Origin of the sequence: Streptomyces sp. NPDC005483, assembly GCF_040606035.1 — a bacterium.
GTDB lineage: Bacteria > Actinomycetota > Actinomycetes > Streptomycetales > Streptomycetaceae > Streptomyces.
Map to the genome: position 1 here is coordinate 1 of NZ_JBEXEA010000050.1, position 49,732 is coordinate 49,732.

37 protein-coding genes and 3 pseudogenes are annotated in these 49,732 nt (G+C 70.2%); 30 read left to right on the forward strand and 10 right to left on the reverse strand.

The window, feature by feature from the left end:
* Positions 1-78: 78 nt before the first annotated feature.
* Positions 79-915 (reverse strand): aldo/keto reductase, encoded by an 837-nt coding sequence (locus ABZT06_RS45310; protein WP_355754573.1) that lies wholly within the window; start codon positions 913-915, stop codon positions 79-81.
* Positions 916-1,213: 298 nt separating this feature from the next.
* Here ABZT06_RS45310 and ABZT06_RS45315 point away from each other — a divergent pair, with 298 nt between their 5' ends.
* The 5 genes from ABZT06_RS45315 to ABZT06_RS45335 are packed head-to-tail and all read left to right on the forward strand — an operon-like array spanning position 1,214 to position 10,728.
* Entirely contained in the window at positions 1,214-2,392 is a 1,179-nt protein-coding gene (locus ABZT06_RS45315; RefSeq protein ID WP_355754576.1) for a glycoside hydrolase family 88 protein, read from the forward strand.
* Between the two features lie 4 nt (positions 2,393-2,396).
* A complete protein-coding gene (locus tag ABZT06_RS45320) occupies positions 2,397-3,188 on the forward strand; it encodes a heparin lyase I family protein (RefSeq protein WP_355754578.1) in 792 nt (263 codons plus the stop codon).
* A 12-nt stretch (positions 3,189-3,200) separates the two neighbouring features.
* Entirely contained in the window at positions 3,201-6,440 is a 3,240-nt protein-coding gene (locus tag ABZT06_RS45325; RefSeq protein WP_355754580.1) for a glycosyl hydrolase family 28 protein, read from the forward strand.
* The gene (locus ABZT06_RS45330; protein ID WP_355754583.1) at positions 6,437-8,686 is read left to right on the forward strand and encodes an alpha-galactosidase; all 2,250 of its coding nucleotides are present in this window, start codon (positions 6,437-6,439) and stop codon (positions 8,684-8,686) included. Before ABZT06_RS45325 ends, ABZT06_RS45330 begins: the two co-directional genes overlap by 4 nt.
* A gap of 11 nt (positions 8,687-8,697) precedes the next feature.
* Positions 8,698-10,728: a PQQ-dependent sugar dehydrogenase gene (locus ABZT06_RS45335; RefSeq protein ID WP_355754586.1), complete on the forward strand. Its 2,031-nt coding sequence runs from the start codon at positions 8,698-8,700 to the stop codon at positions 10,726-10,728.
* 28 nt (positions 10,729-10,756) lie between these two features.
* Here the strand turns inward: ABZT06_RS45335 and ABZT06_RS45340 are convergent, their stop codons facing one another.
* Together ABZT06_RS45340 and ABZT06_RS45345 are read right to left on the reverse strand one after the other, a co-directional pair.
* A complete protein-coding gene (locus ABZT06_RS45340) occupies positions 10,757-12,583 on the reverse strand; it encodes an AMP-dependent synthetase/ligase (RefSeq protein ID WP_355754589.1) in 1,827 nt (608 codons plus the stop codon).
* Between the two features lie 953 nt (positions 12,584-13,536).
* Positions 13,537-14,400 carry a LysR substrate-binding domain-containing protein gene (locus ABZT06_RS45345; protein ID WP_355754592.1) on the reverse strand — a complete coding sequence of 288 codons (864 nt, stop codon included), beginning with the start codon at positions 14,398-14,400 and terminating at the stop codon, positions 13,537-13,539.
* 183 nt (positions 14,401-14,583) lie between these two features.
* On the opposite strand from ABZT06_RS45345, the gene ABZT06_RS45350 reads away from it, so the two are divergent.
* Positions 14,584-15,609 carry a bile acid:sodium symporter family protein gene (locus ABZT06_RS45350; RefSeq protein ID WP_355754650.1) on the forward strand — a complete coding sequence of 342 codons (1,026 nt, stop codon included), beginning with the start codon at positions 14,584-14,586 and terminating at the stop codon, positions 15,607-15,609.
* Here ABZT06_RS45350 and ABZT06_RS45355 read toward each other — a convergent pair.
* The 3 genes from ABZT06_RS45355 to ABZT06_RS45365 form a co-directional block, all read right to left on the reverse strand.
* Positions 15,545-16,771: a DUF4185 domain-containing protein gene (locus tag ABZT06_RS45355; RefSeq protein WP_355754595.1), complete on the reverse strand. Its 1,227-nt coding sequence runs from the start codon at positions 16,769-16,771 to the stop codon at positions 15,545-15,547. The genes ABZT06_RS45350 and ABZT06_RS45355 overlap by 65 nt on opposite strands.
* An 11-nt stretch (positions 16,772-16,782) precedes the next feature.
* Complete coding sequence (locus ABZT06_RS45360; protein ID WP_355754598.1) at positions 16,783-18,693, reverse strand: sialidase family protein; 1,911 nt, start codon at positions 18,691-18,693, stop codon at positions 16,783-16,785.
* Positions 18,694-18,793: 100 nt separating this feature from the next.
* Positions 18,794-19,711, reverse strand: a complete 918-nt coding sequence (locus ABZT06_RS45365) for a zinc-binding dehydrogenase (protein WP_355754601.1) — start codon at positions 19,709-19,711, stop codon at positions 18,794-18,796.
* Positions 19,712-19,799: 88 nt separating this feature from the next.
* Between ABZT06_RS45365 and ABZT06_RS45370 the strand changes: the two genes are divergently transcribed.
* The 3 genes and pseudogenes from ABZT06_RS45370 (at position 19,800) to ABZT06_RS45380 (ending at position 21,127) form a co-directional block, all read left to right on the forward strand.
* Positions 19,800-20,237 carry a MarR family transcriptional regulator gene (locus tag ABZT06_RS45370; protein ID WP_355754603.1) on the forward strand — a complete coding sequence of 146 codons (438 nt, stop codon included), beginning with the start codon at positions 19,800-19,802 and terminating at the stop codon, positions 20,235-20,237.
* Positions 20,238-20,256: 19 nt separating this feature from the next.
* Positions 20,257-20,781, forward strand: a pseudogene (locus ABZT06_RS45375) (isochorismatase family protein).
* 46 nt (positions 20,782-20,827) lie between these two features.
* Positions 20,828-21,127 (forward strand): LysR substrate-binding domain-containing protein, encoded by a 300-nt coding sequence (locus ABZT06_RS45380; RefSeq protein WP_355754605.1) that lies wholly within the window; start codon positions 20,828-20,830, stop codon positions 21,125-21,127.
* Here ABZT06_RS45380 and fdhD read toward each other — a convergent pair.
* Together fdhD and ABZT06_RS45390 are read right to left on the reverse strand one after the other, a co-directional pair.
* Positions 21,093-21,944, reverse strand: coding sequence for a formate dehydrogenase accessory sulfurtransferase FdhD (gene fdhD / locus ABZT06_RS45385; protein WP_355754607.1), 852 nt, complete (start codon positions 21,942-21,944; stop codon positions 21,093-21,095). The genes ABZT06_RS45380 and fdhD overlap by 35 nt on opposite strands.
* A 7-nt stretch (positions 21,945-21,951) precedes the next feature.
* Positions 21,952-22,186 (reverse strand): annotated as a pseudogene (locus ABZT06_RS45390) (hypothetical protein); the annotation flags it as partial.
* Positions 22,187-22,333: 147 nt separating this feature from the next.
* On the opposite strand from ABZT06_RS45390, the gene ABZT06_RS45395 reads away from it, so the two are divergent.
* From ABZT06_RS45395 to ABZT06_RS45490, 20 genes are all read left to right on the forward strand, one after another.
* Complete coding sequence (locus ABZT06_RS45395; RefSeq protein ID WP_355754609.1) at positions 22,334-23,668, forward strand: OFA family MFS transporter; 1,335 nt, start codon at positions 22,334-22,336, stop codon at positions 23,666-23,668.
* Positions 23,634-23,771 carry a hypothetical protein gene (locus ABZT06_RS45400; protein WP_167364525.1) on the forward strand — a complete coding sequence of 46 codons (138 nt, stop codon included), beginning with the start codon at positions 23,634-23,636 and terminating at the stop codon, positions 23,769-23,771. Before ABZT06_RS45395 ends, ABZT06_RS45400 begins: the two co-directional genes overlap by 35 nt.
* Before the next feature lie 146 nt (positions 23,772-23,917).
* Positions 23,918-24,856: a beta-ketoacyl-ACP synthase III gene (locus ABZT06_RS45405; protein ID WP_355754612.1), complete on the forward strand. Its 939-nt coding sequence runs from the start codon at positions 23,918-23,920 to the stop codon at positions 24,854-24,856.
* 108 nt (positions 24,857-24,964) lie between these two features.
* Complete coding sequence (locus tag ABZT06_RS45410) at positions 24,965-25,642, forward strand: GntR family transcriptional regulator (protein WP_355754652.1); 678 nt, start codon at positions 24,965-24,967, stop codon at positions 25,640-25,642.
* A gap of 409 nt (positions 25,643-26,051) precedes the next feature.
* Entirely contained in the window at positions 26,052-27,233 is a 1,182-nt protein-coding gene (locus ABZT06_RS45415) for an ROK family transcriptional regulator (RefSeq protein ID WP_355754614.1), read from the forward strand.
* 122 nt (positions 27,234-27,355) lie between these two features.
* Complete coding sequence (locus tag ABZT06_RS45420; RefSeq protein WP_355754616.1) at positions 27,356-28,900, forward strand: sugar ABC transporter ATP-binding protein; 1,545 nt, start codon at positions 27,356-27,358, stop codon at positions 28,898-28,900.
* A gap of 153 nt (positions 28,901-29,053) precedes the next feature.
* Positions 29,054-29,995, forward strand: coding sequence for an ABC transporter permease (locus ABZT06_RS45425; RefSeq protein WP_355754655.1), 942 nt, complete (start codon positions 29,054-29,056; stop codon positions 29,993-29,995).
* Positions 29,996-30,012: 17 nt separating this feature from the next.
* Positions 30,013-31,068, forward strand: a complete 1,056-nt coding sequence (locus ABZT06_RS45430) for a substrate-binding domain-containing protein (protein WP_355754618.1) — start codon at positions 30,013-30,015, stop codon at positions 31,066-31,068.
* A gap of 158 nt (positions 31,069-31,226) precedes the next feature.
* Entirely contained in the window at positions 31,227-32,429 is a 1,203-nt protein-coding gene (locus tag ABZT06_RS45435) for a Gfo/Idh/MocA family oxidoreductase (RefSeq protein WP_355754620.1), read from the forward strand.
* A 14-nt stretch (positions 32,430-32,443) separates the two neighbouring features.
* Complete coding sequence (locus ABZT06_RS45440; RefSeq protein ID WP_355754623.1) at positions 32,444-33,448, forward strand: sugar phosphate isomerase/epimerase family protein; 1,005 nt, start codon at positions 32,444-32,446, stop codon at positions 33,446-33,448.
* 84 nt (positions 33,449-33,532) lie between these two features.
* Positions 33,533-36,043: a PQQ-dependent sugar dehydrogenase gene (locus ABZT06_RS45445; protein ID WP_355754657.1), complete on the forward strand. Its 2,511-nt coding sequence runs from the start codon at positions 33,533-33,535 to the stop codon at positions 36,041-36,043.
* Between the two features lie 14 nt (positions 36,044-36,057).
* Complete coding sequence (locus ABZT06_RS45450) at positions 36,058-37,431, forward strand: ThuA domain-containing protein (RefSeq protein ID WP_355754626.1); 1,374 nt, start codon at positions 36,058-36,060, stop codon at positions 37,429-37,431.
* 95 nt (positions 37,432-37,526) lie between these two features.
* Positions 37,527-38,702 carry an inositol-3-phosphate synthase gene (locus ABZT06_RS45455; RefSeq protein ID WP_355754629.1) on the forward strand — a complete coding sequence of 392 codons (1,176 nt, stop codon included), beginning with the start codon at positions 37,527-37,529 and terminating at the stop codon, positions 38,700-38,702.
* On the forward strand, positions 38,699-39,862 hold the full coding sequence (locus ABZT06_RS45460) for an SCO3242 family prenyltransferase (protein ID WP_355754632.1): 1,164 nt from the start codon (positions 38,699-38,701) through the stop codon (positions 39,860-39,862). The genes ABZT06_RS45455 and ABZT06_RS45460 overlap by 4 nt, the downstream gene beginning before the upstream one ends.
* A gap of 647 nt (positions 39,863-40,509) precedes the next feature.
* Positions 40,510-41,418, forward strand: a complete 909-nt coding sequence (locus tag ABZT06_RS45465) for a sugar phosphate isomerase/epimerase family protein (RefSeq protein ID WP_355754634.1) — start codon at positions 40,510-40,512, stop codon at positions 41,416-41,418.
* A complete protein-coding gene (locus tag ABZT06_RS45470; RefSeq protein WP_355754637.1) occupies positions 41,415-42,149 on the forward strand; it encodes an EboA domain-containing protein in 735 nt (244 codons plus the stop codon). The genes ABZT06_RS45465 and ABZT06_RS45470 overlap by 4 nt, the downstream gene beginning before the upstream one ends.
* On the forward strand, positions 42,149-43,009 hold the full coding sequence (locus tag ABZT06_RS45475) for a TatD family hydrolase (protein WP_355754640.1): 861 nt from the start codon (positions 42,149-42,151) through the stop codon (positions 43,007-43,009). The genes ABZT06_RS45470 and ABZT06_RS45475 overlap by 1 nt, the downstream gene beginning before the upstream one ends.
* 3 nt (positions 43,010-43,012) lie before the next feature.
* Complete coding sequence (eboE, locus tag ABZT06_RS45480; RefSeq protein WP_355754642.1) at positions 43,013-44,182, forward strand: metabolite traffic protein EboE; 1,170 nt, start codon at positions 43,013-43,015, stop codon at positions 44,180-44,182.
* Entirely contained in the window at positions 44,179-45,576 is a 1,398-nt protein-coding gene (locus tag ABZT06_RS45485; protein ID WP_355754644.1) for a nucleotide pyrophosphatase/phosphodiesterase family protein, read from the forward strand. Before eboE ends, ABZT06_RS45485 begins: the two co-directional genes overlap by 4 nt.
* A gap of 61 nt (positions 45,577-45,637) precedes the next feature.
* Complete coding sequence (locus tag ABZT06_RS45490) at positions 45,638-46,678, forward strand: sugar phosphate isomerase/epimerase (protein WP_355754646.1); 1,041 nt, start codon at positions 45,638-45,640, stop codon at positions 46,676-46,678.
* 208 nt (positions 46,679-46,886) lie between these two features.
* Here the strand turns inward: ABZT06_RS45490 and ABZT06_RS45495 are convergent.
* Positions 46,887-47,633, reverse strand: a pseudogene (locus ABZT06_RS45495) (molybdopterin dinucleotide binding domain-containing protein); the annotation flags it as partial.
* 71 nt (positions 47,634-47,704) lie between these two features.
* Complete coding sequence (locus ABZT06_RS45500) at positions 47,705-48,676, reverse strand: 2-dehydropantoate 2-reductase (RefSeq protein ID WP_355754648.1); 972 nt, start codon at positions 48,674-48,676, stop codon at positions 47,705-47,707.
* Positions 48,677-48,917: 241 nt separating this feature from the next.
* Here ABZT06_RS45500 and ABZT06_RS45505 point away from each other — a divergent pair, with 241 nt between their 5' ends.
* A complete protein-coding gene (locus tag ABZT06_RS45505) occupies positions 48,918-49,592 on the forward strand; it encodes a GntR family transcriptional regulator (RefSeq protein WP_355754659.1) in 675 nt (224 codons plus the stop codon).
* Positions 49,593-49,732 lie beyond the last annotated feature (140 nt).

Sequence of the window (49,732 nt, forward strand, 5' to 3'; positions counted from 1 at the left end):
GGGGCCGTTCCCCTAACCCCCCGGGCGGGGGGTGGGCCCCTTCGAAAGGGGCCCACCGCCGGCCGAACCGCTGTGCCGTCAGGCGGCGTTGAACGTCGACGGGTCCGGGCCGAGGCGCCGGTCCTCGTCGAGCGCGCTGATCGCCGCCAGGTCCTCGGTGTCCAGGCTGAAGTCGAAGACCTCGATGTTCTCCTTGATCCGGGACGGGGTCACGGACTTGGGGATCACGACGTTGCCGAGCTGGAGGTGCCAGCGCAGCACGACCTGGGCCGGGGTGCGGTCGTGCTTGCGGGCGATGGCCACGACGGCCGGGACCTCCAGGAGGCCCTTGCCGGAGCCGAGCGGCGACCAGGCCTCCGTGGCGATGCCCTGCTCCGCGTGGTACTCGCGGGCCGCGTGCTGCTGGAGGTGCGGGTGGAGCTCGATCTGGTCGACGGCCGGGACGACGGACGTCTCGGCGATCAGCCGCTCCAGGTGCTCGGGCTCGAAGTTGGAGACACCGATGGCCTTGATCCGGCCGTCGGCGTGGAGCTTCTCGAACGCCTTGTAGGTGTCGACGTACAGGTCGCGGGAGGGCGTGGGCCAGTGGATCAGGTACAGGTCCACGTAGTCCAGGCCGAGCTTCTCCAGCGAGGTGTCGAAGGCGCGCAGGGTCGAGTCGTAACCCTGGTCGCTGTTCCAGAGCTTGGTGGTGACGAAGATGTCCTCACGGGCCACTCCGGAGGCGGCGATGGCCTTTCCGGTGCCCTTTTCGTTGCCGTAGATCGCCGCTGTGTCGATGCTGCGGTACCCGGCCTCGAGTGCCGTGGCGACGGCGTGCTCGGCCTCGTCGTCCGGCACCTGCCAGACGCCGAAACCCAGCTGGGGCATCTCCACGCCGTTGTTGAGGATGATCGAGGGGACCTTGCTACTCACGAGCTCTTGATCCTTACGGTTGTCGTCAGGTGGTACTCCCATCGTCAACGATCACGAGCCGTGATGCATTCCTGACGGGGGAATACGTCCGAACTGACCCGCCGGTCAGCAGGCGATGGTCGAAGTTGGCCGGAAATGCATCCGACGTCTTCGGTACAGACCATTGACCGCTGACCCGACTGCCGCGACTCTGGATCGCGCCAACGAGCGGAATCCTGAACTCAGTTCATGTACATGAATTAGCGTTGGCTTTCATCCGATGTTTCCCGTGTCTCCTGACCCACGGAGAGGGAGGAACATGAGACGCCGTCGTCTGCGAACGGCACTGACGACCCTCGCACTCACCGCCGCGACCCTGGTCGCCCTGCCGGCGGCCGCACCCCCGGCCAACGGCCCCTCCACCGGCCCGGCCCCGGACCGGGACTGGTCCGTCGCCATGGTCGACTCCACCATGGCCCGCTACACGCCGAGCACCATCGGAGGCTGGTCCTACCCGGTCGGCCTGTATCTCTATGGCCAGTACCTCACCTACCGGCGCACGCACGACGCCCGCTACCTCACGTACATCAAGAGCTACGTCGACCGGTTCGTCGGTGCCGATGGCTCCATCGGCCAGTCGTTCAACAGCCTGGACAGCATGCAGGCCGGCCGGCTGCTGGTGATCCTCCACCACGAGACGGGCGAGGCCCGCTACCGCACGGCCGCGCGCAAGATCCTCGACCGCCTCGCCACCTACCCCCGCACGGACGACGGCGGTTTCTGGCACGCCGACACCGCGAGCCGGGCCCACCAACTCTGGGCGGACGGCGTCTACATGGTGAACCCGTTCCTCGTCGAGTACGGCGCAGAGTTCGGGGAGAGCGGCGACACGGGCGCCGAGGCGGTGCGGCAGCTCGCCGTCTACGGTGGCCACCTCCAGGTCGCGAACGGGCTGTTGAGGCACGCCTACGACGAGTCGAAGAGCGTGAGCTGGGCCGATCCGGAGACCGGGCTCGCCCCCGAGCACTGGTGCCGGGCCGTCGGCTGGTACTCCATGGCGATCGTCAACGTCCTCGACGCCGTCCCGGCGGACCAGCCCCGTCGTCCCCAACTCCTCGCGATCCTGCGGAAGCTGGCGGCAGGCCTCGAGAAGTACCAGGACCCGGCAACCGGCCGCTGGTTCCAGGTGATCGACAAGGGCGGGCGGAGCGACAACTGGACCGAGACGTCCTGCTCCAGCATGTTCACCTACGCCCTCTCGCGCGGCGCCGAGCGCGGTTATCTGGCCCCGCGCTACGCCGCCGTGGCCCGGCGCGGCTATCAGGGGGTCCTGGCGAAGCTGTCGGTCGGCTCCGACGGCCGTACCGAACTCGCCGACGTCTCGGTCGGCACGAACGTCGGCGACTACGCGTACTACGTCGCCCGCACCCGGGCCGTCAACGACTTCCACGGCCTGGGCGCCTTCCTGATCATGAACGAACAACTGCGAGGTGATTAGTGTCATGAGCACATCACGAAGGGGGCTGCTCGGCGCCGCGCTGGGCGGTGCCACGGCGGCGGCGGTCGGTCTGCCGCAGGCGACCACCGCCCACGCCGCCTCCTGGCAGCAGAAGTGGGCCCCGTCCGCGAGCGGCGACGGCCTGGGCGCCTTCGAGACGATCGAGGACGACCGCGCCGACTCGCACCCCGCCGGATCGCCGCACATCTACGCCACCGGCAACAACTGGCGCTTCGACATGCACACGGTCGACCGCGACACCTCCACCGACCGCCAGCGCCAGGAGGTCACCGGGCTGCGCAACGGCAGCGGCGGCGACTACCTGAAGTGGACGAAGGGCCAGACCTGGCGGCTCACCTACTCGATGTACATCCCGAGCTCCCTGAAGGCGACCACCACCTTCACCCACATCATGCAGATGAAGCAGCCCGGCAGCGGCACCTCGCCGATCGTCGTGCAGTCCCTGCGCCGGGTGAACGGCAAACAGACCATCGAGCTGAAGCTCGCCATCGACGACATCCTCGTCGGCCGCACCGACCTGGACCCGCTGCACGACAAATGGACCGACGTCGACTTCCAGATCAAGGTCGGCGACGGCTCGGCGGGTTCGGTCCGCTGGATCCTGAAGTCCGGCGGCTCGACCGTCATCGACGCTTCCAAGACCGGCGTCGACACCTTCCTGGCCGACCGCGTCCGCCCGAAGTGGGGCATCTACCGCTCCCTCGGCGACACCTCCGGCTCCCTCCAGAACACCTATCTGCTGCTGACCAATCTGCGCGGCTACCAACTCGTCTGAGGAGCCGTCACCTTGAAACCCCCCACTGATCCACGCGCTCGAGCGGCGGCGATCGTCCTCTTCGTCGTCGCCCTTGTCCTCGGACTCGGCCACCCGGCGTCCCCGGCCGCCCGGCAGGACCCGTCCCGAGCCGCCGCCGTCTTCGACGTACGCGACTACGGCGCCAAAGGCGACGGCTCCGCCAACGACACCCCCGCCGTCAACAAGGCGATCACCGCGGCGAGTTCGGCGGCGGGCGGCGGAGTCGTCCGCTTCCCGCCCGGTGACTACAAGTCGAAGAACACCATCCACATGAAGAGCCATGTGACGCTCCGGCTCGACAAGGGCGCCACCCTCCAGGGCTCCAGCGCCGACACCTACGACAAGGCCGAGTCCAATCCGTACGACGACTACCAGGACTACGGACACAGCCACTTCCGCGACGCGATGATCCACGGCGACCAGCTGACCGACATCGGCTTCGTCGGCGAGGGCGTCATCGACGGCATGGGCAACCTGATCACCGGCAACCCGAAGTCCGGCGAGGCCGACAAGATCATCTCCCTGACCCGGTGCGACGGCCTCACGATCGGTGACGGCCTCACACTCCGCCGCGGCGGCCACTTCGCGGCGCTCATCAACGGCTGCAAGAACGTGACGTCGGACCACCTGACCATCGACACCGCGAGCGACCGCGACGGCTGGAACATCATCTCCACGACGAACGTCACGGTGACCAACGCGAACATCAGGGCCAACGACGACGCCCTGGTCTTCAAGAGCGACTACGCGCTCGGCGCCAAACTCCCCAACGGCCACGTCCGCGTCAACGACAGCTTCCTGTCCGCCCGTTGCTGCAACGCCCTCATGTTCGGCTCGGAGACCTGCGGCGACTTCTCGGACTACCGGTTCGAGAACATCCGTATCGACGGAGCCGACAAGTCCGGCCTCGGCATGGTGTCGATGGACGGCGCGAAGATCTCCGACGTCCACTACCGCGACATCACGATGACGAACGTCCACTCGCCGATCATGCAGAAGATCGGCACGCGAAAGCGGTGCGGCAACAGTCCCGGGGTCGGCTCGATCAGCGACATCACGTACGACGACATCACGGCCACCGGCAGCAGCCCGTCCTTCAGTCCCACCCTGTGGGGTGAGACCGGCCACCGTATCAAGGGCGTGACCTTCAACAACGTCGACATCACGGTCCCGGGCGGCAACGGCACCATGTCCACCGGGGTGCCGGGCAACGACCCGAACGACTACAACCCCAAGGCCATCGGCACCCGCCCGGCCTACGGCTGGTACGTCCACAACGCCGACAACGTCCGGTTCACCGACAGCTCGGTCAAGTTCGCCGCGGACGACGGCCGGCCCGCGTTCATCGCCAACGCGGCCGACGGCATCCGGCTCACCCGGTTCACCGCGCAGAAGGGCTCCGGCTCCCCGTACGACGTCGGCCTCCAGGACACCTCCGGCGTCTGCCTGACGGGCAGTCACAACACCTCCGGCGGCGCCCTGCGGGTCTCGGGCAGCCAGGACTGCGGCAGTGCGGCGGTGAAGCCGCTCGACCTCGAGAACCCCCGCCAGGACTTCCTGCGCAACTCCGTCGGCGGCCTCTTCCTGCACTGGGGCCTGCGCACCGCACCGGCCCACACCAGCTGCACCGCCTGGGAGAACGACGTCACGAACGGTGGCTGGAGTCCCGACTACTGGGTGAAGGAGGCCCAGAAGCTGCACACCCAGTACCTCGTCCTCGCCAGCTTCCACAGCCGCCTCGGCTACGCCCGCCCCTGGCCCTCCAAGATCCCCGGATCCTGCTCCACCAAGCGGGACTTCCTCGGCGAGTTGATCACGGCCGCCAAGGCCAAGGGCATGAAGGTCATCCTCTACATGACCAACGACCCCCAGTGGCACGACGAGGGCGGCCACGAGTGGCTCGACTCGGCCGCGTACTCCTCCTACAAGGGCAAGGACGTCGACCTGACCACCAACGACGGCTTCGGGCAGTTCAGTTACGACAACTTCTTCGAGGTCATGGACCGCTATCCCGACCTCGGCGGCTTCTGGATCGACAACGACAGCTCCTACTGGGAGAGCCACGACCTCTACCAGCAGATCTACGACAAGCGCCCGAACTACACGCTCAGCAACAACAACGAAGACACGCCGATCATGGACATGATCAGCAATGAGCAGAAGACGGGCATGACCCCGGCCTACGACTATCCGCAGGCCGTCTACACCGCCCAACCCCGCCTGACCGAGGCGGACTTCAAGCTCCCGTCGACCGGTGCCTGGTGGTACGGCGGCACGGACCCCTCCGTCGACCGCGCGCTCACCCTCGGCCGCCTGATCACCAACGCGGGCTCCTCGGTGAAGGCGCTGATGGCGGAGACCGCCCAGGTCAACGGCACGTTCCCGGCCAACCAAGCCGCCTTCAACACCTTCGCCGACTCCTACCTCGACCCCATCTGGGAGTCCCTGCACGGCACCGAGGGCGGCGGTTACCTGTACGGCGGCCTCAAACCCGGCGCCTGGAACGACGGCGCCTACGGCGTCACGACCATCGCGAAGGGCGACGGCAACCGGCAGTACGTGCACGTCCTGACCCCGCCGAGCACCAGCACCCTGCGCGTCCGGGACAACGGCTACCGCATCGCCGCGGTCACCAACCTCCGTACCGGCAAGGCGGTTTCGTGGTCCCAGTCCGGAGGTGTGCTCTCCCTGACCGGACTCGGCACCTGGGACCCGTACGACACCGTCTTCAAGGTCACCACCGCCGGCCGCCAGGGCATCCTCACCGGCGTCAAGGTGAGCGCGAGCGCCTCGGCGAGCGGGCATACAGGCCAGGCCGCCGGTGACCGCGACTACCTCACCTACTGGGACAACAACAAGACGCTGCCCGTCAACCTCACCTTCGACCTCGGCTCGGCGAAGAAGGTGCAGTACATCGGCCTCAACCAGCGCGAGGACTCCGTCGCCTACGCCCGCTCGGACACCGAGCAGTCCGCGCGGATCAAGGACTACAAGGTGTACCTGAGCGACGACGGCTCGACCTGGGGGAGCGCGGTGAAGACCGGTCAGCTGCCAAGTCGCCGCGGAATCCAGGGCATTGACCTCACCGCCGCCAACGCCCGCTACATCCGCCTGGAGGTCGACACCACCTGGGCCGCCTCCACCGACACCACCCGCTACAAGCGACTGCGCATCGACGAGGCGTGGATCGGCACGTCGTACGCCACACCCGCGAACGGGGGACAGTCATGATCCGTATCAGATCGCTCACGGCCACGGTGGCGGGTGTGCTCCTCGCCGCGGCGGTGCCGCTCCTGGGCACCGCCCATCCAGCGGCCGCCTCCGACAACGGCCAGTCCGTCCGGCCCGCCATGGGCTGGTCCAGCTGGAGCTTCGTGCGCCGCACCCCGACCGAGGCGAAGATCAAGGCACAGGCCGACGCACTCGTCGCCAGTGGCCTCAAGGACCACGGCTTCGTGTACGTCAACCTCGACGACTTCTGGCAGAAGTGCGACTCCAACGGCTTCGTCGTCGACGACCACGGCCGCTGGACCGTCGACCCGGCCAAGTTCCCCGGCGGCATCAAGGCCCTGGCCGACTACGTCCACTCCAAGGGCCTGAAGTTCGGCTTCTACGTCACGCCCGGCATCGCGAAGAACGCCGTGCTGAAGAACACGCCGATCGAGGGAACCCCGTACCACGCCAAGGACATCGCGGACACCTCGAAGACCGAGAAGAACTACAACTGCAAGAACATGTACTACATCGACTACTCCAAGCCGGGCGCCCAGGAGTTCGTCAACTCCTGGGCCAAGCAGTTCGCTTCCTGGGGTGTCGACTACCTGAAGATCGACGGGGTGGGCAGTGCCGACATCCCCGACGTCCAGGCCTGGGACAAGGCACTCAGGGCGAGCGGACGGCCCATCAACTACGCGCTCTCCAACAACCTTCCGATCGCCGACGCCACCACCTGGCGCAAACTGGGCAACAGTTGGCGCACCCAGGGTGATGTGGAGTGCTACTGCGGCCCAGGCTCCAACGGCAGCGGCTATCCGCTCACCGACTGGTCCCACGTCTCCAAGCGCTTCGACGCGGCCGCCTCCTGGCAGCCGTACGCCGGACCGGGCGGCTGGAACGACCTGGACTCACTGGAGATCGGCAACGGTGACCAGGTGGGCCTGACCGCCGACCAGCGGCGCTCCCACTTCACCCTGTGGGCGATGGCGGCCTCGCCGCTGCTGCTCGGCACCGACCTCACCCAGCTCGACTCCGTCGACAAGGCGATGCTGACCAACGACCGGCTGATCGGCGTCGACCAGGACGGGGTCGCGGCCAAGCGGATCGTCAACAGCGGTGCGCGGCAGGTCTGGAGCAAGAAGGAGAGCGACGGCCAGTACGTCGTGGCCCTGTTCAACACCGGCACCTCGGGCAACGAGACGGTGAGCGTGAACTGGTCGCAGGCCGGCTTCACCGGCTCCGGTGACGTCACCGACCTGTGGTCCGGCGCGCACAAGGGCGTGATCGCGAACTCCTACAGCGCGACCCTGCGCCCGGGCGAGACCCGGCTCATCAGGGTCAAGCCCGTCAACTCCCTGAAGACTGCGGCGGCTTCACCGGGCATGGCCGTCGCCCCCTACGAGTACCTCGGCTGGGGCAGCCCCCAGAACCCCACGGCCGTGATGTCGGCGACCGGCGTCAAGTGGTTCACCCTCGCCTTCATCCTCTCCGACGGCACCTGCAACCCGAAGTGGGACGGCTCCCGCCCGCTCACCGGCGGCGACGACCAGGCGAAGATCAACGCGATCAGAGGGGCCGGCGGGGACGTGATGGTCTCCGTCGGCGGCTGGAGCGGCGCGAAGCTCGGCGAGAAGTGCTCCAGCGCCTCGGCGCTCGCCGGCGCGTACCAGAAGGTGATCAACGCCTACCAGCTGAAGGCCCTCGACATCGACATCGAGAACACCGAGTGGTCCAACGCGACCGTACGGCAGCGGGTCGTCGACGCGCTCAAGACGGTCAAGGCGAACAACCCGGGCCTGAAGACCGTCATCACCTTCGGCACCACGACCAGCGGCCCCGACTCCACCGGCGTCGACATGATCAAGCGGGCCGCCAACTCGGGCCTGGCGAACGACGTCTGGTGCATCATGCCGTTCGATTTCGGCGGCGGCACCACGAACATGGGCACCCTCACCACGCAGGCCATGGAAGGCCTCAAGGCTCGCGTCAAGTCGGCCTACGGCTACGGCGACACCGCCGCCTACGCCCACATCGGCCTGTCGTCGATGAACGGAAAGACCGACGACTCCGGTGAACGCGTCCGCGTCGCCGACTTCAAGACCATGCTCGCCTACGCCCAGCAGCACCACATCGGGCGCCTCACCTACTGGTCCGTCAACCGCGACCGCCCCTGCGGCTCGGGCACCGACGGCGACTCCTGCAGCGGCGTGACGCAGCAGCCCTACGACTACCTCAAGGTCTTCACCCAGTACACGGGCTGAAGGGAACATCCGTGAAAATCAACAGACTTCTGCCCTACGGCCTCGTCGCCGCCCTCGCCCTGCCGCTCGCCGGCCTGAGCCAGGGCACCGCGCTCGCGGCCACCGACTACCAGGCCGAGGACGCGACCGTCGTGCAGGGCACGGTGGCCACCAACCACACCGGTTACACGGGCACCGGCTTCGTCGACTACACCAACGTCGAGGGCTCGTACGTGGAGTTCACGGTGAGCGCGGCCTCGGCGGGCACCACGTCCGTCACCTTCCGCTACGCCAACGGGACCGCGACCGACCGGCCCATGGACATCTCCGTGAACGGCACGGTCGTGTCGCCCGCCGTCTCCTTCCCGGCCACCGCCGACTGGAACACCTGGGCCACCAAGACCGTCGACGTCCCGCTCACGGCGGGCTCCGCCAAGATCCGCGCGACCGCCACCACCGCCGCCGGAGGCCCCAACCTCGACCGCATCGGCGTCGACGCGGCCACCGACTCCCAGGCCCCGAGCCGCCCCGGGCAGCCCAGCTGCTCCGACATCGGCGAAAACGGGCTCACGCTGGCCTGGGGCGGCGCCACCGACAACGTGGGCGTGACGGCGTACGACCTCTACGAACACGGCAACAAGATCGGTGAGGCGCCCGGCGGTTCGACCAGCAAGGCGCTCACCGGCCTCACTCCCGGTACCACCTACAACCTCACCGTCATCGCCCGCGACGCGGCCGGCAACACATCCCCGGCGAGCCCCGTCGTCGACTGCACCACCAGACCCAGCTCCGACACCACCCCGCCGACCAAGCCCGGCACCCTGTCCGCGGCGGACGTCACGGCCAACAGCGCCGCACTGAGCTGGGGCGCCTCCACCGACGACCGGGCGGTCGCCGGGTACGACGTGCGCAGTGACACCACCGTCTACAAGTCCGTCACCACCGGCACCTCGACCACGCTGACCGGTCTGGCCTGCAACAGCCCGTACAGCTTGAACGTCGTCGCCCGCGACGCGGCCGGCAACGTCTCCCAGCCGAGCAACACGGTCACCTTCACCACCAAGGCCTGCGCCACCGACGGCGGCGTCCCCTCCTCCGTCTCCACCCTCTCCTCCGGCTGGACCATCCCCTGGGGCATCTTCTGGATGCCCGACGGCAAGACCGCACTCGTCACCGAGCGGGACGACTTCCGGGTCTGGAAGGTCACCAAGGACGGCACGAAGACGCAGGTGGGCACCGTCCCGAACGCCGTCACGACCAATGGTGAGGGCGGACTGCTCGGCGTCGCCGCCGACCCGAAGTGGGAGACGAACCACTACGTCTACTTCATGCACACCGCGTCCGAGGGCAACCGGGTGGTCCGCATGACGTACGACGGGACCGCTCTGAGTGACTACAAGGTCCTCCTCCAGGGCATCAAGAAGAACCGCTACCACAACGGCGGCCGCCTCGCCTTCGGCCCCGACGGCTACCTCTATGTCTCCACCGGCGAGGCCCAGACACCGGACCTGGCACAGGACAAGAACTCCCTCAACGGCAAGATCCTGCGCATGACGACGGACGGAAAAGCGGCCCCGGGCAATCCGTTCGGCAACTACGTCTACAGCCTCGGCCACCGCAACCCGCAGGGCCTCGCCTTCGACCGCAACGGCCGCCTGTGGGAAGCCGAGTTCGGCAACAGCTCCAAGGACGAACTGAACCTGATCAAACCCGGCGCCAACTACGGCTGGCCGACCTGCGAGGGCACCTGCTCCACCGCCGGGATGACCAACCCGAAGGCCACCTGGAACGTCTCGGAGGCATCGCCCAGCGGCATCGCGATCGTGCGCAACGTCGTCTACATGGCCTCCCTGCGCGGCGAGCGGCTGTGGCGGATCCCGATCAACGGAGACAACGAGAGCGTCGGCACGCCGACCGCGTACTACGTGGGCACCTACGGCCGGCTGCGCACGGTCACCAAGGTGCCGGGCGCCGACCAGCTGTGGCTGTCCACCACCAACTGCGACAACAACGGAGGAGCGGCGGACGGATCGGACAAGATCTTTCGCGTGACCATCGGCTGACAGGCCGCCGGACCGGGCCTGAGAGGCGTCAGGCCCGGTACAGCGCCTCGACCTCGCCCGCGTACGCCGTCTCGATCGCCTTGCGCTTGAGCTTCAGCGACGGGGTCAGCAGTCCGTGCTCCTCGGTGAAGGGCTGCGCCAGGATGCGGAACGTGCGGATCGACTCGGCCTGCGAGACCAGGGTGTTGGCGGCCACCACGGCGCGCCGCACCTCGGTCTCCAGGTCGGCGTCGCGCACCAGCTGCGCCGGGGACATCCGGGGCTTGTCGCGCATCCCCAGCCAGTGCTCCACGGCCTCCTGGTCGAGGGTGACCAGGGCGGCGATGTAGGGCCGGTCGTTGCCCACGACGATGCACTGCGAGACCAGCGGATGGTCACGCACCCGCTCCTCCAGCACGCCGGGGGAGACGCTCTTGCCGCCGGAGGTGACGAGGATCTCCTTCTTGCGGCCGGTGATGGTGAGATAGCCGTCCTCGTCCAGGGAGCCGAGGTCACCGGTGGCGAGCCAGCCGTCGTGCAGGGTCTCGTCGGTGGCCTTCTCGTTGTTGAGATAGCCCTGGAAGATGTTGGCGCCGTGCAGCCAGATCTCGCCGTCGTCCGCGATGTGCACGGTCATGCCGGGGATCGGCTGGCCGACCGTGCCGTAGCGGGTGCGCTCGGGCGGGTTCGCGGTGGCGGCCGCCGTCGTCTCGGTGAGGCCGTAACCCTCGTAGATGTGGACGCCCGCGCCGGCGAAGAACAGCCCCAGCTTGCGGTCCATGGCCGAGCCGCCGGTCATCGCGTGCCGGATCCGGCCGCCCATCGCCGCCCGCAGCTTGGAGTAGACGAGCTTGTCGAAGAGCTGGTGCTGCATCCGCAGCCCCGCCGACGGGCCGGGACCGATACCCCAGGCCTTGGCCTCCATCGCTTCGGCGTACTTCACCGCCACGTCGACGGCCTTCTCGAACGGCCCGGCCTTGCCCTCCTTCTCGGCCTTGCGGCGGGAGGCGTTGAAGACCTTCTCGAAGATGTACGGCACCCCGAGGAAGAACGTCGGCTTGAAGGCCGCGAGGTCCGGCAGCAGGGCGGCCGCGTTCATCTGCGGCTGGTGACCGAAGCGGACCCCGCCGCGGATCGCGGCGACCTGCACCATCCGGCCGAAGACGTGCGCCAGCGGCAGGAACAGCAGGGTGGCCGCCTCGTCGCCCTTCTTGGAGTGGAACACCGGCTCCCAGCGCTCGATGACGGTGTCCGCCTCGTACATGAAGTTGCCGTGGGTGATCACACAGCCCTTGGGGCGACCGGTGGTGCCCGAGGTGTAGATGATCGTCGCGACCGAGTCCGGGGTCACGGCCTGCCGGTGGCGGTGCACCACCTCGTCCTCGATGGCGGCGCCGGCGTCGTACAGCTCCCGCACCGCGCCGGAGTCCAGCTGCCACAGCCGGTGCAGCTGGGGGAGCCGGTCGATGACGGTGGCGATCGTCATCGCGTGGTCCTCGTGCTCCACGATCGCGGCCGTGCACTCGGCGTCGTACAGCGCCCAGAAGCACTGCTCGGCGGAGGACGTGGGGTAGACCGGCACCACCTGGGCGCCGATCGTCCACAGGGCGAAGTCGAACAGGGTCCACTCGTAGCGGGTGCGGGACATGATCGCGACCCGGTCACCGAAGCGGATGCCCTGGGCGAGCAGGCCCTTGGCGAGCGCCATGACCTCGTCGCGGAACTCCGCGGACGTCACGTCCCGCCACTGTTCGTTCTCGTCCTTGCGGCCGAGGGCGATGTGCACGGGATCGTTCTGGGCATGCTCGAAGACGACGTCGGCCAGTCCGCCCACGGGGGGTGCCAACGCCAACGGAGGGTTGGTGAACTCGCGCAAACCCCGCTCCCCGCTCTCCCTGGCGCTCAGTGAAGCTCCGCACAGCGCCGTGAAAGCTACCCCACCCTGGCATCCGGCGGGAGAGGGGCCGAAACCGAGCGGTGCTCATGTATGGCCAGGTCAGCACCGGAAAATACGCTCACATGGGGAAGGGTCGGACACAAAACTGACGGTTGGGTAAGGTTCTGGACCGTAATCTCCACCGAATCTGTACGACCCGGCTATGGCTCCGGATCATGCAGAAACGGTCAACCTCGGGTTGCCCTCCTCTCTTCCGTCAGCGTCGTCGGCCCGGAATTTGTCACTCCGGGAGGGGGCGGGATCTGTCGGAACCAGGACGAACACGGGTGCCGCCATCGCGCCACCCCGTGCGGCAGGGACGTCAGTACGGTGCCGCCGACAGCGACCTGGACCAGACCCGCCGGGACGCGATCAGGCCCCTGTCGGCCGTGCCGAGCGCTAGGCCGGCCCTGGCGGCGTCGGCCCCCGGGCGTCGATGCGGAGGGCACCGTCGATGCAGTCGGTCTCCGCTGTGGGGGTCGCGGAGGTGAGGGTGGTAGCGGCCCCCTGCGCGGCACGAGGTCCACCCGCCCGAACTCCGGCGGCGTGGGGCGGTGGGGCAGCCGTACCAGCGCCCCGGTGTCGATGCGGCGGTCACCGTCGTTGCAGTCGGTCCCGCCCGGGAGGATCGCGGAGGTGAGGGTGGTGGCGCCTCTTGTGCGCTACGAGGTCCACGCGCCCCAGCTCCGACGGTGTGAGGCGTTTGTGCACCCGGAGCAGCCCCATGGCGTCGATGCGGTGGCGACCGTCGTTGCAGTCGGTCTCCGCTGCGGGGATCGCGGAGGCGAGTGTGTTGGCGGCCTCCTGCGCGGTACGAGGTCCACCCGCCCGAGCTCCGGCGGTGTGAGGCGCTCGGTCACCCGGAACAGCCCTCCTCGGGGCCGACACGGCGGTCACCGTCGATGCAGTCGGTCGCCGCCCGTCAGGATCGCGGAGGCGAGGGCGTCGGCCGCCCCCTGTGCGGCCGTGCGCCGGCGCCCGTGGATCAGTACGAAGTCCACCCGGCCCAGCTCTGGCAGCCCGGACCGGTCGGGCACCCGAACCAGCCCCGGCGGCACCAGGCCCCGGGAGTGCGCCATCACCCCCAGCCCGGCCCGCGCCGCCGCGATCAGGCCGTTCAGGCTCCCGCTGGTGCACACGATCCGCCACTCCCGTCCCTGTCGCTCCAGCGCCTCCAGGGCCAGCGTCCGGGTGATCCCCGGCGGCGGGTAGACGATCAGCGGTACCGGACGGTCCGCGTCCAGGCGAAGCCGCTCCGCCCCGATCCAGACCAGCCGGTCGTGCCAGACCAGTTCACCCCGGGGATCCTCCGGCCGCCGCTTGGCGAGCACGAGGTCCAGCTTCCCGGCGGCCAGCTGCTCGTGCAGCGTGCCCGACAGCTCGACCGTCAGCTCCAGGTCCACCTCGGGATGGTCGTACCGGAAGCTCTCGAGGATCTCCGGCAGCCGGGTGAGCACGAAGTCCTCCGACGCCCCGAACCGCAGCCGCCCCCGCACGCGCGTGCCGGTGAAGAACGCGGTCGCCTGGTCGTGCACCTCCAGGATCCGCCGCGCGAACCCCAGCATCGCCTCGCCGTCCTCCGTCAGCTCCACGGAGTGGGTGTCCCGGGTGAACAGCTGCCGTCCGGCGGCGTCCTCCAGGCGCCGCACGTGCTGGCTCACCGTCGACTGACGCAGCCCGAGCCTGCGGGCGGCCTGCGTGAAGCTCAGGGTCTGCGCCACCGCCAGGAACGTACGCAACTGCGCCGGGTCGTACACACCGCGAGCTTATCGCGGAACGTGATGACAGTCAGAGTGGTATGCGGGATTCCCGATCAAGGGGTGAAGGAGGACGATGGAGGGGGACCCTCCGTCCCGAGGGAGGTGGCCTGCCATGTCCATGTATCACCGTCGAACACGAGCAAGTGGAGCACCGTGAAGCGCCTGAAATGGCCGGCCTGGATGCCGGTCGACCCGTACATCCTGTTGCTGCTCGGCACGGTGGGCCTCGCGGCCCTCGTACCGGCACGCGGGACCTCCGCGGACGTGGCCTCCGGAGCCTCCACGGCGGCGATCGCCTTCCTCTTCTTCCTGTACGGCGCACGCCTCTCCACCCGCGAGGCCCTGGACGGCCTCAAGCACTGGCGACTGCACGTCACGGTCCTCGCCTGCACGTTCGTGATCTTCCCGCTCCTCGGCCTGGCCGCCCGCGGACTCGTCCCGGTCTTCCTGACGGACCCGCTCTACCAGGGCCTGCTCTTCCTCACCCTGGTCCCGTCCACCATCCAGTCGTCGATCGCCTTCACCTCGATCGCCCGCGGCAACGTGCCCGCCGCGATCTGCGCCGGCTCCTTCTCCTCCCTGGTCGGCATCGTCATCACCCCGCTCCTCGCGGCCGCCCTGCTCGGCAACAGCGGCGGGGGATTCTCGGCCGACTCGCTCCTGAAGATCGTGCTCCAGCTGCTGGTGCCGTTCCTCGCGGGGCAGTTGCTGCGCCGCTGGATCGGCGGCTTCGTCACCCGCCACAAGAAGGTCCTCGGCCTCGTCGACCGCGGGTCGATCCTGCTGGTCGTCTACACCGCGTTCAGCGAGGGCATGGTCCAGGGCATCTGGCACCAGGTGAGCCCGCTCAGGCTCGGCGGGCTCATGATCGTCGAGGCCGTCCTGCTCGCCCTGATGCTCGCCCTGACCTGGTACGGCTCCAAGGCGCTCCGCTTCGGCCGCGAGGACCGCATCGCCATCCAGTTCGCGGGCTCCAAGAAGTCCCTGGCCTCCGGACTCCCCATGGCCAGCGTCCTGTTCGGTGCGCACGCCTCGCTCGCCGTGCTGCCGTTGATGCTCTTCCACCAGATGCAGCTGATGGTCTGCGCGGTGATCGCCAAGCGCCGCTCGCACGACCCCGTCCCCGAGGAGACCGGGCAGGTCAGCGCGCCGGGGTCAGCCGCAGCGTCACGAACCGCGGTCGGTACAGCGACACGTTCCGGTTGAGCTGCGCCGAAGCGGCCGCTGTCTCCAACCAGTTGACGTCGTAGCTGAGCACCAGGCGCCCCCCGCCACTGAGTTCGGAGTGCGCCTGCGGGTTGTAGGCGGCGACCTGGCCGGAGGGCAGGGACGGGGTGAAGTCCTTCTCCGGGCCGTGCCACGGTCCGGTGGGGGAGCAGGCCCAGTACGACGTCACCGCCGCGAGCCCCTTCGTCCCCGCGGCCATGGTGAACAGCACGTACGTCCCGCCCTGCCGTACGACGGAGAACGCGCTGCCCACCCCGGTGCGCCGCCCGTCCCCGAGCACCGGACGCGGGCGGGCACCGGTCGTCCAGGCCGAGCCGTCCCAGTACTCCCAGGCGCCCGGCTCCGCGAGAGCACCCGCCGGCACCCGAGCCACGTACGCCGAGGAGGCGGACCGGGACGCGGCCCGGCCGTCGTCGCCGCCGAAGACGTACGTCCACTCGCCGTCCTCGACCAGCGTGGTCCCGAACAGCACCCGCCGGGACGGATCCTTGACGCGCCGCTCGTCGAGGACCTTCGTGACCGACTCGACGCGCAGGTCGGGCAGCGACAGCGTGGCGACCTCGGTGGCCGTCGGGACGCCGTAGATCCAGGGGAACTGCCCGGCGGTGCGCACCCACAGCAGGACCCGGACGACCTGCTCGGGCGAGCCGGGGGAGCGGGGTTCGACGCGGGCCGCGACCGGCCAGCGCCACTGGTTCGGGCCGGGGTCCGGGAAGAGGGGCGCCGGGAGGGTGCTCTCCAGGCGGCCGTCGCGCATCAGCACCGCCGAGTTGCGCACCAGGGGGGCGGTGGTGTCGCGCCAGGTGTACGGCTCGCCGAACGGGTTGGGCGGGCCGTACACCTGGCCGAGGTAGGTATCGGAGAACAGCCACAGCAGCCGCCCGTCGGGCAGCCGAACCGAGTGGGTGCCGTCGCCGCCGGTCCAGTCGTCGGCGCGGCCGGTGTCGTCACCGTAGCGGGCGAACTCGGCGGTGCGGCGGTCGTCCGCCGACCAGGAGCCGACGGTCAGCGGTGTGCAGTCGCCGGCGTCCCGCCCGCCGCCGTCCGGGAGGGCGGTGAGCAGCACGGCTCCGAGCACCAGCGCCAGCAGCAGACCGACGCCGGTGCCGGTGCGCTGTCGTGCTCGTGCGTCCTCGGGCACGGTTCGCGACGTTAGCGGCTGTCGCTCACCCGGTCCATGGGCAGCCACAGGACAGTGCCCCCGGGTGCGGCGTCCGCGCCGGTGATCTCCGCGTCGGCGAGAGCCCGGTTCCAGACCCGGACCTCGTCGATCGCGCCGGTGAAGAAAGCCCGGCCGTCCATGCGCTGCCCGATGTGCACACCGAACGGCGAGTTGCGGCTGACCGAGCCCGGCACGTCCGGTGCGCCGGTCGCCGTACCGTCGACGAAGAGGGTGATCCGTCCGCCGCCCCGGCGCAGGGCCAGGTGATGCCACCGCCCGTCGTTGTACGCACCGTTCGAACCCACCGTCGCCGTCCGCACGCTCGTCGCGCCCTCCCGCACGGTGATCAGCCCCCGCACCCGGCCGCTCGCCGGCTCCCCGCGCAGCCACACCTGGGGCTGGGTGGTGCCGACACCGCCCATCCACAGCAGCGGCTGCTCCCCGGCGGTGGCCGTGTACCGGAACCACAGGGACGCGGTGAAGTCCCCGCTGCCGAGCGGGAGTTCCGCGCGATACGGCAGACGTACGGCGTCGTCGGCGCCGTCGAAGTCCAGGGCGCCGCCGATGACCCCGGTCGTCTCACGGGCGCCGCCGAGCACGGCCGCGGGCGGGGCGAGGGGAGCGAGGTCGGGGGTGGTCGGGTCGGGCTCGCGGCGCGGGGTCAGCCAGTCCTCGGTGAAACGGGCGAAGCGGATCTCGTCGCGCGCGTCGGCGGTCCCGCCCTCGTACAGCAGGCCCACCGTGCCCCCGTCGACCGGAGCCAGGTCGGAGTAGCCGGACCAGTCCCTGGTGACGACCGTGCCGCGGTCGGGGGCGTCCCAGGTGCGGCCGCCGTCGTAGGAGGAGCGGATCGTCATCGTGCGGCGGCGGTCGGGATCCCCCGGGCAGGACAGCAGCACGCGTTCACCGAGGCTGAGCGTCGCGCACTGCACCTGCGGCGCGTACAGGTCCGGGAGGGCCCGGAAGGGGGAGGCGAAGCTGTCGCCGCCGTCGAGGCTGACGGCCTGGGTGCGATGGCCGAGGTCGGTGCCGTCCTGTTCGCGCCCGCTGACGAGGACGGAGCCGTCGGTGCGCTCGGTCGGCGTGATCTCGGAGGGCTTCTGCCGGAAGGTGCCGTCGGCGGCGACCGGCCAGGAGTCGGTGGCGCCGACCCGCCAGTGCTCCCCGCCGTCGTCGCTCACGACGAGCGCCGCGTTGTTCGCGGAGACCCTCCCCCAGCCTCCGGCCGGGGGGACCCCCATCTTGCTGCGCTCGCCCTCCCACGTTTCGGAGTTGATACCGAAGACCAGCCGCCCGGCGGCCGGGCCGTGACTGAGCTGGATGCCGTGCACGGGTCCGGTGGCGTACCAGGAGTTCCGCCGCGGGGACAGGATCTCGTCGCTCAGGTCGCGGGGCGCGGACCAGGTGCGCCCGTCGTCGTCGCTGTACTGCAGGTGTGGGGTGCGGTCGCAGGGCGCCGCGCAACTCCCGCTGTCCGTACGGCCCGTGTTGTACGTCTCGGCCAGCAGGACGCGGCCCTTCCGGCGGTCCACGACCGGCGCCGGGTTGCCGTGGGTGTCGCCCGCGCCCTCGTTGACCACCTGGAGGGGGCCCCAGGTGCGGCCGCCGTCGGTGGACCGCTTGAGGACGATGTCGATGTCGGTGGTGTCCCCGCAGTTGAGGACGCGTCCCTCGGCGAACGCGAGAAGGGTGCCGGCGGTGGTACGGACGATCGCCGGGATACGGAAGCAGGCGTAACCGGGGTCCCGGTCCGCCTTGAAGAGGATCTGCTGCTCGAACCCCGGTGCTGAAGCCGGAGGTTGGGCGTGGGCAGTGCCCGGCAGGGCGAGCGGGGCGAGCACGGCGGCGGTGGCGGAAACGGCGGTAAGGGAGGATCTCAGACGTGCGCGACTCGACGTCACGGGCGCCCTTTCAGTTGTCCGTACATCCGGATATGTGACCTTTTGATCATGGACGGTAGTTCCGCGTCCCGCGCCTCACAAGAACCCCGCGCGTGTCCCGTCACGGATGGAGTACGACCTTCCCGAGGTTGCGCCGCGACGCGATCACCTCGTGCGCCTTCGCCGCCTCCTCCAGGGTGAACTCCCCGTGCACGACGGGCCGAAGGGTGCCGTCCCTGAACATCCGCCACAGCTCCCGTCGCCACCGCTCGTACAACGTGGGCCGCTCGCGGGCGATCCGCGCCATCTGGAAGCCCGTCACGGACTTGGCGCCGACTAGGAGGTCGTACGCCCGGATCGTCCCGCCGCCCGAGCTGTACGCCACCAGCCGTCCGCCAGGGGCCAGGGAGGTGAGTGCCGGGGTGAGCAAGTCGGCGCCGACCGCGTCGAGGACGTAGTCGACGGGGTTGCCCCAACTGTCGTCCGCGTAAAGGGCGATGGCGTCGGCGCCGAGCGAGCGCACGAAGTCCGCCTTGGCCGGGTCGGAGACCGCGCCCACCACCCGTGAGGCGCCCCTCGCCCGCGCGAGCTGCACGGCGAGGTGGCCGACCCCGCTCGCCGCCGCCGTGATCAGCGCCGTCTCTCCCGGCTCGGGACGCGCCGCCTCCAGCGCGCCGAGCGCGACCAGACCACTGCGGACCAGCGCGACCGCGTCGACCGCCGAGGCATCGTCGGGGACGGGGGATGCCATGGCCTCCTGCAGCAGTGCGAAGTCGGCGTAACCGTGGCCGAAGCACAGGCCCGTGACGCGCTCGCCGGGGCGGAAGCGGGTGACTCCGTGGCCGACGGACACCACCTCCCCGGCGAGTTCACCGCCGAGTGGAATCGGTTCTGCGGCTTCGGTCACCTTGCGGACGACCGGGAGGGTGACGCCGACCGCCTCGCAGCGCACGAGGAGCTCACCAGGGCCCGGCTCGGGGACCGGCGCCTCCTCCAGGAACAACGGACCGCCCGTGGACTCGTAACGGACGCGACGCATCGACCGACCTCCCTCGGATTCATTGGTTTTCCCAACGATAGGACGCTGGTCGTTGGGAAGTCCAATGAATAGTGGCTAGGCTGGATGTATGGCCGAAGCACCCCTCCCCGCGATCCGCTCCCTCCCCAGCTGGCTCCTCGGACGCGCCGCGGCCCGCGGCCGGGCACTGGTGGCCGGGGCGCTGGCCGCCGAGGGCATGAAGATGTGGCACCACGTGGTGCTCTCCGCCGTCCGCGACCTCGCCCCCGTCGCCCAGGCCGACCTCGGCCGCGGGGTGCGGCTCGATCCCAAGGACCTGGTCGGCATCCTGAACGACCTCCAGTCCGCCGGCCTCGTCGTCCGCGAACCGGATCCCCGGGACCGCCGCAAGAACGCCGTGTCCCTCACGGAGGAGGGGGAACGGCTGCTGAGACGCTGCGAGAAGCTCGCCCGCGAGGCCAACGACGAGCTGCTGGCCCCGCTCACGACGGCCGAACGCGACCAGCTCATGGGCCTGTTGATCCGGATCTCGGGTACGGAGGGCTGATGCCGGATGACGTTCCGTCCTGACCGGACCCCTCGCGCTCGATCCCGCACGCAGCGCCCTCGTACTCGTCGACCTGATGGACCGGATCGTCGTCCTGCCTCTGGAACCCGCAAGGCACCGAAGTCCTCGCCGCCGCCGAGGAGTTGACGGCCGCCTTCCGTGCGGCCGGAGCTCCCGTCGTGCTCGTGCGCGTCGAACGGCCCGGCGTCGCCGACCGGCCGCCCGGCAGCGGTCTGGTGTCCGGAGTCGCCCGCCACGGCGACACCTAGATCGTGAAGCGGACCATCGGCGTCTTCCAGGGCACGGAACTGGACGGACGCCTTCGTGAACTCGGCGTCACCACTCTGGTGTTCGGCGGGATCGCCACCAACCTCGGCGTCGAGTCCACTGCCCGCGCGCCCTCGACCTCGGTCACGTCCTCGTCTTCGTCGAGGACGTCATGGCCGCCTTCACCGCCGCCGAGCACGAAGCCTCGACACGGCTCGACTTCCCGCGCCCGGGCACGGTGGTGACGGCGGATCAAATGCGAGGCGTGGCGGGCTAGATGTTGACCGGAGTCGCGGGCTGAATGCACGGACGTCCTTGCCGATTTGGAGGGCGAGCCCCGGCTGCGGTACGCCGATTCCGGCCCGGACGACGTCCCGATCCGCACCATCGAGGAGAAGTTCGAGCGTGTGGAGGCCGGACAGGGGATCACCCTGGTACCCGAGTCCGTCGCCCAGCAGTACTCACGGCCGGACATCAGCTACGTGCCGGTTTCGGACGCGGAGCCGGACCAGGTGTTCCTGGCCTGGCGGGCGAGCCGGAGATCACCGCTCGTCGAAGCGTTCGTCGAGGCCCTCGCCGAGGAGCCGGTCAGCTCTGGGCCGCCGTGGCGGCTGTCAGGGTGAGGCGGTGTTCTCCCGCGTACACGTTCATGGAGTGGCCGCGCAGGAAGCCGATGAGGGTGAGGCCGGTCTCGGTGGCGAGGTCGACGGCGAGGGAGGAGGGCGCGGAGACGGCGGCGAGGACCGGGATGCCCGCCATGACGGCTTTTTGTGCCAGTTCGAAGGACGCGCGGCCGGAGACCAGCAGGATCACGCGGGAGAGGGGCAGGTTGCCTTGTTGGAGGGCGCGGCCGATGAGCTTGTCGACGGCGTTGTGGCGGCCGACGTCTTCGCGTATGTCGAGGAGTTCGCCGTCCGGGGTGAAGAGGGCGGCGGCGTGCAGGCCCCCGGTCCGGTCGAAGACCCGTTGAGCTGCGCGGAGCCGGTCGGGGAGGCTCGCGAGCAGGTCGGGGTCGATACGGACCGGGGGAGCGTCGTCGATGGGCCAGCGGGTTGTCGTGCGCACGGCGTCGAGGCTGGCCTTGCCGCACAGGCCGCAGGAGGAGGTGGTGTAGACGTTGCGCTCGAGGGTGATGTCGGGGATGGCCACGTCGGGGGCGGTGGTGACGTCGACGACGTTGTAGGTGTTGGAGCCGTCGACGGTGGCGCCGGCGCAGTAGACGATGTTCTGCAGGTCGCTGTGCCGGGCCAGCACCCCTTCACTGACGAGGAAGCCGGCGGCGAGGGCGAAGTCGTCGCCGGGCGTGCGCATGGTGATGGCGAGGGGTTTGCCGTTGAGGCGGATCTCCAGGGGTTCCTCGGCGACCAGGGTGTCCGGGCGGGACGAGATGGCCCCGTCGCGGATGCGGATGACCTTGCGTCGTTCCGTGACTCGTCCCATATGTGTCTCAGTCCCGGTTCTGTACGTGCTGGTAGCCGAAACGGCCCTTGCTGCGGAGGCTGCCGTCGGGCCCTCACGATCTCATTGTCCTGCACATGGAGCGTGAGGCCGCAGCCCGCTCCGCAGGGCGTTCCCACGTCGCCGGTGCCGGTGCGGGTCTGTGACCTCCCGTCCCAGGTACCCACCGCCCGTATGTCGAACTCCGACCCGAGCGATGTCGACGGAATATTGTCTACAGTGTGATCGGCGGGGCCGCAAGAGGGAGTGGGGCTCGACCCGCTCTGGAAACGGGACGGTTCGACCGTTCGTCGCGTCCGGGATACCGCTCATCGCATACGGTCGACGCGCCGCCTTTTCAACTCGCTTGTTTGTTCCTACCGTCCGGGATCATGAGTCCCCCTGTCGCGCCCCCGGGCTGGAGCCGCTGGCTCGTCCCCCCGGCCGCCCTCTCGGTCCATCTCTCCATCGGACAGGCATACGCCTGGTCCGTGTTCAAGCCGCCGCTCGAATCCGCGCTCGGTCTCAGCGGCACGCAGAGCGCACTGCCTTTCCAGCTCGGCATCGTGATGCTCGGCCTGTCCGCCGCGTTCGGCGGCACGCTGGTGGAGCGCAACGGGCCGCGCTGGGCGATGACGGTGGCGCTGATCTGCTTCTCGTCCGGCTTCCTGCTCTCCGCGCTGGGGGCGGCCACCGAGCAGTACTGGCTGATCGTCCTCGGCTACGGCTTCGTCGGCGGCATAGGTCTGGGCATCGGCTACATCTCGCCGGTCTCCACCCTGATCAAGTGGTTCCCCGACCGGCCCGGCATGGCCACCGGTATCGCCATCATGGGCTTCGGCGGCGGCGCGCTCATCGCCTCGCCCTGGTCGGCGCAGATGCTGGAGTCCTTCGGCTCGGACAGCTCCGGCATCGCGCTCGCGTTCCTCGTGCACGGGCTGTCGTACGCCGTCTTCATGCTTCTGGGCGTCCTGCTGGTGCGCGTGCCGCGCAGCGAGAAGCCGGTCGAGACCGCGCCCAGCGCCTTCGACGGCCCGCAGGTTTCGGCGCGCAACGCGGTGCGCACCCCCCAGTTCTGGTGTCTGTGGGTCGTGCTCTGCATGAACGTGACCGCGGGCATCGGCATTCTGGAGAAGGCCGCCCCGATGATCACGGACTTCTTCAAGGGCACCTCGACCCCGGTCTCGGTGTCGGCCGCGGCCGGGTTCGTCGCGCTGCTGTCGGCCGCCAACATGGCGGGCCGCATCGGCTGGTCGTCGACGTCCGACCTGATCGGACGGAAGAACATCTACCGCGTCTACCTGGGCGTGGGCGCGGTGATGTACGGGCTCATCGCCCTGTTCGGCGACTCCTCCAAGCCGCTGTTCGTCCTGTGCGCGCTGGTCATCCTGTCCTTCTACGGCGGCGGCTTCGCGACGATCCCCGCCTACCTGAAGGACCTCTTCGGGACCTACCAGGTCGGCGCCATCCACGGCCGGCTGCTCACCGCCTGGTCCACGGCCGGCGTCCTCGGGCCGCTGATCGTGAACTGGATCGCCGACCGGCAGGAGGACGCGGGCAAGAGCGGGTCCGACCTCTACGGCCTCTCCTTCATGATCATGATCGGGCTGCTCGCCGTCGGTTTCGTCGCCAACGAGCTGGTCCGCCCGGTCAGCACCCGTCACCACATTCCCGCACCGAGGGAGGCCGCCGATGTCACAGCCCGACAGCAGCCAGAGTCCGCCTGACCGGCGTCCGCTGATCGCCCTGGCCTGGGTGTGGGTGGGCGCGCCGCTCGCCTACGGGCTCTACGAGCTCGTACAGAAGGCCACGCAGTTGTTCACCAAGTAACCGTTCGGCAGGTGTTCGGGCGTCCGAGGGGGTGAGGGAAGCCGACAACTCGGGCGCCCGTTTCCTGTGGCCTTACGTGCCCGCGTACCCGTGAGTCACTGATCAGACTGGAGGATCCCTACCCAAGGCAACGAGGGGGACCCTCCATGAACGGCTCGCGGATCGCCGCAGTCGGCCACTACCAGCCCGCCAAAGTACTCACCAACGAGGAGCTGACGGGCCTGGTCGACACCAGTGACGAGTGGATCAGGTCCCGGGTGGGGATCCGGACCCGCCACATCGCCGGTCCCGACGAGCCGGTCGACGAGCTCGCCTCGCACGCCGCCGCCAAGGCGCTGGCCGCGGCCGGGCTCGCTCCCGCCGACATCGACCTGGTCCTGGTCGCCACCTCGACCGCCGTCGACCGGTCCCCGAACATGGCCGCCCGCGTCGCCGCCCGGCTCGGCATCCCCTCACCCGCCGCGATGGACGTCAACGTGGTGTGCGCCGGCTTCACCCACGCGCTGGCCACCGCCGACCACACCGTCCGGGCCGGTGCGGCGACCCGGGCGCTGGTGATCGGCGCCGACAAGATGTCCGCGGTGACCGACTGGAGCGACCGCACGACCTGTGTGCTGGTCGGCGACGGGGCGGGCGCGGCGGTCGTGGAGGGGGCCGAGGTGCCCGGCATCTCGCCCGTGCTGTGGGGATCGGTGCCCGAGATGGGGCACGCCGTGCGGATCGAGGGCGAGCCGGCGCGGTTCGCGCAGGAGGGGCAGAGCGTCTACCGCTGGGCGACCACGAAGCTTCCGGCGCTGGCCCGGCAGGCCTGCGAGCGCGCAGGGCTCACCCCCGAGGACCTCGCCGCGGTCGTACTCCACCAGGCGAACCTGCGGATCATCGAACCGCTCGCGCAGAAGATCGGCGCGGTCAACGCCGTGGTGGCCCGCGATGTGACGGAGTCCGGCAACACCTCGGCGGCCAGCATCCCGCTCGCGTTCTCCAAGCTGGTCGAGCGGGGCGAGATCTCGACCGGCGACCCGGTGCTGCTGTTCGGGTTCGGCGGGAACCTGTCCTACGCCGGTCAGGTCGTCCGCTGTCCGTGACGTGGAGGATGTGACCAGGTCGACGCGCGGTTTACCTGTTCCCCTGACGCCGTAGACTGTAGACAAAACGCAATGGACATGTCCGCCTGCCGAGGAGGGGGACCGCGAATGTTGTCGACAGGTCTGCCGCAGGGAGCCGTGCCGAAGCTGGAACGTCCCGGTCCACTGCGTGATCGCGTGTACGAGGCGCTGCTGGAGCTCATCACGACGCGTGCGCTTCAGCCGGGTCAGCATCTTGTCGAGAGTGAGTTGGCGGGTCATCTGGGGGTGTCGCGGCAGCCGGTGCGTGAGGCTTTGCAGCGGTTGAACACGGAGGGGTGGGTGGATCTGCGGCCTGCGCAGGGTGCGTTCGTGCACGAGCCGACCGATGAGGAGGCCGATCAACTCCTGACGGTACGGACGCTGTTGGAGGCCGAGGCGGCTCGGCTGGCGGCCGCGAACGCGGGCAGTGCCGGTATTGCCGTGCTGGAGGAGTTGTGTGCGCAGGGTGAGAGCGCGGTCGCCGCGGACGATGTGGACGCTGCGGTCGCCCTGAACGCCCGTTTCCACGCGAAGGTCATGGAGTTGGCGGGTAACGCGGTCCTTGCCGAGTTGGCGGGGCAGGTGGATCGCCGGGTGCGCTGGTATTACACGCCGATCGCCCGGCAGCGCGGCAGTCAGTCCTGGATCGAGCACCGTGAACTGATCGCCGCGATCGCCGGCCGGGATCAGGGGCGGGCCACCGCGTTGATGCGGGGCCACACCGAGCACACGCGGACGTCGTATCACGCGCGGCTGCGGGGGTAGTCAGGTCGTCCAGGAGTGCGGCCGGCAGGCTTGGGTGCGCGGCCCGCACGGTCTCGGGCCGGTTCAGATCTCGCGCCACGGGCTCAACCCCCGCCGGTGATCCCTCGCCGCGCCCGGAACGGCTGACGTCCCGCACTCGCTCGCCGGACTCCGCCAGCGCACGCGCGAGTTCGGCACCCACGTTCCCCGTCGCACCCGTGACCAGAAACATGTGCTCCCCTCCGTCAGGTCCATCCTGCGGGGCCGCGCGCCAGGACACCAGAGCGCGACACGTCTTTGTCCTGAGAGTGGAGAAAGTCGGCAGTAATCTCTGCACAGCTTCTTCCCAGGTTCGGCAGCCACTGCTACGTTCCCCTCGAAAGCACGACAACCGGTGGCCGAATGAGGCGGGGAGGGGCCTGTGAGACGCATGACGGCACGACCCGCGAACGCGCATCAGGCCCGGCTGCTCAAGCTGTTGCGCGACGGAGGACCCAACTCCCGTGCGCAACTCGGCGATCAGGTCGACCTGTCACGGTCCAAGCTGGCCGTGGAGGTGGACCGGCTGCTGGAGACGGGCCTGATCGTGGCCGACGGACTCGCCGCCTCCCGCGGCGGGCGTCGCTCCCACAACATCCGGCTCGCCCCCAACCTGCGGTTCCTCGGCGTGGACATCGGCGCGACCTCGGTCGACGTCGCCGTCACCAACGCCGAACTGGAGATCCTGGGACATCTCAACCAGCCCATGGACGTCCGCGAGGGCCCGGTCGCGGTCTTCGAGCAAGTCCTGTCCATGGCCGCGAAGTTGAGGGCCTCGGGGCTCGCGGAGGGGTTCGACGGCGCCGGCATCGGTGTCCCCGGACCGGTCCGCTTCCCCGAGGGCGTACCGGTGGCTCCGCCGATCATGCCGGGCTGGGACGGCTTCCCCGTACGGGAGGCGCTCAGTCAGGAACTCGGCTGCCCGGTCATGGTCGACAACGACGTGAACCTGATGGCCATGGGGGAGATGCACGCGGGCGTGGCACGCTCCGTGGGCGACTTCCTCTGCGTCAAGATCGGCACCGGCATCGGCTGCGGCATCGTCGCCGGCGGTGAGGTACACCGCGGGGTGACGGGCAGCGCGGGCGACATCGGGCACATCCAGGCCGTACCCGACGGCCGCCCGTGTGCCTGCGGCAACCGGGGCTGTCTGGAAGCCCACTTCAGCGGGGCCGCCCTCGCCCGGGACGCCGTCGAGGCGGTCGAGCAGGGGCGCTCCGAGGAACTCGCCGCACGGCACACGGCGAACGGCGGCCTGACCGCGGTCGACGTCGCCGCCGCCGCTGCCGCCGGCGACCCCACCGCCCTCGACCTGATCCGTGAGGGCGGCAACCGGACCGGCCAGGTCATCGCCGGACTGGTCAGCTTCTTCAACCCGGGCCTGGTGGTGATCGGCGGCGGGGTGACCGGACTCGGCCACACCCTGCTCGCCGCGATCCGCACCCAGGTCTACCGCCAGTCGCTGCCGCTGGCCACCGGCAACCTACCCATCGTTCTCGGGGAGTTGGGCCCCACCGCCGGAGTCATCGGTGCGGCCCGGCTCATCAGCGACCACCTGTTCTCACCCGCGTAACTCCCAACGCCGCAACGGAAGTCACCCCACCCGCACAGCGCCCTGCTCTGCCCTGCCTGAAAACAGCCGCCCCGCGAGGGGACCGCCCTGAAACCGGCCCGCACGCCCGCCAAGGGGACCTCATGGCACCAGAACCACCGCTGCTCAGCATGTCCGGCATCACCAAGACGTTCCCCGGAGTCCGGGCCCTCGACGGCGTCGACCTCGACGTCCAGGCCGGCGAAGTGCACTGTCTGCTCGGCCAGAACGGGGCCGGGAAGTCCACCCTCATCAAGGTGCTGGCCGGGGCCCACCAGCCCGACACCGGCCGCCTGCGCTGGCGCGGCGACGAGGTCACCCTCCGCTCACCGATCGCCGCCATGCGCCTCGGCATCGCCACCATCTACCAGGAACTCGACCTGGTGGAGCACCTGTCCGTCGCCGAGAACGTCCACCTGGGCCATGAACCCACGGCGGCCGGGTTCGTCGTACGGGGCAAGGCGGCCCGTCGGTCGACGGCCGCGCTGCTACGACGGCTCGGGCACCCGGAGATCGATCCGGCGCGCCTGGTCGGGGAGTTGTCGGCGGCGCAGCAGCAGATCGTGTCCATGGCGCGGGCCCTCTCCCACGACGTACGCCTGATCGTGATGGACGAGCCGTCCGCCGCCCTCGACCCGGACGAGGTCGACAACCTCTTCCGGATCGTCGGCGACCTCACCGCCGAGGGCGTAGCCGTCGTCTACATCTCCCACCGCCTGGAGGAGATCCGGCGGATCGGCGACCGGGTGACGGTCCTCAAGGACGGCCGGGCCGTCGCGGGCGGACTGCCCGCGAAGTCGACGCCGACGCGCGAGGTCGTGGCGCTGATGACGGGCCGGAACGTCGAGTACGTCTTCCCGGAACGGCCGACGGCTCCCGCACATGGCGTAAGGCCGCTCCTGGAGGTCCAAGGACTCACCCGGCAGGGCGAGTTCGAGCCCCTGGACCTCGTGGTCCACCCCGGAGAGATCGTCGGCCTCGCCGGACTCGTCGGCTCGGGGCGCTCCGAGATCCTGGAGACGGTCTACGGCGCTCGCAAGCCCACCTCCGGTCAAGTGGTCGTGGACGGCAAGGCGTTGAAACCCGGCAGTGTCCGAGCGGCCGTACGCGCCGGGATCGGACTGGCCCCCGAGGAGCGCAAGGCGCAGGCCCTGCTGATGCTGGAGTCGGTCACCCGCAATGTGTCCGTCTCCTCCATGTCCCGTTTCTCCAGGGCCGGTTGGATCGACCGGCGGGCCGAACTCGGCGCGGCCCGGGCGGCCACCCGCGAACTCTCCCTGCGGCCCGACAACCCCTCCGTGCCGATCCGTACCCTCTCCGGCGGCAACCAGCAAAAGGCCGTCCTGGCCCGCTGGCTGCTGCGCGGCTGCCGGGTCCTGCTGCTCGACGAACCCACCCGGGGAGTCGACGTCGGCGCCCGCGCCGAGCTGTACGCGGTCGTGCGGCGACTGGCCGACGAAGGCCTGGCCGTGCTGCTGGTCTCCAGCGAGATTCCCGAGGTTCTGGGGCTGGCCGACAAAGTGGTGGTTCTCCGGGAGGGCCGGGTTGTTCACTCCGGCCCTGCCCGTGAACTGGACGAGTTTCGTGTACTCGACCTCGTCGTGACTCCGCCGTTTCCCGAAGGAGGTGGCTTCTCAGTCGGCCGATGAACGGCCTCATGACGGTCAAGCCCTGACCGTTGCCCGAGGGCAGAAGCCAACTTAGCAACGTCATGACGGGAGTCGCCCGTGCTCAGCAAACTGCACCCGACGGGATCACAGGTCGAACGCAAGACCGAAAGTGCCGATGGCCTGGTCGGCTCGATGCGCAGCCGCACCGACCTCCGCACCCTCTCCCTCCTCGGCGTGCTCGCCGTACTGGTCCTCATCGGCGGCATCACCAAGCCCGACGAGTTCCTCGACACCCGCAACCTCCAACTCGTCCTCACCCAGGCCTCGGTGATCGGTGTCGTCACCGTCGGCATGACCTTCGTCATCACCTCCGGCGGCATCGACCTCTCCGTCGGCGCGATCGTCGCCCTCGCCTCGGTGTGGGCCACCACCGTCGCCACCCAGGAGTACGGCTTCGCGGGCATCCTCTTCACCGCGGTGATCGTCGGAGTCGGCTGCGGCCTGGTCAACGGTCTGCTCATCGCGTACGGCGGGATGGTCCCGTTCATCGCCACGCTCGCCATGCTCGCCTCGGCCCGTGGACTCGCCTTGCAGATCACCGACGGCCGGACGCAGATCGTCTCGATCAACAGCGTGCTGGATCTCGGAGAGCGCGACGCGTATGTGCTCGGCATCCCCCCGCTGGTCCTCGTCTTCGCGGTCGTGACGATCATCGGCTGGCTGGTGCTGAACCGCACCACCTTCGGCCGGCGCACCGTCGCCGTCGGCGGCAACGCCGAGGCCGCCCGGCTCGCCGGCATCGACGTCCGCCGCCAGCGCCTCTACCTCTACCTGCTGTCCGGACTGTGCTGCGGCATCGCCGCCTTCCTGCTGATCATCCTGTCCGGCTCCGGCCAGAACACCAACGGCAACCTCTACGAGCTCGACGCCATCGCCGCCGCGATCATCGGCGGAACCCTGCTCACCGGGGGCCGCGGCACCATCACCGGCTCCGTGCTCGGTGTCCTGATCTTCACCACGATCACCAACATCTTCGCCCTGAACAACCTGCAGAGCGACGTCCAGCAGATCGCCAAGGGCGCGATCATCGTCGCCGCCGTGCTGGTCCAGCGCCGTACCGCAAGCACGACCTGAGGAAAGGGTTCACCGCCATGCCACAGCACACGAGCCGCTTCACCAGTCGCAGAGGGCTGCTCTTCGGGACCGCCGCCGTCGGGGCCGGTGCCCTCCTCGCAGGTTGCACCAGCAACGACTCCAGCGACGACGAGTCGGAGGCCGCGAACGACCAGCCCGCGGCCTCCGACTCGCCCGGCAAGCCGGTCACCATCGGCTTCGCCGGACCGCAGGCCGACCACGGCTGGCTCAACGCCATCAACGACAACGCCAAGAACCGGGCGAAGAAGTACTCCGACGTCACCCTGGAGATCACCGAGGGCTCCAACGACACCGCCCAGCAGATCGGCCAGATTGAGACCCTGATCAACAAGAAGGTCGACGTGCTGGTCGTCCTGCCCGCCGACGGCAAGGCCCTCACCCAGGTCGGGCTCAAGGCGATGCGCGCCGGAATCCCGGTCGTGAACCTGGACCGCGTCTTCAACACCCCACAGGCGTACCGCTGCTGGATAGGCGGCGACAACTACGGCATGGGCCTCAACGCCGGCCACTACATCGGCGAGAAGCTCAAGGGGAAGTCGAACGCCAAGGTCATCGAACTCGCCGGCCTCGACAACCTGGAACTCACCAAGCAGCGCACCAAGGGCTTCGACGACGCCCTGAAGAACTACCCCAACGTCAGGAAGGTGGCCCGCCAGGCCGCCGACTTCACCGTCGAGTCCGGGCAGGCCAAGATGGCCCAGCTCCTCCAGGCCCAGTCGAGCTTCGACGCGCTGTGGAACCACGACGACGACCAGGGCGTGGGCGCGCTGCGCGCCATCGACCAGGCCGGCCGCGACGACTTCCTCATGGTCGGCGGCGCGGGCGCCCTGTCCGCCTTGCAGGCCATCAAGCAGGACAACGGCGTCCTCAAGGCGACCGTCCTCTACCCGCCGACCATGGCCGCCTCCGCGATCGACCTCGCCCGCGCCCTCGGCCAGTCCAAGGGCATAGGCGGCCTCGCCGAGTTCGAGATCCCGGCCTCGCTCACCCTCTACTCGGCCGTCGTCGACAAGACCAACGTCGACCAGTACATGTCCACCGGCTTCAAGTGAGGCGTCCCGACACGGGCCCTGTCTTACCGACCGGAACGGCTGCGAGCAGCGGTGCGCCCCGGTCGGACCGACCCGAAGGGCAGGTCCCAGGAGCCCGGTTCGTCGACGGACCGGGCTGCACCCCCCACCGCGCCACGACGACGAGGAGGACATCGCGCATGGCACAGCCGCAGCAGTCAGAAGAGGCCGAGGTGCCGCCGCTCCGGGTCGGCATGGTCGGCTACGCCTTCATGGGCGCCGCCCACTCCCATGGCTGGCGGACCGTCGGACGCGTCTTCGACCTGCCCCGCCGCCCGGTGCTCGCCGCGCTCTGCGGACGGGACGCGGCCGCCGTGCGCCGGGCCGCCGACCGGCACGGCTGGGCGGCCGCCGAGACCGACTGGCGGGCCCTGATCGAGCGGGACGACATCGACCTCGTCGACATCTGCACCCCCGGTGACAGCCACGCCGAGATCGCCGTCGCCGCCCTCGCCGAAGGCAAGCACGTGCTGTGTGAGAAGCCCCTCGCCAACACCGTCGAAGAGGCCCAGGTGATGGCCCGGGCAGCCGAAGAAGCCTTCGGGCGTGGCCAGTTGGCGATGGTCGGCTTCAACTACCGCCGGGTGCCCGCCACCGCGCTGGCCCGCCGGATGGTGGCGGAGGGCCGACTCGGCAGGCTGCGGCACGTCCGGGTGACCTACCTCCAGGACTGGCTCGTGGACCCCGAGTTCCCCCTGACCTGGCGGCTGCGCCGGGAACACGCAGGCTCGGGCTCGCTCGGCGACCTCGGCGCGCACATCATCGACCTCGCGCAGTACCTGGCGGGAGAACCACTGGCCGGAGTCTCCGCCCTGACCGAGACCTTCGTACGGGAACGCCCTCTGGCCGACGGCGCCGTCAAGGGCCTGGCCGCCGTCTCCGGGACCGGCACCGGCCAGGTCACCGTCGACGACGCGGCCCTGTTCACCGGCCGCCTCACCTCCGGCGCCCTCGCCTCCTTCGAGGCCACCCGGTACGCCACCGGCCGCAAGAACTCCCTGCGCATCGAACTCAACGGCGAACGCGGCTCGTTGGCCTTCGACCTGGAACGCCTCAACGAACTCTCCTACCACGACGCCACGGAACCCGGAACGCACGCCGGCTTCCGCCGCATCCTCGTCACCGAGCCCGACCACCCCTACCTGGACGCCTGGTGGCCGCCCGGCCACGGCCTCGGCTACGAGCACACCTTCGTCCACCAGGCCCGCGACCTCGTCCACGCGATCGCTGAGGGCCGCCGCCCCGACCCCACCTTCGCCGACGGGCTCCAGGTCCAACGCGTCCTCGCGGCCGTGGAGGAGAGCGCCGAGAAGAACTCCGTCTACACCCCGATAGCCGTCTGAGGAGGCTCCGAAAGATGCCGCGCCAGTTCACGCTCTTCACCGGCCAGTGGGCAGACCTCCCCCTCGAGGAGGTCTGCCGCCTCGCCCGCGACTTCGGCTACGACGGACTCGAACTCGCCTGCTGGGGAGACCACTTCGAGGTCGACAAGGCGCTCGCGGACCCCTCGTACCTGGACTCCCGGCATGCCCTGCTCGACAAGTACGGCCTCAAGTGCTGGGCGATCTCCAACCACCTCGTCGGCCAGGCCGTCTGCGACGCCATCATCGACGAACGTCACCAGGCCATCCTGCCGCGCGAGGTCTGGGCCGACGGTGACCCGGAAGGCGTCCGGCAGCGGGCCGCGAACCGGATGAAGGACACCGCGCGGGCCGCACGCGCCTTCGGCGTCGACACTGTCATCGGCTTCACCGGCTCCGCCATCTGGCACCTGGTCGCCATGTTCCCGCCCGCCCCCGAGTCGATGATCGACCGCGGCTACGAGGACTTCGCCGAGCGCTGGAACCCGATCCTCGACGTCTTCGACGCGGAGGGCGTGCGGTTCGCGCACGAGGTCCACCCGAGCGAGATCGCCTACGACTACTGGACAACTCAGCGCGCCCTGGAGGCTGTTGGGAACCGTCCCGGCTTCGGCCTCAACTTCGACCCCTCCCACTTCGTGTGGCAGGACCTCGACCCCGTCAACTTCCTGTGGGACTTCCGCGACCGGATCTACCACGTCGACTGCAAGGAAGCCCGCAAACGCCTCGACGGCCGCAACGGCCGCCTCGGCTCCCACCTGCCCTGGGGCGACCCGCGCCGCGGCTGGGACTTCGTCTCGGCGGGCCACGGTGACGTCCCCTGGGAGGACGTGTTCCGCATGCTGCGCTCCATCGACTACCAGGGCCCGATCTCGGTCGAGTGGGAGGACGCCGGCATGGACCGGCTCCAGGGCGCACCCGAGGCACTGAACCGACTGAAGGCATACGACTTCGAGCCGCCGTCGGCCTCGTTCGACGCGGCGTTCGGCGGCAACGAGTAGGCGGCACCGGCCAGTTCCGGGATGACGGCGCATCCCGGCGTACCCGCACCCACCCGTACGACCGGCCCCTTTCTGGAGGCATCCGTGCACGGGAAAGACCGCACCACCCCTACCGACAGAATCGAGACCCACAGACGACGCGCCCCCTGGCGCAGAGCGGCTGCCCTGCTCACCGGCTTCCTGCTGGCAGGCGCCTCCCTCACCCTCGCCGCTCCCCAGGCCGGCGCAGCCGTCGCCGGTGAGGGAGCCGCCACCGCGGCCGCCGCCGAGGACTTCCAGCAGGTCACCCTCGCCAAGGGCGAGCCGGAGGTCGGCGAGCCCATGTCGCTCGCCGTCCTCCCGGACCGCTCGGTCCTGCACACCTCGCGCGACGGCGAACTCCGCATCACCGACGCGGCCGGCACCACCCGCCTCGCCGGCAAGCTGGACGTCTACTCCCACGACGAGGAGGGCCTCCAAGGCGTCGGTGTGGACCCGCAGTTCACCACCAACCGCTTCATCTACCTGTACTACGCACCCCCCTTGAACACCCCGCCCGGCGACGCCCCGGAGACCGGCACCGCGGCCGACTTCGCCCCCTTCGACGGTGTCAACCGGCTCTCCCGGTTCGTCCTGAAGACCGACGGCACCCTCGACGCCGCCAGCGAGAAGAAGATCATCGACATCCCCGCCACCCGCGGCATCTGCTGCCACGTCGGCGGCGACATCGACTTCGACGCGGCCGGCAACCTCTACCTGTCGACGGGCGACGACTCCAACCCCTTCCAGTCCGACGGGTTCACCCCCATCGACGAACGCGCGAACCGCAACCCGGCCTTCGACGCCCAGCGCACCGCCGGCAACACCAACGACCTGCGCGGCAAGATCCTGCGCATCAAGGTCAACGCCGACGGCACGTACGCCATCCCCGACGGCAACCTCTTCACGCCCGGCACGGAGAAGACCCGGCCCGAGATCTACGCCATGGGCTTCCGCAACCCGTTCCGCTTCAGCGTCGACAAGCAGACCGGCATCGTCTACGTCGGCGACTACGGCCCCGACGCCGGCGCCGCCGACCCCGCTCGCGGCCCGGCCGGCCAGGTCGAGTTCGCCCGCGTGACCGGCCCAGGAAACTTCGGATGGCCGTACTGCACCGGCGACAACGACGCCTACGTCGACTACGACTTCGCGACCGGCACGTCGGGCGCCTCCTTCGACTGCGCCGCCCCGAAGAACAACTCCCCGCACAACACCGGCCTCGCCGACCTTCCCCCGGCGCAGGCCGCCTGGATCCCCTACGACGGCGGCTCCGTACCGGAGTTCGGCACCGGCTCCGAGTCCCCGATGGGCGGCCCCGTCTACCACTACGATCCCGCGCTCGACTCACCCGTGAAGTTCCCCGAGGCCTACGACGGCGACTTCTTCGCCGGGGAGTTCGGCCGCCGCTGGATCAAGCGCATCACCAGCGACGACAACGGGACCGTCCAGTCGATCAACGACATCCCGTGGACCGGCACCCAGGTGATGGACATGGCGTTCGGCCCCGACGGCGCGCTGTACGTCCTCGACTACGGCGTCTCCTGGTTCGGCGGCGACGAGAACTCCGCCCTGTACCGCATCGAGAACGCCACCGACGGCCACTCGCCGGTCGCCCAGGCGGCGGCCGACCGTACCTCCGGACAGGCGCCACTGCGCGTGCGGTTCTCCTCGGAGGGCACCAGCGACCAGGACGGCGACGCCCTCACCTACAGCTGGGACTTCGGCGACGGCGGCACGTCCACGGCGGCCAACCCGTCCCACACGTACAAGAAGAACGGCACCTACACCGCGACCCTGACCGCCAAGGACGCCGGCGGCCGCACCGGCAGCGCCAGCGTGCAGATCGTCGTCGGGAACACCGCGCCCAAGGTGACCCTCGAACTCCCGCAGGACGGCCAGCTGTTCAGCTTCGGTGACGCGATCCCCTTCAAGGTGCGGGTGAGCGACCGCGAGGACGGCAAGTCCATCGACTGCGCCAAGGTCAAGGTCACCTTCGTCCTCGGCCACGACAGCCACGGCCACCCCGTCACCTCCGCCAACGGCTGCACCGGCACCCTCCAGACCAGCGCCGACGGCGGCCACGACGAGGACGCCAACATCTTCGGCGTGATAAACGCCGAGTACACCGACAACGGTGGCGGCGGCCAGGCCCCGCTGACCACGCACGACCAGAGCGTCCTCCAGCCCAGGCACCGCCAGGCCGAGCACTTCGGCACCAGCTCGGGCGTGTCGGTCATCGCCAAGGACACGGCACACGGCGGCAACACCGTCGGCGACATCAACAACGGCGACTGGATCGCCTTCACGCCCTACGTCCTGAGCAACGCCAAGTCCGTCACCGCACACGTCTCTTCGGGCGGCGCCGGCGGCACGCTCGAGATCCGCGCGGGGTCCGCGACCGGCACCCTCCTCGGCAAGGCGACCGTGCCGGTGACCGGCGGCTGGGAGACCTTCCAGGACGTCACCGCCACCCTGTCCCGCGCCCCGAGGGGCACCACCACGCTCTACCTGGTCTTCAAGGGCAGCGGCACCGGGGCGCTGTTCGACGTGGACGACTTCACCTTCACGACCGGCTGAGAGGAGGGGCTCGTATGAACACAACCGCACGATGGACGACGGCAGTTGTGGGCGCCGCCCTGCTCCTCGGCTGCCTCTCCCAACCTGCCGTGTCACACTCCGCGGACACCGAACGGGTGCTGGTGTTCTCCAAGACGGCCGGCTTCCGGCACGACTCCATCCCCGAAGGGATCGCGGCGGTACGGGAACTGGGCGCCGACGCCGGGTTCTCGGTCGACGCGACGGAGGACGCGGCCGCGTTCACGGCGCGCAACCTGCGTCGCTACGACGCCGTCGTCTTCCTCTCCACCACCGGAGACGTCCTCGACCCCGCCCAGCAGCGCGCGTTCGAGGGCTACATCCGGCACGGCGGGGGATACGTCGGCATCCACGCGGCCGCCGACACCGAGTACGACTGGGCGTTCTACGGCGGCCTCGCCGGAGCGTACTTCCAGTCGCACCCGGCGATCCAGCCCGCCACCGTGGTGGTCGAGGACCGGGCCCACCCGTCCACGTCAGAGCTGTCCCCGAGGTGGAACCGCACCGACGAGTGGTACAACTACCGCTCCAATCCCCGCGACCGGGTCCACGTCCTGGCCTCCCTCGACGAGTCGTCGTACACCGGCGGCACGATGAACGGCGACCATCCCATCGCCTGGTGCCAGGACTACCAGGGCGGCCGCGCCTTCTACACCGGCTTCGGCCACACCAAGGAGTCGTACGCGGATCCGGCATTCCGCAGCCATCTGCTGGGCGGGATCCGGTATGCGATCGGCGAGGCACAGGCTGACTGCCGACCGGAGAACGGCTACCGTCCGCTCTTCGACGGCACCGCCGAGTCCCTGGCCGACTGGAAACAGGCCGGCCCGGGCTCCTTCACCCGGTCCGACGACGGCACCCTCACGTCGTCCGGCGGCATGGGGATGCTCTGGTACGCCGGTTCCGGACAGGGCTTCGGGGCGTACTCCCTGAAGCTCGACTGGAAGATGGCGAGCGCCTCGGGGGACGACAACTCCGGTGTCTTCGTGGGCTTCCCGCCCTCGGACGACCCCTGGTCCGCCGTGGACAACGGCTACGAGATCCAGATCGACGCCACGGACGTACCCGAGAAGACGACAGGGTCCGTCTACGGCTTCCGGTCCGCCGACCTGGACAAGCGCGACCGTGCGCTGAACCCGCCGGGGGAGTGGAACACGTACGAGATCCGCGTGGAGGGCGAACGCCTCCGCGTCTGGCTCAACGGCGTGAAGATCAACGATTTCACCAACACCGATCCGGCCCGCAGCCTGCGTGACGGGCATGTCGGCATCCAGAACCACGGAGTGGACGACCAGGTGTCGTTCCGCGACATCCGGATCAGGGAACTGCCCGCGAAGGCCTCGTCGACCGTGGCCCCGCAGGGCGACTGAGCGGCGGCGGGCGGGGGACGCCGGACCCCCGCCCGCCGTCTTCGTCCCTTCTCCGCAGCATCTGCGCACCCACGTGTTCGACAAGGAGGCTGCCCATGTCCGCGTCCGATTCCGTACCGCGCGTAGGTGTCTGGCTGATCGGGGCCCGCGGTTCCGTCGCCACGACGGTCGTCGCGGGCTGCGCCGCCATGACCGCGGGCCTGCACCCGCCGACGGGCCTGATCACCGAGACCCCGCCCTTCGTCGAGAGCGGCCTGCCCACCCTGTCCTCCCTGGTCTTCGGCGGCCACGACACGCTGGACTGCCCCCTGCCCAAACGGGCGGAGGCCCTGGCGGCGGGCGGTGTCCTGCCCCACGGCCTGCCGACCGCGGTGAGCGCCGAACTCGCCGCCGCCGAACGGGAGATCCTGCCGGGCGGCCCCCTCCCCGGCGACACCAGGACCGAGGACGAGCTGATCACCGCTTTCGCCGCGGACATACGGTCCTTCGTACGACGGTGCCGGCTGACCCGCGCGGTCGTGGTGAACGTGGCCTCCACGGAGCCCGCCCCCACCGGCGCCGCCCTGCCCCCCAGCTCCCTCTACGCCGCGGCGGCCCTGCGGGCGGGCTGCGCGTACGTGAACTTCACGCCCTCCACCGGCCTGCACCACCCCGCTCTCGCCGAACCGGCCCACTCCTCAGGGCTGCCCTACGCGGGCCGTGACGGCAAGACCGGCCAGACCCTGCTCCGGTCCGTCCTGGGCCCGATGTTCACCCAACGGGCCCTCACGGTCCGGGCCTGGTCCGGCACGAACCTCCTCGGCGGCGGTGACGGTGCCTCCCTCGCCGACCCCGCGGCCGCCGCGGCCAAGAACGCCGGCAAGGAGCGCGTCCTGGCCGACACCCTCGCCACCACCCCCGAGGGCGAGGTCCACATCGACGACGTCCCCGCCCTCGGCGACTGGAAGACCGCCTGGGACCACATCGCCTTCGACGGCTTCCTCGGCACCCGCATGATCCTCCAGACCACCTGGCAGGGCTGCGACTCCTCCCTGGCCGCACCTCTCGTACTCGACCTGGCCCGCCTGGCCGCGCGCGCCCACGAGAGGGGGCTGTCCGGTCCACTCGGCGAACTGGGCTTCTACTTCAAGGACCCGGTGGGGCAGGGGCCTGCGGGACTGGGGGAGCAGTACGCGGAGCTGGTGCGATTCGCGGAACGGCTCCGGGCGGAGCCCGCCGATGGCGGCGCGTGCAGCCACGCCGACGGTCGTCCGGGGGAGGAGCGGCGGTGAAGGCCCCTCTCCACGGTGGACATGCCTACGCCTGGGCTGAACTCCTGCGCCTCCCCGCCCTGTTCACGGTCCCCGGCGACGCCCTCGCCGGAGCGGCGGCGGCCTCCGCACGGCCCACTCCCCGCACCCTCCTCGCCATCGCCTCCTCTCTCTGCCTCTACGAGGCCGGCATGGCCCTCAACGACTGGGCCGACCGCGACGTGGACGCCGTGGAACGCCCCCACCGCCCCCTGCCTTCCGGCCGCATCCGCCCCGCGGCGGTCCTCGGCGCGGCCTGTGCCCTCACCGGCGCGGGCGTCACCCTGGCGGCCTGCGCGGGCCGCCCCGCCCTCACGGTCGCGGTGCCCCTCGCTGCCACCGTCTGGGCGTACGACCTGGCCCTGAAGGACACCCCGGCAGGACCGTTCGCCATGGCCACAGCACGAGGACTGGACCTGCTGCTCGGGGCGGCGGCGAGCGCCGGGGGTGAGAGGGGTGGGGCTGGTGGCGTCGGGGTGCGCCGGATGGTCGGCGCGGGTGCCGTGGGCCGGAGGTTCGGCGCGGCCGGTACTGTGCCGGGCATCCGCCGCGATCCGCCGCCTGCCGATCTCCTCGGCTTCCGTGCGACGTCCTCCTCCGCCACCTTCCCCGGTATTCGCAGCGCGCTGCCCTCCGCCGCCCTTCTCGGCACCCACACCCTCGCGGTCACGCTGGTGTCCCGCCGGGAAGCCCAGGGCGGCGCCCCCCTGGCCCCCTTCGCAGCGCTCGCGGCGACGGCCGCACTGACGTGGACGGTGACCCGGCAGCGCGCTGTCGGGTCGCGCAATCTGCCGCACCTGGCAGACCTGGCGGCCCGCCTTCCACGCCCCCTGCGCCAGGCCGGTGATCACATTCCCAGGCCGGGTCCCCACCGCCACCGCCTCGACACGCACGCCGCCCTGCGCCTCGCCCTCGGCGCCGTCTACGCGACCACAGCCGCCCGTCCCTACTTCCACGCCACCCTCAACCCCTCACCCCCGCTTACCCAGCGAGCCGTCACCGCCGGCATCCGAGCCACGATCCCCCTCCAGGCAGCCCTCGCCACCCGCTCCGGCACGAAGGGCGCGACCGTCACAGCCCTGCTCACCACCGCCCTCGCCCCCCTGGCCGGCCGCTTCGCGAGAAAGGTGAGCGTCACATGACCGATCCCCATGCTCCACGCCACCCTGTTCCGGGCTCGGAGGGCTCCATGACCGGCCCGGTTGCTCCAACTCGGTCCCCTCAGGGCGCCGGTGAGGACGTGACCGAACCCGCTGCTGGGCCCTGGCTCCCGGCGGGTTCGGGCGGCGACATGAGCGGCCCCGCTGTTTCGAGTCGGGCCCCTCGAAGCCCCGGCGCAGAGGTGCCTGAACCCGTTGCTCATTCCTGGCTCGCTCCGGGCTCAGGCGCCATGCCGGGCCGGGTTGCTTCGCCTCGGCCCTCTCGGGGTCCTGGTGAGGAGGTGACCGACCCGGCTGCTGGGCCCTGGCTCCCGGCGGGTTCGGGCGGCGACATGAGCGGTTCCGCTCCTTCGAGTGGACCCCCTCGAAGCCTCGACGCAGACACGACCGACCCCGTTGCCCGGACCGGGTCCACCCCGGCACCCGGCGCCGTGACGAGCCCGGTCGCTTCAACTTGGCCCCCTCGAACCCCCGACGCAGACAAGACCGACCCCATTGCCCGGACCGGGTCCACCCCGGCATCCGGTGCCATGACGAGCCCGGTCGCTTCAACTTGGCACCCTCGAAGCCCCGGTGCAGACGTGACCGACCCCGCTGCCCGACCCCGGTCCAATCGGGCCCACGGTGCCATGGCGGCCCCCCTCGCCCCACCCACACCCGCTTCAGCACCCGGCGCCAACCGACTCCGCTTCGGCTACGGCACCAACGGTCTCGCGGACCTCCGCCTGGACGACGCCCTGGACCTGCTCGCCGACCTCGGGTACGACGGTGTTGGTCTGACCCTCGACCACATGCACCTGGACCCCCTCGCCCCGGACCTGGCCGCCCGCACCCGCCGCCTCGCGCGCCGACTGGAGGCACTCGGGCTGACGGTGACCGTCGAGACGGGCGCCCGCTATGTGCTCGACCCGCGGCGCAAGCACGGACCTTCGCTGCTCGACGCCGACCCGGACGACCGCGCCCGCCGTGTCGACCTGCTGGTCCGGGCCGTCCAGGTCGCCGCCGACCTCGGCGCGCACGCCCTGCACTGCTTCAGCGGCATCACCCCGCCGGGCACGGACCCGGACACGGCGTGGAAACGCCTGGCCGAGGCCCTCGCCCCCGTCCTGGACACCGCCACCACCGCAGGCGTCCCCCTCGCCGTCGAGCCCGAACCGGGCCACCTCCTCGCCACCCTCGCCGACTTCCACCACCTCCGCACCACCCTCGGCGACCCGCAGGCCCTCGGCCTGACCCTCGACATCGGGCACTGCCAGTGCCTCGAACCCCTGCCACCCGCCGACTGCGTAAGCGCCGCGGGGCCCTGGCTGCGCCACGTCCAGATCGAGGACATGCGCCGAGGCGTCCACGAACACCTCCCCTTCGGCGACGGCGACATCGGCTTCCCACCGGTCCTCGCCGCTCTGGCCGACACCGGCTACCAGGGCCTGACGGTCGTCGAACTGCCCCGCCACTCCCACGCGGGCCCCCACTTCGCCGAACTCTCCCTCCCGTTCCTCCAGCAGGCAGTGGCGCTCTCGCAAGGAAGCACCCCATGACCCACTCCCACGCCCACCAGGCAACCCCCGCGGCGGACACCCAGGGCACCACCCTCGCCCGAACCCCGCTGCACGACCTGCACAGCCACCTCGCCGAACACCTCGGCGAAGCCGCCCGCGCCTGGCTCGACCAGGCCCTCGAAGAGGCCGCCGCACACCCCGGCGCCCACGGCCCCATCTCCGTGTGGGAGCTGCGCCTCGCCGAGGCCGGACGCCGCTGCGGACCCGAACACGCCGACGCCGCCCGCATCCTGATCCTGCACGCGGCCCGCGCCGACACCGACGCCCTGACCCGGGTCTACGCCCAGGGCACCGCCGCCGAACGCCGCGCCGTCCTGCACGCCCTGCCCCACCTGGTGCCCGGACCAGAGGCCCTCCCGCTCATCGAGGACGCCCTACGCACCAACGACACACGCCTCCTGGCCGCCGCCGTCGGCCCCTACGCCGCCCGCCACCTCGACGCCCACCACTGGCGCCACGCCGTCCTCAAGTGCCTGTTCACCGGCGTACCCGTCGCCGAGGTGGCCGACCTGGACCGGCGGGCCCGCGCGGACGCCGAACTCGCCCGCATGCTCGGCGACTACGCCGCCGAACGCACCGCCGCGGGCCGCCCCGTGCCCGAGGACCTGCACCGTGTCCTGACCCTGACCGACCCCACGGCCACCCCACCCGCGCCGGCCGCCGACCACGGCCCGAACCGCGCGGAAGGCACCCACGGCAAGGAGTCCTGATGCGTATCTTCGACCCCCACATCCACATGACGTCACGGACCACCGACGACTACCAGGCCATGTACACCGCCGGCGTCCGCGCCGTCGTCGAACCGGCCTTCTGGCTCGGCCAGCCCCGCACCTCTCCCGCCTCCTTCCTCGACTACTTCGACTCCCTGCTGGGCTGGGAACCCTTCCGCGCCGCCCAGTACGGCATCGCCCACCACTGCACCCTCGCTCTCAACCCCAAGGAGGCCAACGACCCGCGCTGCCTCCCGGTCCTCGACGAACTGCCCCGGTATCTCGTCAAGGACCAGGTCGTCGCCGTCGGCGAGATCGGCTACGACTCCATGACCCCCGCCGAGGACACCGCCCTCGCCGCCCAGCTCCAGCTCGCCGCCGACCACCAGCTGCCCGCGCTCGTCCACACCCCGCACCGCGACAAGCTCGCCGGCCTGCGCCGCACCCTGGACGTCGTCCGCGAGTCCGCCTTGCCGACGGAGAGGGTCCTGGTCGACCACCTCAACGAGACCACCGTCAAGGAGGCCAAGGACAGCGGCTGCTGGCTCGGCTTCTCCGTCTATCCCGACACCAAGATGGACGAGGAACGGATGGTCGCGATCCTGCGCGCGTACGGCCCCGAACAGGTCCTGGTGAACTCCGCCGCCGACTGGGGGCGAAGCGACCCCCTCAAGACCCGCAAGGTCGGCGACCTGATGCTCGCCGAGGGCTTCACCGAGGACGACGTCGACCGCGTGCTGTGGCGCAACCCGGTCGCCTTCTACGGACTCAGCGGCCGGCTCGACCTCGACATCGCGGCCACCGAAGCCACCCACGAGGGCAACTCCATCCTCCGGGGCCCCCAGAAGACGGAGGCGTGAGCCATGCGCTTCCGCCACCCCGACGGCACCACCGTCCACCTCGCCTACTGCACCAACGTCCACCCCGCCGAAACCCTCGACGGCGTCCTCGCCCAGCTCCGCGACCACTGCGAACCCGTCCGCCGCCGCCTCGGCCGCGACCGCCTCGGCATCGGCCTCTGGCTCGCCCGCGACGCCGCCCACGCCCTGGTCAGCGACCCCTCCGCGCTGCGCGACCTGCGCTGCGAACTCGACCGCCGCGGCCTCGAAGTCGTCACGCTCAACGGCTTCCCCTACGAGGGCTTCGGCGCCGAGGAGGTCAAGTACCGCGTCTACAAGCCGGACTGGACCGACCCGGAACGCCTGGACCACACCACCGCGCTGGCCCGCGTCCTGACCGGACTCCTGCCCGACGACGTCACCGAGGGCAGCATCTCCACCCTGCCGCTCGCCTGGCGTACCGGCTACGACGAGGGCAGCGCCGACAAGGCCCGCACCGCCCTGCTCACCCTCGCCGAACGCCTCGACGCCCTCCAGGACCTGACCGGCCGCTCCATCCGCGTCGGCCTCGAACCCGAACCCGGCTGCGTCGTCGAGACCACCGCTCACGCCCTCGCCCCGCTGACCGCTGTCGCCCACGACCGCATCGGCATCTGCGTCGACACCTGCCACCTCGCCACCTCCTTCGAAGACCCGAACACCGCCCTGGACGCGCTCACCGCCGCCCGCGTCCCCGTCGTCAAGACCCAGCTCTCAGCCGCCCTGCACGCCGAACACCCCCACCTCCCCGAAGTCCGCGAGGCACTCGCCGCCTTCGACGAACCCCGCTTCCTGCACCAGACCCGCACCTCCACCGCCGCAGGCCTGCGCGGCACCGACGACCTCGGCGAGGCCCTCACCGGCGACGCCCTGCCCGACGGGGCACCCTGGCGCTCCCACTTCCACGTCCCGCTCCACGCGGCCCCCGCCGCACCCCTCACCTCCACGCTCCCCGTACTCAAATCCGCCCTGACCCGGCTGGTCGGCGGCCCGCACCCGCTCACCCGCCACCTGGAGGTCGAGACCTACACCTGGCAGGCCCTCCCACCCGAACTGCGCCCCCGCGGACGCCCCCAGCTCGCCGACGGCATCGCCGCCGAACTCACCCTCGTGCGCGACCTGCTGACGGACCTCGGCCTCAAGGAGCTGCCATGAGCCACCCACCCCGAGAGGCAGGACCGACCCCTCTCCTCGTGCTCGACGTCGTCGGCCTCACCCCCCGTCTCCTCCACCACATGCCCCACCTCAAGGCCCTCGCCCAGTCCGGCTGCCGGGCCCCGCTCGGCACCGTGCTGCCCGCCGTCACCTGCGCCGCCCAGTCCACCTTCCTCACCGGCACCCACCCGTCGGAGCACGGCATCGTCGGCAACGGCTGGTACTTCCGCGAGCTCGGCGACGTACTCCTGTGGCGCCAGCACAACGGTCTGGTCGCCGGCGACAGACTCTGGGACGCCGCCCGCCGCGCCCACCCCGGCTACACCGTCGCCAACATCTGCTGGTGGTACGCCATGGGCGCCGACACCGACTTCACCGTCACCCCCCGCCCGGTCTACTACGCCGACGGCCGCAAGGAACCCGACTGCTACACCCGCCCTCCGGCCCTGCACGACGAACTCACCGACACACTCGGCACCTTCCCCCTCTTCCACTTCTGGGGCCCCGGCGCGGACCTGGTCTCCAGCCAGTGGATCATCGACGCGACCCGCCACATCATGGGCACCCGACACCCCGACCTGACGCTCTGCTACGTCCCCCACCTCGACTACGACCTGCAACGCTTCGGCCCCGACGACCCACGCTCCCTGAAGGCCGCCGCCGACCTGGACCGGGCACTGGCCCCGCTCCTGGACGACGCCCGCGCGGAAGGCCGTACCGTCGTCGCGCTGTCCGAGTACGGCATCACCCGCGCGGACCGGCCCGTCGACATCAACCGCGCCCTGCGCCGCGCCGGACTCCTCGAGGTGCACACACAGGACGGCATGGAGTACCTCGACCCGATGGCGTCCCGTGCCTTCGCGGTCGCCGACCACCAGATAGCCCATGTCTACGTGCGCCGCCCCGAGGACCTGGACGCCACCCGCGCCGCCCTCGACGGCCTGCCCGGCATCGAGCAACTCCTCGACGACGAGGGCAAGAAGGCCCACCACCTCGACCATCCCCGCTCCGGCGAACTCGTCGCCATAGCGGAGCCGGACGCCTGGTTCACGTACTACTACTGGCTCGACGACGACCGCGCGCCCGACTTCGCGCAGCTGGTCGAGATCCACCGCAAACCCGGCTACGACCCGGTCGAACTCTTCATGGACCCGCTCGACCCCTACGTCAAGGTCAAGGCGGCCACCGCGCTGGCCCGCAAGAAACTCGGCCTGCGCTATCGCATGGCGGTCGTGCCCCTCGACCCGTCACCTATTCGCGGCAGCCACGGCCGCCTCCCCGAGAGCGACGACGACGGTCCGCTCCTCATCTGCTCCACCCCCCGCGCCGTCGGCGACCGCATCGCGGCCACCGACGTGAAGTCACTCCTGCTCCGACTGGCCGGTCTCTCCTGACCTGTCACCAGTGAAGCACCCACCACTGACAACGCCCTTTCGAACCCGAGGAGTCCCAGACATGAGCCGCATGTTCCAGCCCGACCCCGAACTCACCCACCGCCTCACCAGGCGAGGGATGCTCGGCGTGGCCGCGGGCGCCACCGCCGCCGCGCTGCTGGGCGCCACGGCGTCCCCGGCCGGCGCCGCCACCGAAACCGCGACCGGCGCCACCGGCCACGGCCGCCCCGTCCTGCCCCCCGGCCGCCTCGGCATCCAGCTCTACAGCCTCCGCGACAAGGTCTCCACCCTCGGCTTCGCCCCCGTCTTCGCCGAACTGGAGAAGTACGGCTACGACGAGGTCGAGTTCGCCGGCTACACCCAGGGCTCGGCCGGACCGATCACCCTCGCCCAGCTCAGGCGCCTGGCCCGCGACCACGGCCTGAACCCGATCGGCAGCCACGTCGGCTACTACTCGGACGACCCGAACGCCTACACCTTTGCCCAGAACCTCACCAAGGTCCTCGACGACGCCCAGGCCCTCGGCCTCAAGCACATCGGCACCGCCTCGGGCCCCTTCCGCTACGGCTCGACCGTCGACGCGTGGAAGCGCGCCGCCGAGGAGTTCAACACCTACGGAGCCGCGGCGAAGGCACGCGGCATGAAGTTCTACCAGCACAACCACTCCGAGGAGTTCTCCTTCGCCACCGACGACCCCAAGGTCCGGCTCTACGACGTGCTGCTCAAGGAGACCGACCCCGACCTGGTGTTCCTGGAGATGGACATTTTCTGGGCGTACTCCGGACAGTTCCGCTTCTCCAAGCGCCCCGACGGCACCCCCGCACCATTCGAGCCCCTGAACTACGTCCTCAGGCAGCCCCACCGCTACCCGCTCTTCCACGTCAAGGACGGGGTGAGCGACCCGGCCAACACCTACGGCTACCGCATGACCGACGTCGGCGACGGCGACATCGACTACCAGAAGTTCATCTCCGGCGTCACCCGGCTGAAGGGCGAGCGCCTCGCCCACCACTGGCAGACCGAGCACGACCAGCCCGCCGAGTCCTTCACGTTCGCCCGCCGCTCCAGCGCGTACCTGCACTCGCTGCGGGAGAAGTGCTGACAGCACACGACTGAGGCGGGACCCCGCCGGCGCAGGGGGCGCTCCCCGCCGGTCGGGGTCCCGCCGTCGTGTATGCGGGGAGACCGGTCAGCCCTGGGTGGCCGTCGCCTCCAGGGCGAACCGGTGTTCTCCCGCGTACACGTTCATGGAGTGGCCGCGCAGGTAGTCGATGAGGGACGGCGTTGTGAAACTCGTCCCACGACCGGTCTCACCTCCGTACCGCGACGACGGGCATCTTCTCGATCCGGATCGCGGCGGCCTCGAACTCCACGGCCCCCGCGATCGGACAACTGGCCCTCTGCGTCCCCTGGTTGGCGCCCGTTCCGTCAAGTGGACGACTGGTCGTGAATGCCAGACCGGGCCGCAGCGCCGGATCCACCCAAACCGGCGCCGTGACCGAACTCCGCCGGGTGGTGACCCGCACCTCCTCGCCGACCACCACGCCGTAGCGCTCGGCGTCCTCCGGACTCAGCTCGACACACTCGGCCCGCCGCAGCGAGGGCGCCGAACCAGCCATCTGTAGACGGGTGTTGTACGAGGCGATACGGCACCCCTTGGTGAGCCGGACCGGATACTCCTCGTCCGTCAGGTCGAGGGGCGGGGAGTGCCGGACCAGGTGGAAGGGCGCACGCCGCACCCGATCGTCGTGACCGCGGCCGGTGAGCAGCCGCAGGTTGATCAGCGACAGGTTGATCAGCGTGCGGACCTCCGCGTCTTCGGTGCCGTTAAATGCCTGGAACGGCTCGCCGCGCGCGCAGGCTTGCGCCAACTCCCGTAGAACAACGACCGGTACGCCCGTCACCTTCACCGCGAGCGACACCGTCCAGGGCTCCACGAGCTGCCTGTACTCCGCGAAGCCGGTGGTCGAGCGCTCGATGAACTCCCGGTCGACCAGCCCCGCCCGGATGATCTCCCGGCCGATCGCGTGGGCCACCGGGACCTCGGTGCCGGCGTTCGGCCGGATCCGAGGTCCCGAGCCGACCCGGATGAGAGGCCCCGGCCCGATGGCATAACTGCCCGGTTCCGTCATGCGGCGGACCGGATCGCGAGGAGGTCGGAGAGGGCGTGGACCGTGCGGAGCGTGGGCACGTCCACACCGGTGATCTCCGCCAGCTCGATGACGGCCGTGAGGAGGACGTCGAGTTCCAGGGGCTTGCCGCGCTCCAGATCCTGGAGCGTGGAGGTGCGGTGGTCGCCGACGCGCTCGGCGCCGGCCAGACGGCGTTCGATGGAGACACCCACGGTGCAGCCGAGGGCCTCGGCGACCGCGAGGGTCTCGGCCATCATGGTCTCGATGACCTTGCGGGTGCCGCCGTGCAGGCACATCTGGCGCATGGTGGCCCGGGCCAGCGCGCTGATGGGGTTGAAGGAGATGTTGCCCAGCAGCTTGAGCCAGATGTCGTCCCGCAGGTTCGGTTCGACCGGGCACTTGAGCCCGCCGGCCTGCATGGCCTCGCTGAACGCCTGGCACCGGGGTGAGAGGCTGCGGTCGGGCTCCCCGACGGAGAACCGGGTGCCTTCCAGGTGCCGTACGACACCTGGTCCTTCGAGTTCGGTCGCCGCGTAGACGACACATCCGATGGCCCGGGAGGGCGCGAGCACCGCACTGACCGCACCGCCCGGGTCCACGCTCTCGATGCGGTGGCCCTCGTGGGGGCCGCCGTGCCGGTGGAAGTACCACCAGGGGATGCCGTTCTGCGCCGCGACGACCGCGGTGGTGCCGGTGAGGAGGGGCTCGATGAGCGGCCCGCACGCCGCGTACGAGTTGGCCTTCAGACCGAGGAACACGTAGTCGACCGGGCCGATCTCGGCAGGGTCGTCGGTGGCGTGGACATGGGCGGTGAAGTCACCGCGCGGGCTCAGGACCTGGACACCGTGTTCCCGCATGGCCGCCAGATGCGGACCGCGGGCGATGAGATGGACGTCGGCACCGGCGCGGTGGAGTGCCGCGCCGACGTAGGCACCGATGGCTCCGGCGCCGAGGACTGCGACTTTCATGGGTGGAAGCTCCGTTCGGTGAGGGTGACCGAGGAACTGCCGACTTTGTCGACTGGATATTGTCTACAGGATGGAGGGAGTGCTCAGCAAGAGTCGTGACGTCACCAAGCCCGTGAGCTGCTGCTACGACCCGGTACGAGCTGTGCCCCTGGCGGTTGTGCGCCGTAGACTGTAGGCGAAAACCAATTCATAATGGGCTCTCAGCCGCAGCGACGACCGCTGCACAGGAGGGACCGCGATGTTGCCGACGACAGGACTGCCGTACGGGACGGTGCCCAGGCTCGAGCGCCCCGGTCCACTGCGCGACCGTGTCTACGGCGCGCTGCTGGAGCTCATCACGACGCGTGCGCTTCAGCCGGGTCAGCATCTTGTCGAGAGTGAGTTGGCGGGTCATCTGGGGGTGTCGCGGCAGCCGGTGCGGGAGGCTTTGCAGCGGTTGAACACCGAGGGGTGGGTGGATCTGCGGCCTGCGCAGGGTGCGTTCGTGCACGAGCCGACCGATGAGGAGGCGGATCAGCTCCTGACGGTGCGGACGCTGTTGGAGGCCGAGGCGGCTCGGCTGGCCGCCGCGAATGCGGGCAGCGCCGGTATTGCCGTGCTGGAGGAGTTGTGTGCGCAGGGTGAGAGCGCGGTCGCCGCGGACGATGTGGACGCCGCGGTCGCCCTGAACGCCCGTTTCCACGCGAAGGTCATGGAGTTGGCGGGTAACGCGGTCCTTGCCGAGTTGGCGGGGCAGGTGGATCGCCGGGTGCGCTGGTATTACACGCCGATCGCCCGGCAGCGCGGCAGCCAGTCCTGGATCGAGCACCGTGAACTGATCGCCGCGATCGCCGACCGCGACGAGCAGCGCGCCACCGCGGTCATGCGGCAACACACCGAACACACGCGGAAGATGTACCACGACCGCGAGAAGTAGCCCGAGGCCTGTTCGCGGCCGACGAGGCCAGTAGGCTGCCGCTGAGCCGCTGAGCCGCTGAGCCGCTGAGCCGCTGAGCCGCTGAGCCGCTGAGCCGCTGAGCCGCTGAGCCGCTGAGCCGCTGAGCCGCTGAGCCGCTG

Coding starts and splice junctions, on each gene's coding strand:
- ABZT06_RS45315 (WP_355754576.1), top strand. CDS start 1,214: ATGAGACGCCGTCGTCTGCGAACGGCACTGACGACCCTCGCACTCACC.
- fdhD (WP_355754607.1), bottom strand. CDS start 21,944: ATGGGACGAGTCACGGAACGACGCAAGGTCATCCGCATCCGCGACGGG.
- ABZT06_RS45395 (WP_355754609.1), top strand. CDS start 22,334: ATGAGTCCCCCTGTCGCGCCCCCGGGCTGGAGCCGCTGGCTCGTCCCC.
- ABZT06_RS45440 (WP_355754623.1), top strand. CDS start 32,444: ATGCCGCGCCAGTTCACGCTCTTCACCGGCCAGTGGGCAGACCTCCCC.
- ABZT06_RS45455 (WP_355754629.1), top strand. CDS start 37,527: ATGTCCGCGTCCGATTCCGTACCGCGCGTAGGTGTCTGGCTGATCGGG.
- ABZT06_RS45435 (WP_355754620.1), top strand. CDS start 31,227: ATGGCACAGCCGCAGCAGTCAGAAGAGGCCGAGGTGCCGCCGCTCCGG.
- eboE (WP_355754642.1), top strand. CDS start 43,013: ATGCGCTTCCGCCACCCCGACGGCACCACCGTCCACCTCGCCTACTGC.
- ABZT06_RS45490 (WP_355754646.1), top strand. CDS start 45,638: ATGAGCCGCATGTTCCAGCCCGACCCCGAACTCACCCACCGCCTCACC.
- ABZT06_RS45415 (WP_355754614.1), top strand. CDS start 26,052: ATGACGGCACGACCCGCGAACGCGCATCAGGCCCGGCTGCTCAAGCTG.
- ABZT06_RS45400 (WP_167364525.1), top strand. CDS start 23,634: ATGTCACAGCCCGACAGCAGCCAGAGTCCGCCTGACCGGCGTCCGCTG.
- ABZT06_RS45320 (WP_355754578.1), top strand. CDS start 2,397: ATGAGCACATCACGAAGGGGGCTGCTCGGCGCCGCGCTGGGCGGTGCC.
- ABZT06_RS45330 (WP_355754583.1), top strand. CDS start 6,437: ATGATCCGTATCAGATCGCTCACGGCCACGGTGGCGGGTGTGCTCCTC.
- ABZT06_RS45420 (WP_355754616.1), top strand. CDS start 27,356: ATGGCACCAGAACCACCGCTGCTCAGCATGTCCGGCATCACCAAGACG.
- ABZT06_RS45405 (WP_355754612.1), top strand. CDS start 23,918: ATGAACGGCTCGCGGATCGCCGCAGTCGGCCACTACCAGCCCGCCAAA.
- ABZT06_RS45365 (WP_355754601.1), bottom strand. CDS start 19,711: ATGCGTCGCGTCCGTTACGAGTCCACGGGCGGTCCGTTGTTCCTGGAG.
- ABZT06_RS45430 (WP_355754618.1), top strand. CDS start 30,013: ATGCCACAGCACACGAGCCGCTTCACCAGTCGCAGAGGGCTGCTCTTC.
- ABZT06_RS45370 (WP_355754603.1), top strand. CDS start 19,800: ATGGCCGAAGCACCCCTCCCCGCGATCCGCTCCCTCCCCAGCTGGCTC.
- ABZT06_RS45470 (WP_355754637.1), top strand. CDS start 41,415: ATGACCCACTCCCACGCCCACCAGGCAACCCCCGCGGCGGACACCCAG.
- ABZT06_RS45450 (WP_355754626.1), top strand. CDS start 36,058: ATGAACACAACCGCACGATGGACGACGGCAGTTGTGGGCGCCGCCCTG.
- ABZT06_RS45485 (WP_355754644.1), top strand. CDS start 44,179: ATGAGCCACCCACCCCGAGAGGCAGGACCGACCCCTCTCCTCGTGCTC.
- ABZT06_RS45410 (WP_355754652.1), top strand. CDS start 24,965: ATGTTGTCGACAGGTCTGCCGCAGGGAGCCGTGCCGAAGCTGGAACGT.
- ABZT06_RS45350 (WP_355754650.1), top strand. CDS start 14,584: ATGCCGGTCGACCCGTACATCCTGTTGCTGCTCGGCACGGTGGGCCTC.
- ABZT06_RS45500 (WP_355754648.1), bottom strand. CDS start 48,676: ATGAAAGTCGCAGTCCTCGGCGCCGGAGCCATCGGTGCCTACGTCGGC.
- ABZT06_RS45425 (WP_355754655.1), top strand. CDS start 29,054: ATGCGCAGCCGCACCGACCTCCGCACCCTCTCCCTCCTCGGCGTGCTC.
- ABZT06_RS45465 (WP_355754634.1), top strand. CDS start 40,510: ATGGCGGCCCCCCTCGCCCCACCCACACCCGCTTCAGCACCCGGCGCC.
- ABZT06_RS45475 (WP_355754640.1), top strand. CDS start 42,149: ATGCGTATCTTCGACCCCCACATCCACATGACGTCACGGACCACCGAC.